Annotated in this window: 52 protein-coding genes and 1 pseudogene (1 of these 53 running past the window's edge); 45 read left to right on the forward strand and 8 right to left on the reverse strand. The window is 42.6% G+C overall.

Annotated elements, in window-relative coordinates; genetic code table 11:
* Positions 1-65 precede the first annotated feature (65 nt).
* The 5 genes from ACVC7T_RS01230 to ACVC7T_RS01250 form a co-directional block, all read right to left on the reverse strand.
* Complete coding sequence (locus ACVC7T_RS01230; protein ID WP_447262333.1) at positions 66-362, reverse strand: GNAT family N-acetyltransferase; 297 nt, start codon at positions 360-362, stop codon at positions 66-68.
* Position 363: 1 nt separating this feature from the next.
* A complete protein-coding gene (locus ACVC7T_RS01235; RefSeq protein ID WP_105160066.1) occupies positions 364-1,041 on the reverse strand; it encodes a DNA alkylation repair protein in 678 nt (225 codons plus the stop codon).
* A 42-nt stretch (positions 1,042-1,083) separates the two neighbouring features.
* The gene (zwf, locus tag ACVC7T_RS01240) at positions 1,084-2,568 is read right to left on the reverse strand and encodes a glucose-6-phosphate dehydrogenase (protein ID WP_105160067.1); all 1,485 of its coding nucleotides are present in this window, start codon (positions 2,566-2,568) and stop codon (positions 1,084-1,086) included.
* Positions 2,569-2,625: 57 nt separating this feature from the next.
* Positions 2,626-2,760, reverse strand: a complete 135-nt coding sequence (locus ACVC7T_RS01245) for an SPJ_0845 family protein (RefSeq protein WP_269089458.1) — start codon at positions 2,758-2,760, stop codon at positions 2,626-2,628.
* Positions 2,761-2,952: 192 nt separating this feature from the next.
* Entirely contained in the window at positions 2,953-3,798 is an 846-nt protein-coding gene (locus ACVC7T_RS01250) for a LysR family transcriptional regulator (protein ID WP_105160068.1), read from the reverse strand.
* A 112-nt stretch (positions 3,799-3,910) separates the two neighbouring features.
* On the opposite strand from ACVC7T_RS01250, the gene ACVC7T_RS01255 reads away from it, so the two are divergent.
* The 11 genes from ACVC7T_RS01255 (at position 3,911) to ACVC7T_RS01305 (ending at position 14,344) form a co-directional block, all read left to right on the forward strand.
* Positions 3,911-4,765, forward strand: a complete 855-nt coding sequence (locus tag ACVC7T_RS01255; protein ID WP_105160069.1) for an aldo/keto reductase — start codon at positions 3,911-3,913, stop codon at positions 4,763-4,765.
* A 73-nt stretch (positions 4,766-4,838) separates the two neighbouring features.
* Entirely contained in the window at positions 4,839-6,797 is a 1,959-nt protein-coding gene (ligA, locus tag ACVC7T_RS01260) for an NAD-dependent DNA ligase LigA (protein ID WP_447262334.1), read from the forward strand.
* A gap of 7 nt (positions 6,798-6,804) precedes the next feature.
* The gene (locus ACVC7T_RS01265) at positions 6,805-7,848 is read left to right on the forward strand and encodes a diacylglycerol kinase family lipid kinase (protein WP_447262335.1); all 1,044 of its coding nucleotides are present in this window, start codon (positions 6,805-6,807) and stop codon (positions 7,846-7,848) included.
* A 137-nt stretch (positions 7,849-7,985) separates the two neighbouring features.
* Positions 7,986-8,186: a F0F1 ATP synthase subunit C gene (locus ACVC7T_RS01270; RefSeq protein ID WP_105109681.1), complete on the forward strand. Its 201-nt coding sequence runs from the start codon at positions 7,986-7,988 to the stop codon at positions 8,184-8,186.
* A 36-nt stretch (positions 8,187-8,222) separates the two neighbouring features.
* Positions 8,223-8,939: a F0F1 ATP synthase subunit A gene (atpB, locus tag ACVC7T_RS01275; protein ID WP_105160070.1), complete on the forward strand. Its 717-nt coding sequence runs from the start codon at positions 8,223-8,225 to the stop codon at positions 8,937-8,939.
* Between the two features lie 18 nt (positions 8,940-8,957).
* Entirely contained in the window at positions 8,958-9,464 is a 507-nt protein-coding gene (atpF, locus tag ACVC7T_RS01280) for a F0F1 ATP synthase subunit B (RefSeq protein WP_105111675.1), read from the forward strand.
* The gene (locus ACVC7T_RS01285) at positions 9,465-9,998 is read left to right on the forward strand and encodes a F0F1 ATP synthase subunit delta (RefSeq protein ID WP_105160071.1); all 534 of its coding nucleotides are present in this window, start codon (positions 9,465-9,467) and stop codon (positions 9,996-9,998) included.
* Positions 9,999-10,019: 21 nt separating this feature from the next.
* Positions 10,020-11,525 (forward strand): F0F1 ATP synthase subunit alpha, encoded by a 1,506-nt coding sequence (atpA, locus tag ACVC7T_RS01290; protein ID WP_447262336.1) that lies wholly within the window; start codon positions 10,020-10,022, stop codon positions 11,523-11,525.
* 11 nt (positions 11,526-11,536) lie between these two features.
* The gene (locus tag ACVC7T_RS01295; RefSeq protein WP_105111678.1) at positions 11,537-12,412 is read left to right on the forward strand and encodes a F0F1 ATP synthase subunit gamma; all 876 of its coding nucleotides are present in this window, start codon (positions 11,537-11,539) and stop codon (positions 12,410-12,412) included.
* A 99-nt stretch (positions 12,413-12,511) separates the two neighbouring features.
* Positions 12,512-13,918 carry a F0F1 ATP synthase subunit beta gene (gene atpD / locus ACVC7T_RS01300; protein ID WP_105111679.1) on the forward strand — a complete coding sequence of 469 codons (1,407 nt, stop codon included), beginning with the start codon at positions 12,512-12,514 and terminating at the stop codon, positions 13,916-13,918.
* A 9-nt stretch (positions 13,919-13,927) separates the two neighbouring features.
* Entirely contained in the window at positions 13,928-14,344 is a 417-nt protein-coding gene (locus ACVC7T_RS01305; protein ID WP_105111680.1) for a F0F1 ATP synthase subunit epsilon, read from the forward strand.
* A 121-nt stretch (positions 14,345-14,465) separates the two neighbouring features.
* Here ACVC7T_RS01305 and ACVC7T_RS01310 read toward each other — a convergent pair whose 3' ends face one another.
* On the reverse strand, positions 14,466-15,497 hold the full coding sequence (locus ACVC7T_RS01310; RefSeq protein WP_447262382.1) for a DUF4368 domain-containing protein: 1,032 nt from the start codon (positions 15,495-15,497) through the stop codon (positions 14,466-14,468).
* A 107-nt stretch (positions 15,498-15,604) separates the two neighbouring features.
* On the opposite strand from ACVC7T_RS01310, the gene ACVC7T_RS01315 reads away from it, so the two are divergent.
* Genes ACVC7T_RS01315 through ACVC7T_RS01330 form a run of 4 tightly spaced genes read left to right on the forward strand, consistent with a single transcriptional unit; the run spans position 15,605 to position 22,696 of the window.
* The gene (locus ACVC7T_RS01315; protein WP_447262337.1) at positions 15,605-17,431 is read left to right on the forward strand and encodes a DNA methyltransferase; all 1,827 of its coding nucleotides are present in this window, start codon (positions 15,605-15,607) and stop codon (positions 17,429-17,431) included.
* A 2-nt stretch (positions 17,432-17,433) separates the two neighbouring features.
* A complete protein-coding gene (locus ACVC7T_RS01320; protein ID WP_447262338.1) occupies positions 17,434-20,064 on the forward strand; it encodes a DEAD/DEAH box helicase family protein in 2,631 nt (876 codons plus the stop codon).
* Between the two features lie 17 nt (positions 20,065-20,081).
* Entirely contained in the window at positions 20,082-21,677 is a 1,596-nt protein-coding gene (locus tag ACVC7T_RS01325) for an ATP-dependent nuclease (RefSeq protein WP_447262339.1), read from the forward strand.
* Complete coding sequence (locus ACVC7T_RS01330; RefSeq protein WP_447262340.1) at positions 21,659-22,696, forward strand: RNA helicase; 1,038 nt, start codon at positions 21,659-21,661, stop codon at positions 22,694-22,696. Before ACVC7T_RS01325 ends, ACVC7T_RS01330 begins: the two co-directional genes overlap by 19 nt.
* A 935-nt stretch (positions 22,697-23,631) precedes the next feature.
* On the opposite strand, the gene ACVC7T_RS01335 is transcribed toward ACVC7T_RS01330, so the two are convergent.
* A complete protein-coding gene (locus tag ACVC7T_RS01335) occupies positions 23,632-24,210 on the reverse strand; it encodes a DUF6900 domain-containing protein (protein WP_447262341.1) in 579 nt (192 codons plus the stop codon).
* A gap of 165 nt (positions 24,211-24,375) precedes the next feature.
* On the opposite strand from ACVC7T_RS01335, the gene ACVC7T_RS01340 reads away from it, so the two are divergent.
* The 19 genes from ACVC7T_RS01340 (at position 24,376) to ACVC7T_RS01430 (ending at position 45,841) form a co-directional block, all read left to right on the forward strand.
* Complete coding sequence (locus ACVC7T_RS01340; RefSeq protein WP_105111681.1) at positions 24,376-24,606, forward strand: DUF1146 family protein; 231 nt, start codon at positions 24,376-24,378, stop codon at positions 24,604-24,606.
* 14 nt (positions 24,607-24,620) lie between these two features.
* On the forward strand, positions 24,621-25,904 hold the full coding sequence (gene murA / locus ACVC7T_RS01345; RefSeq protein WP_447262342.1) for a UDP-N-acetylglucosamine 1-carboxyvinyltransferase: 1,284 nt from the start codon (positions 24,621-24,623) through the stop codon (positions 25,902-25,904).
* Positions 25,897-26,088: a DNA-directed RNA polymerase subunit beta gene (locus ACVC7T_RS01350; RefSeq protein ID WP_257117765.1), complete on the forward strand. Its 192-nt coding sequence runs from the start codon at positions 25,897-25,899 to the stop codon at positions 26,086-26,088. The genes murA and ACVC7T_RS01350 overlap by 8 nt, the downstream gene beginning before the upstream one ends.
* Before the next feature lie 28 nt (positions 26,089-26,116).
* Positions 26,117-26,947 (forward strand): DNA/RNA non-specific endonuclease, encoded by an 831-nt coding sequence (locus ACVC7T_RS01355; protein WP_447262343.1) that lies wholly within the window; start codon positions 26,117-26,119, stop codon positions 26,945-26,947.
* A gap of 192 nt (positions 26,948-27,139) precedes the next feature.
* The gene (locus ACVC7T_RS01360; RefSeq protein WP_394731938.1) at positions 27,140-28,693 is read left to right on the forward strand and encodes an MFS transporter; all 1,554 of its coding nucleotides are present in this window, start codon (positions 27,140-27,142) and stop codon (positions 28,691-28,693) included.
* Between the two features lie 55 nt (positions 28,694-28,748).
* Positions 28,749-29,777: a PfkB family carbohydrate kinase gene (locus tag ACVC7T_RS01365; protein WP_105160981.1), complete on the forward strand. Its 1,029-nt coding sequence runs from the start codon at positions 28,749-28,751 to the stop codon at positions 29,775-29,777.
* Between the two features lie 15 nt (positions 29,778-29,792).
* Entirely contained in the window at positions 29,793-31,592 is a 1,800-nt protein-coding gene (gene uidA / locus ACVC7T_RS01370) for a beta-glucuronidase (RefSeq protein ID WP_394731937.1), read from the forward strand.
* A gap of 44 nt (positions 31,593-31,636) precedes the next feature.
* Positions 31,637-32,353, forward strand: coding sequence for a FadR/GntR family transcriptional regulator (locus ACVC7T_RS01375; protein WP_394731936.1), 717 nt, complete (start codon positions 31,637-31,639; stop codon positions 32,351-32,353).
* A 121-nt stretch (positions 32,354-32,474) separates the two neighbouring features.
* Entirely contained in the window at positions 32,475-33,095 is a 621-nt protein-coding gene (locus ACVC7T_RS01380) for a bifunctional 4-hydroxy-2-oxoglutarate aldolase/2-dehydro-3-deoxy-phosphogluconate aldolase (RefSeq protein ID WP_394731935.1), read from the forward strand.
* 1 nt (position 33,096) lies between these two features.
* Positions 33,097-34,497, forward strand: a complete 1,401-nt coding sequence (gene uxaC, locus ACVC7T_RS01385) for a glucuronate isomerase (RefSeq protein WP_105160977.1) — start codon at positions 33,097-33,099, stop codon at positions 34,495-34,497.
* A gap of 13 nt (positions 34,498-34,510) precedes the next feature.
* Positions 34,511-35,611 carry a mannonate dehydratase gene (locus ACVC7T_RS01390; RefSeq protein WP_105160976.1) on the forward strand — a complete coding sequence of 367 codons (1,101 nt, stop codon included), beginning with the start codon at positions 34,511-34,513 and terminating at the stop codon, positions 35,609-35,611.
* 1 nt (position 35,612) lies between these two features.
* Positions 35,613-36,452 (forward strand): SDR family oxidoreductase, encoded by an 840-nt coding sequence (locus tag ACVC7T_RS01395; protein ID WP_105160975.1) that lies wholly within the window; start codon positions 35,613-35,615, stop codon positions 36,450-36,452.
* Positions 36,452-37,252 (forward strand): HAD family hydrolase, encoded by an 801-nt coding sequence (locus ACVC7T_RS01400; RefSeq protein ID WP_105160974.1) that lies wholly within the window; start codon positions 36,452-36,454, stop codon positions 37,250-37,252. The genes ACVC7T_RS01395 and ACVC7T_RS01400 overlap by 1 nt, the downstream gene beginning before the upstream one ends.
* Positions 37,253-37,298: 46 nt before the next feature.
* Positions 37,299-39,089, forward strand: a complete 1,791-nt coding sequence (locus ACVC7T_RS01405) for a glycoside hydrolase family 3 protein (RefSeq protein ID WP_105160973.1) — start codon at positions 37,299-37,301, stop codon at positions 39,087-39,089.
* 10 nt (positions 39,090-39,099) lie between these two features.
* On the forward strand, positions 39,100-40,824 hold the full coding sequence (locus ACVC7T_RS01410) for a glycoside hydrolase family 3 protein (protein ID WP_105160972.1): 1,725 nt from the start codon (positions 39,100-39,102) through the stop codon (positions 40,822-40,824).
* Between the two features lie 293 nt (positions 40,825-41,117).
* On the forward strand, positions 41,118-42,161 hold the full coding sequence (gene pheS / locus ACVC7T_RS01415) for a phenylalanine--tRNA ligase subunit alpha (RefSeq protein WP_105160971.1): 1,044 nt from the start codon (positions 41,118-41,120) through the stop codon (positions 42,159-42,161).
* Between the two features lie 436 nt (positions 42,162-42,597).
* Complete coding sequence (locus ACVC7T_RS01420) at positions 42,598-43,119, forward strand: GNAT family N-acetyltransferase (RefSeq protein WP_105206552.1); 522 nt, start codon at positions 42,598-42,600, stop codon at positions 43,117-43,119.
* A 1-nt stretch (position 43,120) separates the two neighbouring features.
* Positions 43,121-45,520: a phenylalanine--tRNA ligase subunit beta gene (gene pheT / locus ACVC7T_RS01425; protein ID WP_394731934.1), complete on the forward strand. Its 2,400-nt coding sequence runs from the start codon at positions 43,121-43,123 to the stop codon at positions 45,518-45,520.
* A gap of 54 nt (positions 45,521-45,574) precedes the next feature.
* Positions 45,575-45,841: a DUF2087 domain-containing protein gene (locus ACVC7T_RS01430; protein ID WP_105122210.1), complete on the forward strand. Its 267-nt coding sequence runs from the start codon at positions 45,575-45,577 to the stop codon at positions 45,839-45,841.
* A 20-nt stretch (positions 45,842-45,861) separates the two neighbouring features.
* Here the strand turns inward: ACVC7T_RS01430 and ACVC7T_RS01435 are convergent, their stop codons facing one another.
* Positions 45,862-46,164: a hypothetical protein gene (locus ACVC7T_RS01435; RefSeq protein WP_257104449.1), complete on the reverse strand. Its 303-nt coding sequence runs from the start codon at positions 46,162-46,164 to the stop codon at positions 45,862-45,864.
* A 135-nt stretch (positions 46,165-46,299) separates the two neighbouring features.
* Between ACVC7T_RS01435 and ACVC7T_RS01440 the strand changes: the two genes are divergently transcribed.
* The 11 genes and pseudogenes from ACVC7T_RS01440 to glpK all read left to right on the forward strand — a co-directional run.
* The gene (locus ACVC7T_RS01440; RefSeq protein WP_105112007.1) at positions 46,300-46,692 is read left to right on the forward strand and encodes a PaaI family thioesterase; all 393 of its coding nucleotides are present in this window, start codon (positions 46,300-46,302) and stop codon (positions 46,690-46,692) included.
* A gap of 100 nt (positions 46,693-46,792) precedes the next feature.
* Entirely contained in the window at positions 46,793-48,160 is a 1,368-nt protein-coding gene (nox, locus tag ACVC7T_RS01445) for a H2O-forming NADH oxidase (RefSeq protein WP_394731933.1), read from the forward strand.
* Between the two features lie 121 nt (positions 48,161-48,281).
* Positions 48,282-50,558, forward strand: coding sequence for a DNA helicase PcrA (pcrA, locus tag ACVC7T_RS01450; RefSeq protein WP_394731932.1), 2,277 nt, complete (start codon positions 48,282-48,284; stop codon positions 50,556-50,558).
* A gap of 384 nt (positions 50,559-50,942) precedes the next feature.
* Positions 50,943-51,125: pseudogene (locus tag ACVC7T_RS01455) on the forward strand (hypothetical protein); the annotation flags it as partial.
* Positions 51,126-51,207: 82 nt separating this feature from the next.
* Positions 51,208-51,540, forward strand: a complete 333-nt coding sequence (locus ACVC7T_RS01460; RefSeq protein ID WP_394731940.1) for a DUF1722 domain-containing protein — start codon at positions 51,208-51,210, stop codon at positions 51,538-51,540.
* A gap of 217 nt (positions 51,541-51,757) precedes the next feature.
* Entirely contained in the window at positions 51,758-52,834 is a 1,077-nt protein-coding gene (locus ACVC7T_RS01465; protein WP_105112003.1) for an aspartate-semialdehyde dehydrogenase, read from the forward strand.
* Between the two features lie 86 nt (positions 52,835-52,920).
* Complete coding sequence (locus tag ACVC7T_RS01470; RefSeq protein ID WP_172009149.1) at positions 52,921-53,289, forward strand: ACT domain-containing protein; 369 nt, start codon at positions 52,921-52,923, stop codon at positions 53,287-53,289.
* 8 nt (positions 53,290-53,297) lie between these two features.
* Entirely contained in the window at positions 53,298-54,233 is a 936-nt protein-coding gene (gene dapA, locus ACVC7T_RS01475) for a 4-hydroxy-tetrahydrodipicolinate synthase (RefSeq protein ID WP_394731931.1), read from the forward strand.
* A gap of 428 nt (positions 54,234-54,661) precedes the next feature.
* Positions 54,662-55,990: an FAD-dependent oxidoreductase gene (locus ACVC7T_RS01480; protein ID WP_447262344.1), complete on the forward strand. Its 1,329-nt coding sequence runs from the start codon at positions 54,662-54,664 to the stop codon at positions 55,988-55,990.
* 11 nt (positions 55,991-56,001) lie between these two features.
* Entirely contained in the window at positions 56,002-57,471 is a 1,470-nt protein-coding gene (locus ACVC7T_RS01485) for a helix-turn-helix domain-containing protein (RefSeq protein WP_447262345.1), read from the forward strand.
* A 178-nt stretch (positions 57,472-57,649) separates the two neighbouring features.
* Positions 57,650-57,671 carry the start of a glycerol kinase GlpK gene (gene glpK, locus ACVC7T_RS01490; RefSeq protein ID WP_105122220.1) on the forward strand. It continues 1,490 nt past the right edge of the window, so 22 of the gene's 1,512 nt are visible here — the first part of the coding sequence; the start codon lies at positions 57,650-57,652; the stop codon falls past the right edge of the window.

Genomic DNA, 57,671 nt, shown 5'->3' on the forward strand with positions numbered 1-57,671 from the left:
GTATTTAGGACGTTAAATGAGGTAATCGATAAACTTGAAGAGGTTATTCAAACCTTAACTGCTTATCAACTAAAATCAATTGTACATAGAGACTGGACTTCCGCTATTTTTGATTTTAACTGAGTATTACTTTCTTTGAGCTCGATCACCCACCTGTAGCTATTTTTTTGCGAGTAGGATTGAAGACAAAACTGGACATAGTCTTCAGTATCTTGGAGTGTCTGATGAGTTGGCCAGGTCAGATAGGTAGTCACCTTATCATCTGAAGTCCAGTTTTGGAATACTGATTCAACATCGCTTGCTTGAAAAGGGCGTAAAATCAGACGTTCTGTTTCTAAAATCTGAGTTCCTTTATGTTTCATCTCATTTCCTCCTCAACAATGCCTCAATCCAATCAGGTGCATAGGCAGAAGTACAGCCTTTTGGCACCTTCATATCCGCATAAACAGCCAACTTCTTACCGATTGCAAGGCCTTGTTCAAGGTAGTCAGGATAGGCAACTGCAATTTCTACCAAACATTGATTCATGGTCCATTGGATAAGCGTGTGAGCGGTTTGTAGATGATTGTTTATATAGTTTAGGGTTGCTTCGATTTCTTGATTTGAAGCTAATTTGCCGGCAAAGTATTTGGCGCGGAGGAACCAACCTAGGCGTTGAAAAATAGCATGGTCTTTGGCAAGCAAGTATTCTTCCCAATCCTTGCTGTCTTTTCGTTTGCTGAGAATGATGGAAGCCAGCTTATCAAGCACATTGACCGAAATTTGTTCATTGAGGCAATTCTCTAGGTCAGCTTGGGGAAGCTGGTCAGGCTTAGTCTTAGCCAGTTGAATAGCTAGGTATTGAGCTTCTAGGACACCTGTTTTCCAGAGTGGAGCAAACAAGTCCAATCGATTTTTATAAGCCTTGGCAATACCAGAAATGGCACCCATGGGAACGCCGTAGTAGGGCTGGATTTCCTGAGTTTTAGCATAGCGCTTGAGGGTACCAGCGTGACTAGCGTCTTCTAACTTTTCTAAAATTTCTTGAATAATTGTGTTCATAACATCTCCTAAAAAAACTGGATTGCTCCAGTTTTTCTTATCTTACAACAAGCCACGCTCACGATACCAAACATCCGGTGTCCAGACCCATTTTCTGCTGTAGCTGTCGAGCAAGTCGAAAGCGGCATCAGGTCCCATAGAACCGGCAGGATAGGTGTGAAGGGGGACTTGGTTGGTTTTCCAAAGTTCGACCACACGGTCAATCAAAGTCCAGCTGGCCTTGACTTCTTTCCAGTGGCTGAAGTTGGTCGAATCGCCATTCAAGACATCAAAGAAGAGTTTTTCGTAGGCCTCTGGCGAATTGCCCAGCGCTGTCGCATTGTGGCGGAAATTGAGTTTGGCAGGTGTAAGCGCAAAGCTTGAGCCAACTTCCTTACCATTGATGGTCAAGGCAAATCCTTCGGTCGGCTGGATGTAGATGGTCAATACATTGGCCTCAGATGGCTCGCCGAAAATATCTTCCGTATGCTTGAAGGTAATGGTCACACGGGTACCTTTTTCAGTCAGGCGTTTCCCTGTGCGGAAGAAGAATGGTACGTCGCGGAAACGGTCTGTATCAACAAAGAACACACCGCCTGCAAAGGTTTCAGTTTGCGAGTTTTCAGCAATATTTGGCTCGTCGAGATAAGAAATGTAGTCCTTACCGTCGATGCTACCCGCAGCATATTGTCCGCGAATGAAGTTGCGTTTGAGTTCTTCGTCCGTTTGCTGACGCAAGTTTTGGAAAACCTTGATTTTCTCAGCACGAACGTCTTGTTCCTTAAAACTAGCGGGCTTGTCCATTGCTAGCAAGGAAAGAACTTGAAGAACATGGTTTTGAACCATGTCTTTTAAGGCACCAGAATGGTCGTAGTAGCCCCCACGGTCTTCAACGCCGATAGATTCTGCAAAAGTAATCTGCACATTGTCAATATATCGGCGGTTCCATACATGCTCAAAAATAATATTGGCAAAGCGCACGGCAAAGATATTTTGCACCATTTCCTTGCCTAGATAGTGGTCGATGCGGTAAATCTGGTCTTCGTCGAAGGCATTAGCCAGTTCTTCATTGAGCTTGGTTGCTGTTTCAAGGCTGGTACCGAATGGTTTTTCGATAATCAAGCGCTCAAAACCTTTACCGTTGACAATTTGCTCAGATTTAAGATGCTTAGCAATGGTTCCGAAAAATTCTGGCGCCATAGATAGAAAAAAAATCTTGTTATCCTGAGTGTCGTATTGCTGACCCAAATCTTCCTGCAATTTGCGCAGGGCAACATAATGCTCCGTATCGTTGACATCATGGCTTTGATAGTAGAAATGGCTGGCAAATTCGTGAGCTTGACGTGGTGTATCTGGTAAATCTTCCAAGGATTCGATGACAATCGATTCAAAATATTCCTTGGTCCAAGGACGGCGAGCAGTTCCGATAATGGCGAAATTTTCAGCCAAGTGTCCAGCCTTGTAGAGGCGGAAAAGTGATGGATAGAGTTTGCGTTTGGCGAGGTCGCCACTTGCACCAAAAATAGTAAATAATACGTGTGATGACATAGACAATTTCCAATCTGTTCAGTATAAAGTACATTATAGCATAAATTGTCAGAAAATTCACTTTTTCTTATTATTTTCTTCTTCGGAATCAATTTCTGGCTCTGGAAATTCGACTTTTTCCAGCTGATTAAAGGATGCAAATTCTTCCAGCATCTTATCCAAATCATCTTGTCGTTTGTATGTTATAGCCATACGGCACCTCCATCTTTTTGTCGCTCATTTATCTTCTTTTGCGTCGTTAAGTCATCTTGCCGTATTCTGCGAATAATACTTGCTGTCGCAAGTCTTATTTCAAACCTTGCTCAGCTCACAGGACTATTGAAGCAAATACTAAAAGCAAACTGAATGACTTTGTCCTCATTATACTTTTTTTACCAAAAAATATCAAAATAATGGATAGTCATCCTGATTCAGAGCTTGCTTTAATAACTGGTAAAGGTCTGGATTTCGGCAATAAATGTGGTAGGTGACGCTTGCCTCGTCGTCAGTAAGAGGAATGACCACCCGTTCCTTATCGGTCTTCACTAGGTTGGTCGTGAAGTGGGGTAGGGAAGAATTGGCGACCAGCTCCTGAAAGGCAAAGTCATTTTCCTGGACGAAAAATTTCGACTGGGGCATCTTGTCATAGCAAAGTTGTCTCCAAAAGCCCAGATTGGTCTTGAGCAGGAAATTGTAGCCGTTTATCTCCACGAAAGTTACAGCTGACCGCTTGGCTAGTTCATGGCCTTTTGGTACAGCTATGGCTAGCTCCTCTCTGGAAAACGGTAGAGTAGGCAAGTCAGAGAGGGACTGGTCAAAGGGTAAAATGGCGATATCACATTTCTCCTCCTGGAAAGTCTGTAAAATAGCCTGATTGTCCATGATTTTACTAGTCGGTATCATCTGAGGCATGACAGAAGCCACCAGAGGACTTAGTTGCCACAGGGGAGCAGGAGCACAAGAAAAAATGGTTATGCTCTGCAAACCCTGGTCAAAATCCCTGACATCCGCAATCAGATTAGAAGCTTGCTGTAAGAAGATTTTTGATAACTCGACAGCCTTCTTGCCCGTTTCATTAAGTGCAATCTTATTAGCGTTTCGGACAAACAAAGGCACACCGAAACATTCTTCGATATGTTGCATAGAACGACTTAGAGTAGGCGAAGAGAGATGAAATTCCTCAGAAACCTTAGCCAAGGTCCCGTATTTTTCAAAAGCAATCAGCTGTTCCAATTCAGTCAAGTCTAGCATGGTCCACCTCTAGTTTTCATATTATGAAATCTATATTTCTAAATAACTAGTGTACAAAAAAATTCAAAAGATGTAAAGTAGAATAGTAAACACAACTGAATGGAGGAAAAATATGGAATATTTTACTTTAAATAATGGTGTAAAAATGCCGGCAATCGGCTTTGGCGTCTTTCAAATTCCGAAAGAAGAAACAGTACAGGCTGTTCTGGATGCCATTGAAGTCGGTTACCGCAAGTTTGATACCGCCCAAAGTTACCAGAATGAAGAAGAATTAGGTCAGGCCTTGAAGGAATCAGGTCTACCACGGGAAGAATTTTTCCTAACAACAAAAGTCTGGTTATCAAACTACGGCTATGAAAAAACGCAGGCTTCTATCGAAATCAGCATGAAGAAGTTACAGACAGACTACCTAGACCTGGTCCTTTTACACCAGCCTTTTGGCGATTATTATGGAGCTTATAGAGCCTTAGTTGATTTGCAAAAAACTGGGAAAATCAGAGCTGTCGGCGTCTCAAATTTCTACCCAGACCGCCTGTCTGACCTAGTAGCCTTTTCTGACCAAGTGCCGCAGGTCAACCAGATTGAAATCAATCCCTTCTTTATCCAAGAAGACGCTGTTCAGAATATGAATGCGGAAAATGTGCTAGCAGAATCTTGGGGACCATTTAGGGAAGGACGTGACCAGATTTTTACGCATCCACCCCTGGTCGAAATTGGTCAAAAATATCAAAAATCAGTTGCTCAGGTCATTCTTCGATGGCTATTTCAAAGAGGAATTGCTTCAAACTGCAAGTCTGTCAAAAAAGAACGCATGGCAGAAAACTTCGCCATTTTCGATTTTGCCTTGACAGAAGACGACATAGCATCCATTCAGGAAATGGACACTGATACAAGTTTATTTATGGATCACAGAACTGTTGAGGCGGTAAAATTGTTCAAAGACTTTGTCGAAAGCAGAGGGATATAAATAGTACTTGAGGTCGGTTTAAATCGGCCTTTTTTCTACAATGTAAATCCTAGTTCATGGTATAATAGGTCTTATGAAGACAAGAATGACAGAATTAGTGGGTCTACTCAATCAGTATGCCAAAGAATATTATCAACTTGATAAACCAAGCGTGTCCGATGCTGAATATGACAAGCTTTATCGTGAATTGGTGGAATTAGAAAGTTCCCGCCCAGAACTGGTCTTGCCAGACAGTCCGACCCACCGTGTCGGCGGAAAAATCCTGGACGGTTTTGAAAAATACAGCCACGTTTATCCCCTTTTTAGCTTGCAGGATGCCTTTTCTCGTGAGGAGTTGGACGCCTTTGACCAGCGTGTCCGCAAGGAATTTCCAGGTGCCAGCTATATTTGTGAGTTGAAAATTGATGGTCTATCCATTTCCCTGACCTACGAGGCTGGCCAGCTGGTGGTCGGTGCTACCCGTGGAGACGGCAGTGTCGGTGAAAATATCACGGAAAACCTCAAGCGTGTGGCGGATATTCCGCTGACCCTGCCAGAGCCTATCGACATGACTGTTCGGGGCGAGTGCTACATGCCTAAGACTTCCTTTGAACGGGTCAATGCCCAGAGGCAAGAGGCTGGTGAGGCTGAGTTTGCCAATCCTCGTAATGCTGCTGCAGGAACTCTCCGCCAGCTGGATACAGGTGTCGTTGCCCAGCGTGGACTCGCGACCTTCCTCTACCAGGAGGCCAGTCCGACAGAGGCGACCAGCCAGTCGGAGGTCCTTGACAAGCTGGACAGACTTGGCTTTGTGACCAACCACGACTATCAGTTGGCGGCTGATATGGACGCTGTTTGGGCTTTTATTGAAAAAATGGCAGAGCAGCGAGACAGTTTGCCCTATGAGATAGACGGTATCGTTATCAAAGTTAATGATCTAGCTGTCCAGGAAGAATTGGGCTTCACTGTCAAAGCGCCCCGATGGGCGGTGGCTTATAAGTTCCCAGCAGAGGAAAAAGAGGCGGAAATCCTGTCTGTCGACTGGACAGTCGGTCGGACTGGTGTGGTAACACCGACAGCCAACCTCAGCCCAGTTCAATTGGCAGGAACCACTGTTAGCCGCGCCACACTCCACAATGTCGACTATATTGCTGAAAAAGATATCAGAATCGGCGATACGGTTATCGTCTACAAGGCCGGTGACATCATTCCAGCAGTCCTCAAAGTCGTGGACAAATACCGAAATCACCAAGAACCGATGCCAATACCAACTGCTTGTCCAAGCTGTTCAGGTGACCTGCAGCATTATGAGGACGAGGTGGCCCTACGCTGTATCAATCCCCTTTGCCCAAGCCAGCTCATGAGCAAGCTAGAGCATTTTGCCAGCCGAGATGCCATGAATATTGCCGGCTTGGGGACTTCGATTGTAGAAAAACTCTACCAGTCTGGTCTGGTACATGATGTGGCAGATATCTACAAGCTGACAGTTGAAGATTTGCTGACCTTGGAAGGTTTCAAGGAAAAATCAGCTGAAAAACTCTATCAGGCTATTCAGGCATCGAAAGACAATTCAGCGGAGCGCTTGCTGTTCGGCTTGGGCATTCGCCACGTTGGTAGCAAGGCTAGTAAGATTTTGCTGACGGCCTTGGTTGATTTGGAAAATCTGGCGCAGGCTGACTTAGAAACTATTTCTGGCCTAGAAGGTTTGGGACAGGTCATCGCCCAATCGCTGGTAACTTATTTCTCTAGCGAAGGTGCACAGAAATTGCTGAGCGAACTGAAAGAAGCCGGTGTCAATCTAGCCTATTTAGGTCAACAAGTAGCGACGGATGCAGCTTTATCTGGCATGACGGTTGTCTTGACAGGTAAGTTGGAACGGATGAAACGCAGTGAGGCAAAGGCCAAACTGGAGGCTTTGGGTGCTAATGTAGCTGGCTCTGTTTCCAAGAGAACCAATCTAGTCGTCGCTGGCGCAGATGCTGGAAGTAAGTTGGCCAAGGCCCAAGAATTAGGAATTGAAATAAGAGACGAGGTCTGGTTAGAGAGCCTCTAAGGAAATCATGGAAGAACAAAAACGTGCAAGATTGATTTATAACCCGACCTCGGGACAAGAAATCATGAAGAAAAATGTAGCAGAAGTGCTGAATGTTTTGGAAGGATTTGGTTATGAAACCTCTGCCTTTCAGACTACTCCAGAAAAAGATTCAGCTAAAAACGAGGCTAGACGGGCAGCCCTGGCTGGATTTGACTTGGTCATTGCTGCTGGTGGTGACGGCACTATTAACGAAGTAGTCAATGGCATTGCTCCGCTTGAAAAACGACCTCGTATGGCGATTATTCCAACGGGAACGACCAATGACTATGCCCGTGCCCTAAAGGTTCCACGGGGGAATCCAGTTGAGGCAGCCAAGTTGATTGGAAAAAATCAGACCATTTTAATGGATATTGGTCTGGCTAAGAACGTGAAGAACGGCTATTCCCAGGAGCATTACTTTATCAATATTGCTGCCCTGGGCACCTTGACTGAATTGACTTACAGTGTGCCTAGCCAGCTCAAGACCATGTTTGGTTACCTGGCCTATGTGGTCAAAGGGGCAGAGTTATTGCCGCAGGTCCAGTTTACACCGGTTCGTGTCCAACATGACAAGGGGATTTTTGAAGGGTCTGTCTCCATGATTTTTGTGGCCCTGACCAATTCTATCGGAGGCTTTGAGCAAATTGTACCGGATGCCAAGCTAGATGACGGCAATTTTACCCTACTCATGGTGAAAACAGGCAATCTCTTTGAAATTCTACATCTGATTCGTCAGGTCTTGGACGGTGGCAAGCATGTAGATAGCAATTTGGTCGAGTATATCAAGACCAGGAGCTTATCTATCAAGCACTTGGACAATTCCAGTCGCCTCTTGCTCAACCTAGATGGAGAGTTTGGTGGAGATGCTCCGGTCCATTTATACAATCTGGCCAATCATATCGAATTCTTTGCGGATACGGACTTGGTTTCAGACCATGCTATTACCCTGGATTCTGAACAAATCAATCGTGAAAAAATGGCACAGCGATTTATTGAGGAAACAAATCATTTTGAAGTGTCAATTAAATAGGAAGAAAGGACAAAAGTGTCTTTTCTTTTTGATTAATTAAAGCGAATTAAACGCTTCCAATGACGGTATTTTCTTGACAAATAGATGTTTTAGGAGTATCCTTACATGGTATTAAAATTTTAAAAGGAGAATTCGTTATGAATTTAGGCGCATTGGCTTTAGGTTTAGCCTGTCTTGGTGTAAGTATTGGTGAGGGACTGTTGGTAGCTTCTTACCTTAGTTCGACTGCACGTCAACCAGAAATGCAAAGCAAGTTAATGGCTGGTGTATTCTTGGGTGTTGCCTTTATCGAGGGAACGTTCTTCGTAACCTTGGCTATGATGTTTGTCTTGAAATAGTAGAAAATAGAGAAATAGAAAAGGGGGGAACCTCCATTGGAAGAACATTTAAGTCCAACCCTTACCCTTGGTCCCATAACCTTTGACCTGACCATGGTATTGGTTTCTATTATAACCATTTCCGTTATTTTCTTACTTGTTTTTTGGGCCAGTCGTCGAATGGAACTGAAGCCAAAAGGAAAACAGAATGTTTTGGAGTACGTGTATGAACTAGTTATCAATTTTACTAAGGGAAATTTGGGTGATGAAAATGCAAAACGCTATGCACTTTTCTTCTTTACAGCCTTCACATTTCTTTTGGTTGCCAATAACCTTGGTTTGATGACAAAGATTGAAACCGCTCAAGGACACAATCTATGGACCTCTCCAACAGCCAATATGGCCTACGACTTCGGTCTTGCTACCATTGCAACGGTATTTTGTCATGTCGAAGGTATTCGTCGTCGCGGATTTAAGGAGTATTTGAAAGCATTTGTAACGCCATGGGCTATGACTCCAATGAATATTTTGGAAGAAGTGACCAATCTGGCTTCTCTTGCACTCCGTTTATATGGGAATATCTATGCGGGGGAAGTACTGGTTTCTCTCCTCTTGCAATTATCTCAAAAAGGCGCCTTCGTTTATCCTATCGCATTTGGCTTAAACGTCATTTGGACAGCTTTTTCTGTGTTCATCTCCTGCTTGCAATCCTATGTATTTGTCATGCTGGTGTCTATGTATTTGAACAAGAAAATTAGTGGTGAGGCAGAGTAAGAAAGGGAATATGAAAAGATGGTAACACTTATTGCAATGCAATCAAGTACAGTTTTGGGGAACTTTATTCTGGTAACAGCATCTTTTGCTGTCCTACTCGTCTTAATTCGCCTATTTGCGTGGGACAAGATTACTGGAATTTTTGAAGAACGTGCTACTAAGATTGCCAATGATATTGATAGTGCGGAAGAAAAATTAACGCAGGCTTCTAAGCTTGTACAACAGAGAGAAGATGAGTTGGTTCAAGGCCGTATCGAAGGTCAAAAAATCATTCAAGATGCTGTTGAACGTGCAAAATTAGAGAAGAAGCGCTTGTTGGAACAAGCTGATGTTGAAATTCAAGGTTTGAAACAAAAGGCTCAGCTTGAAATCGAGGCAGAAAGACGCGAAGCTCAAGAAAACCTGCATGTACAGGTAGCGGAGTTGGCAGTTGATTTGGCTGGAAAGATTATCTTGGAAGATTTGGACCAGCAGGCCCATAGTCAATTGATTGATCGTTATTTGGATAAACTAGGAGACAAGTAGATGAACGCTAGAGAAAATGCCCTGGTGCAAAAGTATGCTCTATCATTTGCTGAAAAAGTTAGTGATCATGAAGAGATTTGGGAAATGTATGACCAAATTTCAGCCTTGATTTCCATTATTCATGATAGTAAGCTCAATCGTCTCTTGTTGTCAGCGACTGTTTCTAAAGAAGAGAAGGCTGAATTCGTTCGGACTGTGCGTCAGTCCAGTTTTTGGCAAATCAATGACCTTATCGAAGATGTGATTCGAGATGGGCATGCTGATTTGCTCCTGGAAACGCTGGAACGTGCTCAGCTACAAATTAGTAAGTTTAAAAATGAATTTGAGGCCCATGTGGTTTCAGTTTATCCGCTGACAGAAGAACAAAAAGAGCGTCTTCGTCGACTGGTAGAAACACGTTTTTCTCTTCGTGTTCGTAGTATTGTTGAAGAGCTTAATAATACTTTGATGGGGGGCTTTATTGTGACGGTCAACCACAAGGTCATTGATGCCAGTGTACGCAGTCAGTTGAATGACGTTAAGAAAAAACTTTAGAAAATAGAAAGTGGTGTTCTTTTGGTGATTAATGCACAAGAAATTAGCGCTTTACTAAAACAACAAATAGAGGGCTTTCAGCCTGATTTTGACTATACTGAGACAGGTGTAGTGACCTATATCGGTGACGGAATTGCTCGTGCTCAGGGTCTAGATAATGCCATGAGTGGCGAGCTTCTGATTTTTGAAAACGATACTATTGGTATGGCTCAAAACTTGGAGACCAATGACGTTGGTATCATCATTCTCGGAGATTTTACAGACATCCGTGAAGGCTCAGTGGTCCGTCGGACTGGTAAAATCATGGAAGTACCGGTTGGTTCAGGCTTGATTGGTCGGGTTATCAATCCGCTCGGTCAACCAGTTGATGGCTTAGGAGAAATCCGTACAACAAAGACACGTCCAGTTGAATACCCAGCTCCCGGTGTTATGCAACGTAAATCTGTTACAGAGCCTTTGCAAACAGGTTTGAAAGCCATTGATGCCTTGGTACCAATCGGTCGTGGCCAGCGGGAGTTGATTATCGGTGACCGCCAGACGGGTAAAACGTCTGTAGCCATTGACGCCATTCTCAACCAAAAAGGCCAAGATATGATTTGTATCTACGTGGCCATTGGTCAGAAGGAATCAACGGTTCGTACACAGGTAGAAACCCTTCGTCAGTACGGTGCTTTGGACTACACAATTGTTGTAACAGCCTCTGCATCGCAACCTTCTCCGCTCTTGTTCTTGGCCCCTTATGCAGGTGTTGCTATGGCGGAAGAATTTATGTACGAAGGCAAGCACGTTTTGATTGTCTATGATGATTTGTCAAAACAAGCGGTAGCTTACCGTGAATTGTCTCTCTTGCTCCGTCGTCCTCCAGGTCGTGAGGCCTATCCAGGGGATGTATTCTACTTGCACAGTCGCTTACTAGAGCGCTCGGCTAAGGTATCTGATGAGTTGGGTGGAGGATCGATTACAGCTCTGCCATTTATCGAGACACAGGCAGGAGACATTTCAGCCTATATCGCAACCAACGTGATTTCTATTACCGATGGACAAATTTTCCTCAAAGATGACTTGTTCAACTCAGGTATTCGTCCGGCCATTGATGCAGGTTCTTCTGTATCGCGTGTCGGCGGTTCGGCTCAAATCAAGGCGATGAAGAAGGTGGCTGGTACTCTCCGTATCGACCTTGCATCTTACCGTGAATTGGAGGCCTTTACGCAATTTGGTTCGGATTTGGATGCGGCTACGCAGGCTAAACTCAACCGTGGTCGTCGTACAGTCGAGGTTCTCAAACAACCATTGCACAAACCATTACCTGTTGAAAAACAAGTCTTGATTTTGTACGCCTTGACTAATGGTTATTTGGATTCAGTGCCGATTGATGATATTTTGACCTTTGAAGAAGAATTGTATGCTTATTTTGATTTGCATTACGATAACCTCTTGGAAGTTATTCGGTCAACAAAGGATCTTCCAGATACAGATGAGTTGAATGCGGCCATTCAAGCCTTCATAGACCAGTCTGTCTTTAAGTAAAGGAGTGAAATATGGCAGGTTCTCTCAATGAAATCAAGTCAAAAATTACATCAACTAAGAAAACCAGTCAAATCACAGGTGCCATGCAGATGGTTTCGGCCTCAAAATTAGCTAAGTCAGAGCAACTAGCCCAATCCTTCCAGATTTACGCTAGCAAGGTTCGTCAGATTACAACGGACTTGTTGCATGGTGAATTGGTTGCATCTGATACTAGCCACCCTATGTTGCTCCGCCGTCCGATTCAAAAATCAGGCTATATCGTCATTACATCCGATAGTGGCCTCAAAGGATCTTATAATTCTAGTATCCTGAAGGCTGTTATGGGCATGATTGATCAAGATCATGACTCACCGGATGAGTATGCCATTATTGCTATCGGCAGTATGGGTGCGGATTTTTTCCGTGCGCGTGGCATCAATCCTGTCTTTGAATTGCGGGGAATTGCTGATAATCCTAGTTTTGAAGAAGTTCAAAAAATCATTTCCAAGTCTGTTGAAATGTACAAAAATGAACTGTTTGATGAATTGTATGTTTGTTACAACCACCATGTCAATAGCTTGACCAGTCAGGTTCGTGTGCAGCAGATGTTGCCAGTAGAAGATTTGGACTATCATGAAACAGATGGTTACACAGCTACCTTTGAGTTAGAGCCAAATCGTGAAGTGATTTTGGAACAGCTCTTGACCCAGTATGCAGAATCAACCATTTATGGTGCTATTTTGGATGCTAAGACGGCTGAGAATGCGGCTGGGATGACAGCTATGCAAACTGCGACAGACAATGCAAAAAATGTCATCAATGATTTGACCATTCAATACAACAGGGCTCGTCAGGCTGCAATCACGCAAGAAATTACAGAGATTGTAGCAGGCGCATCAGCCCTTTAGTAGTTTTACTCGGACAAATCAAATTTCAGTAGACGACTAGATAGGAATCTAGTTTGTGTTTGATTGATTTGGGTAAAGAATAGAAATAGAGGAAATAAGATGAGTTCAGGCAAAATTACTCAGGTTGTCGGACCCGTTGTAGACGTTGCGTTTGCAGCTGAGGACAAACTCCCTGAGATTAACAACGCACTGGTTGTATATAAAAATGATGACTCCAAACAGAAAGTTGTGCTTGAAGTTGCTTTGGAGTTGGGCGATGGTGTTGTTCGGACTATCGCTATGGAGTCGACAGATGGTTTGACTCGTGGTATGGAAGTCTTGGACACCGGGCGTCCCATTTCTGTGCCAGTTGGTAAGGAAACCTTGGGTCGTGTTTTCAACGTTCTTGGTGATACCATTGATTTGGATGAGCCTTTTGCAGAAGATGCAGAACGTGAACCGATTCATAAGAAGGCACCAACCTTTGATGAATTGTCTACATCCAATGAAATCTTGGAGACAGGTATCAAGGTTATTGACCTCTTGGCCCCTTATTTGAAAGGTGGTAAGGTCGGTCTCTTCGGTGGTGCCGGGGTTGGTAAGACAGTTCTTATCCAAGAATTGATTCACAACATCGCCCAGGAACACGGTGGTATCTCTGTATTTACCGGAGTTGGCGAACGGACCCGTGAGGGAAATGACCTTTACTGGGAAATGAAAGAGTCTGGCGTTATTGAAAAAACAGCCATGGTCTTTGGTCAGATGAATGAGCCACCTGGTGCACGGATGCGTGTCGCTCTGACTGGTTTGACTATTGCGGAATACTTCCGTGATGTTGAAGGTCAGGATGTTCTCTTGTTCATCGACAACATTTTCCGTTTCACGCAGGCAGGTTCAGAAGTTTCGGCCCTTCTCGGTCGGATGCCGTCTGCCGTTGGTTACCAACCAACTTTGGCGACAGAAATGGGTCAATTGCAGGAACGGATTACGTCAACGAAGAAAGGTTCGGTTACTTCTATCCAGGCGATTTACGTACCAGCTGATGACTATACGGATCCGGCTCCAGCAACAGCCTTTGCCCACTTGGATTCGACAACTAACTTGGAGCGTAAATTGACCCAATTGGGTATCTATCCAGCCGTTGATCCGTTGGCATCGTCATCTCGTGCCCTGGCTCCTGAAGTTGTAGGAGAAGAGCACTATCAGGTAGCAATGGAAGTCAAACGTGTCCTACAACGCTACCAGGAATTGCAAGATATCATTGCCATTCTCGGTATGGATGAATTGTCAGATGAGGAGAAGACCTTGGTTGGTCGCGCTCGTCGTATCCAATTCTTCCTATCACAAAACTTCAACGTTGCCGAGCAGTTTACTGGCATGCCAGGTTCTTATGTACCGGTTGAGGAGACTGTCAAGGGCTTCAAGGAAATCTTGGATGGTAAACATGACCATTTGCCAGAAGATGCCTTCCGAAATGTTGGTTCCATTGAAGATGTCGTTGCCAAGGCTGCTAAAATGAGATTTTAGAGGTGGCTTATGGAACAAATGACTGTTCAAATCGTGACACCTGATGGTATCAAGTATGACCACCATGCTGCTTTTATTCTGGTTAAAACTCCTGAAGGAGAAATGGGTATCTACCCTGGCCACGAAGAACTGATTGCTGTACTGGAAATTGATGAAATCAAGGTTCGTCGTATTGACGATGAAAACCACGTTGACTGGATTGCTGTCAACGGTGGTATTATCGAGGTAAATAAAAACCAGATTACGGTCGTTTCGGATTCTGCTGAGCGGGAGCGGGACATTGATATTAGTCGGGCTGAACGGGCTAAATTGCGGGCCGAGCGTGAATTGCAAGAAGCGCAGACGACCCAAAATGCTGACTTGGAGAAACGGGCGACCGTTGCCCTCCAACGGGCTATCAACCGTATCCGTGTAGGGAAACACTAATAATAACTAGGAGACTGGACTTAAGTTCGGTCTCTTTCCTTTTTTCGTGGTATAATATCCATACCTCTCCGAGCAGTCCAATCTATTAATTCGTGGAGCGAGCTGTTTTTGCTCGCTCCTTTTATATCTCCCCGATAAAGCGGTAATGTAGCTCAATCTGAACTTGTCGAGATTTTCCGTGACCTGTTGGCTGGTGGACGACAATTTTGTCGATGAGTTCGTTCACGATTTGAGGTGTGAGTTTTTCGAGCTTGGTATAGTTTCGAATGGTCCGCAAGAACCTTTCGATATTACCAGCCGACTCAATCTCGCCATCCAGCACCTCTCGACTTTCGTGGATTTGCTGAGTTAATTGTGCTTGCTCAGCTTCATAGCTGTCACAAAGTTTCTTGAACCGTTCATCGCTAATATCGCCAAGAAGTTGCTTTTCATAAAGCTTTTGGATGATGGTATCCAATTCCTCAGCCCGCTTTTCGGCTTTGAGAAGTGTCTTTTTAAGGCTGGTCTGCTTCTTGCTTTCCTGAATATCGAACTTAGCCTTCAGTTTTTCGAGCAGACTTTCTTCGCTTAACTCAAGCGTCGAAATCATCTGGTTAAGGTCGCCGAGGATTAGCTCCTTCAAAACCTCTTTTCGAAGATAGTGCGAACATTTGTAATGGTCAAGGTTGGTATCCTTCTTTTGTTGTGGGCAAAATGTCAATTTATGTCCATTCTCGCAGAAAACCAATCCTGCGAAAATGTTCTCGTGTCCAGGTTTGTCCTTCCATTGATCTCGTCGCACAACTCGCTTGTGTCCAAGCATTTTTCGAGCCAAGGCAAAATCTTCCTTCGAAATAATCGCTTCGTGCGTATCAGGGAAAATCAGCCAATCTTCTCGAGGTCGCAAGCGATGCCCACGGTGCTTGTAAGAAATCTTCGAAGTCTTGAGGTTAATAGTCGCCCCTGTATATTCTTCTTTTTCGAGCATCTGGCAAATCATCTGGCTCTTCCAGTGATAAGGGTCGCTTTCTAAAACTCGATAATTCGAAACGCCCAACTTCTTCTTATAATTAGCTGGAGTGAGAATTTTATCTTTGCGAAGTCCATTCGCAATCGAAGCGATAGGTTTTCCCGAAAGATACTCCTCAAAAAATCGCTTCCAATATGCTATAATATAGTTAAAACATAAATCCGAAGAGAGCTCTCTTCCTTAGTTATGAATATAACTAAGGAATCCTATCAGCTCCTTCGATGAAAAAAGTTGAGAGGAAGACCAAGGTTATGAAGCAAGAACTGGAGCGACTGCTATCGCAGAAGGAAGAATTTTTAGTAGAAGGCGCGCTAAACAAGAATAAACTGGCAGAACTAGCAAGGCGGTACGACCCGACGCTCCTGAATCTTTTGATGAGCGCCCCGACTATTTCAAGTCATTTCTTCAGCACGCTTGAAGAAGGCGTTTTGGTTTTCAAAAAGGATGTTTTCCTACAATTTCTAAACAACAAGGAGTTCTTGCCTGATAGCTTTACCGCCTACAAGACCAAGATTGGCTTAGCGACTAGTGACAACAAATACCTGTCTGAAAATAATGAAGTCGTCCTCAATTTCCCTTATAAGGACTGTGTATTAGAAGGAGGTCAGACCAAGGAGGAGGCCAAGCGTCAAGAGATTTTCTTTAATGAAACGCTGGCGCCGACGGAAATTAATCGCCTGTTAGATGATAAAGTCTTAACCAACTTCAAACGATTTGACGCTGATGGTGAGCATGAAGTGACGGAGCTCAACGACACCGACAACCTCATCATCAAGGGCAATAATCTCATTGCTCTGCATAGCCTGAAAAAGCGTTTTGCAGGAAAGGTTAAGTTGATTTATATTGACCCACCGTATAATACAGGAAATGATAGTTTTGGTTATAATGACAGTTTTAACCATTCAACCTGGTTGACTTTTATGAAAAATCGATTGCAGGTTGCGAGAGAATTGTTGTCGGTAGACGGTTCGATTTTTATTCAAATAGATTCTTTCGAACAAGCTTACTTAAAAGTTTTAATGGATGAGATTTTTGGTGCTGAAAATTTCAGAAATACAATAACATGGAAACGTAGAGGGGGAAGTGCCAATCCATCAAACCAACTTAATAATGTCGTTGAATGGATATTGTGGTATGTCAAAGATTATCGAGAAATGGACTACACTCCTGTCTATTCTCTGAATGACGATAACACTCAGAAGTATATAAAAGAAAGATTTACATTTACAGATGAATTTGGGCGTAAATTTATGAAATCTCCTATTCAAAGCCCTAATTATCGAGAGAATTTGATTTATGATTATAAGGGATATAAGACGCCTAAAAAAGGTTATTCAATTTCAAAAGAGGTTATGGAAAAATGGGATAAAGAAGGTAGATTAGCATTTCCTGATTCGAAAGACAAAAATATAAATAGAAAAATATTTCTCGATGAATACAAAGGGCAGCCTATTAATTCACTATGGACAGATATTTTCGTTATAAATCCAATGTCATCTGAGCGTTCTGATTTTGGTGCTGGTCAAAAACCAGAAGCTCTTTTGAAAAGAATATTTGAAATGGTGACAAAAGAGGGGGACATCGTCCTCGACTACCACCTCGGCTCGGGGACTACTGCAGCCGTCGCTCACAAGATGAACCGTCAGTATATCGGTATTGAACAAATGAACTATATCGAGACGGTTTCTGTGGAGCGTTTGAAAAAGGTGATTGATGGCGAGCAGGGCGGTATTTCCAAAGACGTCAATTGGACTGGTGGCGGTTCCTTCGTTTATGCAGAATTGAAAAATGACGCACAGGATTTCAAGGAGGCGATTTTGAAGGCAACCACAACCGAGGAGCTACTGGAATTATTCAATAAGGCGAAAACGTCGTCCTTCCTGTCTTACCGTGTTGACCCTAAAAAATTGAAAGAATCTGAGTTCAAAGAACTGAGTTTGGCAGAACAAAAGCAAGTTTTGGCGGAAATTGTAGATAATAACAATCTCTACGTGAATTTTAGCGACATGGAAGACCAGACTTATGGTATTTCTCCGCAAGAAAAAGCTCTCAACCGAGCATTTTACGGGGAGGAGTAAGCATGGAATTTCTATACGAAATCTACAACATGGCAAGTGCTAACGGCTTTGTCGACTTCAAGGAGAAAGTTCCAGCTGAACTTGAGAAAAACCTCAAATACCCTCTTCGTACTTACCAGAAGGAAGCTTTGGGGCGGTATTTGCACTACAAGGAAGACGTGAAAAATTTCTTGAGTCCAGAACATGTCCTATTTAACATGGCGACGGGTTCGGGCAAGACTCTTCTCATGGCGAGTCTCATTCTTGAAAAATATCAGCAAGGGGAACGTAACTTCATCTTCTTTGTTAATAATGATAATATCTTGACGAAAACCCGTGATAACTTTTTGACAGCTGGAGCAAGCAAGTATCTATTTGCGGAAAAAATCGTGCTTAACAATCAAGTCGTACCTGTACGAGAAGTCACCGATTTTTCGGATAGCGACCCGAACGCTATTAACATTGTCTTTACGACGATTCAAAAACTCCATCAAGATTTGAATACGCCACGAGAAAATCGACTTTCTTATGAACAGTTCGAAGATATTTCAGTCGTGCTTTTAGCCGACGAAGCCCATCACCTTAATGCAGGATTGAATGCTGGAGAGAAGAAGGATAACACCAGCTGGACGTCAACCATCGAGAACATTCAAAAGACGGCTAAAAAGTCTAGCCTATTAGAATTTACGGCAACTATTGACCTAAATAACAAGGATATTGCCCAGAAGTACGAAAAGCACTTGATTTATAAGTACGACCTGAAAGAGTTTCGTTTGGACAAATACTCCAAGGATGTCCTCTTTCATCTGGTGGATAGCGACGTCTCGGCACGCATGCTTCAAGCTATTCTCATCAGCCAATTCCGCAAGAAAATTGCTCTAAAAAACGGTATTAACTTAAAGCCATTGGTTATGTTCAAGTCACAGAAGATTGCAGAGAGCAAGGGCAATTTGGATAGCTTTTTGGAAATGCTGACGAATCTGACTGTGCAACAAATTGCAAGTCAGCGTGAGTTAGCTCAAGACGGCATCTTGAAACAAGCTTTTGACTTTTTGGCTAAGTCAGGAATATCAGATGAAGACTTGATAGCGGAGTTGCAAGAAGATTTTCGCCTCGAACGCCTGCTTTTGATTGATGGAAAAAATAAAACCAGCAATAGCTTGGTGGAATTAAATACACTTGAAAATCATGAAAATGAAATCCGTGCCATCTTTGCCGTGGATATGCTCAATGAAGGCTGGGACGTGCTGAACCTCTTTGATATTGTCCGCCTTTACGACACTCGTGACGGTAAAGTCACCAAGAATGGCTTTGTGGCAGGTTCTACCACCAATGCTGAAAAACAGTTGATTGGACGTGGCGCTCGTTATTATCCATTTGTATTTGGCGACAATTCAGACGAGAAATTCACTCGAAAATTCGATGAAAATGAACTTCATGAATTGCGTGCCATTGAGCAACTTCATTATCATTCTGCCAATAACCCACGCTATATTTCCGAACTCAAGCAGGTCTTACGTGAGTCTGGTATTTACGATGACCAAAATTTGGTAGAACGTGAACTTCGCTTGAAAGACAGTTTCAAGAAGACTCGCACTTATACAGACGGGCTTGTTTGGATGAATAAGCGTTTAAGTCGAAAAGAGTTGGCTGAGAAACAGCAACTTTCCTTGTTGGATGATTCCATCATTCCGACTCGTTTTGAGGTGAGCTTGCCAACGCAATCATCCCGTGATTTTGGCGCTTTTGAAGGCGAGGATATTGTCTTAGTCTCGGAAGATATTGTCAGTTTGCCTTACAAATTCGGTAAGAAAATTGAGCCAAACATTATCCGAACTGCTATCAATCGAAATAAGGCCTACACCTTCGAAAACCTCATCAAGGCTTTTCCTGGTATAGCAAGCCTTGATGGTTTTATCGGCATGTTGAAAAACATTGACTTGATTATCGGGGGAGACAAAAAGGCGATTGATAAACTTAGCCAAGAGCATAAACTCTTCATCGCTGAAAAACTTTTGCACTATATCGAAAAAGACTTGGTGGCGCTGGAAGAAAGATTTTATGGCTCGAATGAATTTACAGCTTATAAAATTCAAGACTTGTTTGAAGCCAATATCAAGCGGAAGTTTACAGTTAATCAGGGAAGCGATGCGGAGTTCGGACTGTCTCAGAAAAACCGCACAGAAACCCAGTATTTCGAGGATTTAGACGCTTTTGATTGGTATGCTTATGATGACAACTTTGGAACTGACGAAGAAAAGATGTTGGTTCGAGTTATTAAGGAGTTGATGGCAGACCTGGAAGAAAAGTGGACAGATATTTATCTGCTCCGCAACGAAAAAGCTGTTAAGATTTATAGCTTCGAAGACGGTCGTGCTTTCGAACCCGATTTTCTGATGTTTGCTAATGACAAGAAAACGGGAAATGTCTCGTGGCAGATTTTTATCGAACCAAAGGGCGGACAATTCTTAGATAGTGACAATACTTTTGAGAATAGCAATGAAGGCTGGAAACAGAAATTCCTTCTGCAAATATCTGAACGGGACGAAGCTAGAACTTTGGTTGATGATGACCGCTATCGCATTATTGGCTTGCCGTTTTATAATCATGCGGTGAGCGAGGAATTGGTGAAGGAAGAGTTGAGGAGGTTGTAAATGAGTGAGGTAGTTATATGATTTCAAGGATTGTTCTACAAAATTTCAAACGATTCACTTCTACGGAAATTTTATGTAATAACGGTAAAAATATTTTTATTGGCGAAAATGGCGCAGGGAAATCGACGCTTCTCCAAGCCATAGGATTAGTGTTAAGCGGTAGTCATTCTCAAATTGAAAAAGTTAGTCTTGCTAGTCTAATGAACTCAACAGCTGTCTCGAAATTTTTAGCTGAAAAAGGGGATTTTAAACAGCTACCAGAGACCTTTATTGAGCTGTATTTCGATGAGAGCAATCCAGAAATAGCAACAAATTACAAAATTGAAGGCGTTCATAATTCAAAAAAGATAAAGGCTTATGGAATTGGTCTGAAAGTCACTCCCAATTCTGATTATCGTCAAGAAATTCAGGAAATTCTAACGGACAATGATTGGAACGTTTTTCCTTATGAATTTTACAAAGTTGAGTTTTTAACATTTGCTGGAAAATCGTACTTTTCTCACTCTAAACCGTTCAAATTTTTATATAGCACCGTTAATGCGAGTCTGATAGACACAAATCAAGAAATTCGGAAAAGAATTGATGAAGTCTATTTGAGCTCTATTAACGAAACGAATCGAGCTAAGGTCAACAATAAATTTAGAGAATCCTCGTTTTCATTTATAAACGCTCTACGAGATGATAATTTAATAGAGTCGGTGGATTCGGAATTTACGCTACACTTCGAAGAATCTGAGAGAACTTTCAGAGATACTATTTCTGCCGCAAAAAACGGAGTGGATATTAAAAATCTCGGTCAAGGTGAGAAGGTGCTATTGGGTGTCGAAAACTCTTATAAAACTTTAAAAGATAGAGTTAAAATATTATTGATTGAAGAACCTGAAAATCATTTGAGTTATCTAAATTTACAAAAACTAGTAAATACACTAAGCGAGGATACGAATGTTCAGGTATTTATCGGTACACACTCAAATATGATAACCTCAAGACTTGGTGTCGATAATTTAATATTTGTTAACGAAGGTCAGACCTCGAAAGTTGCCGATTTAAGCCCTGATACAGTTAAATTTTTCAAAAAATCAACAAACCAAAATCTTTTGAATTTTATTCTGTCTAAAAAAGTTATCTTGGTGGAGGGAAATGCTGAGTATATTTTGATGGAAAAGTTTTTCGAAATTATTCACTCTGAAGATGCATCGAATTGTGGTGTAGCTATCATCTCTGTTGACGGCCTAAGCTTTAAAAGATATCTGGAAGTTGCAAAAGGTTTTAGCGATAAAAAAGTTGCAGTAGTTACGGATAATGATGGCAGCTATCAATCGAAAGTGTTAGGTAGATATTCAGAGTATGATACTTATGACAGTATCAAGGTGTTCTCTGATACTATTGATGCTAATCGAACGTTCGAAGTATGTCTATATAATGAAAATTCAGATCTGATAGACTCTTTAAATGTTGCTCAAACTGACAATATTCAAGAATTTATGCTTCGAGAAAAAGCAGAGTTTGCGCTCAGGCTATTAACAAAATTCAATGATGATAACTCGTTACGGGAATCTTTTAGTATTCCAAATTATATTAAAGAGGCGATAGAATGGGTGAAAAGCGATTAATTCATGCGGTTGCTGGAAGTGGAAAAACAAGGACAATAATTGAAAAAATACAACCTGAAAAACGGAATCTGATTATAACATACACAATAAATAATCAGGAAGTTCTAAAAGATAGGCTTTGTGAGAAGTACGGGAATGTTCCAGAAAACACTCATATTTTTGGAGTGTTTGAATTTCTCTATAATTTTTGCTTAGTGCCTTACTTGGGTAAGCGCCCAGAGGGAATTATTTTTGACTATCAAAAGACCAATCCATCTGATAATAGCTCCGTAAGCAAAGACGGTCGTATTATAGATAACCAACTCTCAAACTCACTGATAAAGGGAGTATTAACTATAGGTAGGAATAAGATAGAATTCGATAATAGTTACCTAGATAGAATTGATAAATTTTTTGATTGTGTATTTATTGATGAATGTCAAGATTTTGAGTCTGATGACTTCAAATGGATGCTTAGTTTGTCGAAGTTAAAAGCTGACGTATTTCTTTTAGGGGACTTTTACCAGAAAACATTCAGTACATCAAAAAGAGGTAATACAGGAAAGGGTGTTCATTCGAATATAGATAGGTGGATAAAAGAAATTTCGAAGGCTGGGTTCGAAATTGATACAGATACTTTATCTCATAGCCATCGATGTCCGACTACTGTTTGTGACTTCATCTCGTCAAGATTAGGAATATCTATCCACTCTTGTTCGGAAGAGGCGGGTAGCATTGTGGAATGTTTTGATGATAATGTTGCCATCAAAGAAATAGCGGAGAACGATAAGATTTTGAAGTTGTTTTATCAAAATTCCTCCACGTATAAATGTTTCAGTCAGAATTGGGGAGAGAGTAAAGGAGGAGAATTTTTGGATGTATGTGTTGTTCTAAACAAAAAGACATTTGAAGCTTTTCATAAGCAGAAGCTTTCAGGGTTGGCGCCTTCTACTAAATCGAAATTTTATGTTGCGTGTACTCGAACTAAAAGAAACCTATATTTCATACCTGAAACTAGTGTTTCAGATTACAAAAAATAGCTTTCGCACCGCCATTCGCTCCGAGCGACTTAACGAATAATCATCACACCCGACACACCGCCACCTTTCAGGCAAACCATCAGGCGACTTACTGCGTATTCTCCCTTTTTCGCCAGCCTTGAGTTACATCGACAGTCAGGTGCTAACCTAAAACCCCCAAAAAATCAAGAACCCCATTAAGGTTTCTGCTTTTTTCACGCCGAGTCTCTGCCATTTTTCTATTTTCCTTGACGGCTTCACAATCTTCTGTCCTAGTACCTGTTGGAATGAGCAAAATCTGTTTCGCCACCTCTAAAATTGATGTAAATTTTACTCAAAAATCTCTCCAAAAAGACTGGACTCTTCGCCCAAACAGAGTTATGATGTGACTGTCAAAATAAAAGAAAGGATTTTATGGAAAATTACAAAACCTACAAACAATTGGAAAAACTGGCAGACGCTATCCGCCACAATCTGTACTAGGAAAGTCTACATAGCATCAATCAATATGAAAACGAAAATCTTTCAGAAGGCGAAACTGTCGAATGGGGCGGAGTTGCCAGGTTGATGGGGCTGCCTCGCCTATTACGAGAAAATGCTTTTACAGAAAACGGCAGAATCGGTTTTCGAAAAAGCTATCAAGTTAAAGTTTGGAATACACGAGAATTGTTTTTCGAATTCGAAACACCCCTGCCTAATATGTTAAACCTGTTCGAAACCATGGCGAACGCCAACAGCGAGGACGAAATGGAAATGTTGGCGGATGAATTGATGGTTCAAAAGTTGAAAATTACCAGTGAGATTTTGGAGTAAGATAGCCACTTCGAAATTAAATTTTGAAAGGAGATAGTGTTACGAGGCTTTGGTCTGCGGGAAAATAACCGCAATAAACGCACAGCACGCAAAAACACGCTTTCGGGGCGTGTTTTTGGTTGAGGTATAAATTGATGCGCTGGCTAGTTAATAGTTCTGTCTATAATTTCAACTTCTTGTTCATTGAGATGATTTAGCAAAATCCTAAAATTAAAATCGTCCGCATCGTCCAGTTGGCGGTAAAGGTTCTGGGCGGTTTCGAAATCTTTGAACTGACAAGTATATTCGAGGGTTTGTCTGCTACTTAATTTGTGTTTAACTTTGAAGTTTTTATCTTTGAAAATATCTTCATAATCGAGGTCGAAATTTGAAAATCTGCCAAATTCTACCGCATCGCCAATTTCGAGTTCTAGGTAGGTTTGGTGATAAACTTCCTGCGTCTTTTCGAAGGCTGGTGTAACTGATTTTGGCTCGGCGTGGACTTTGCCAAGCTCGTAGCTCACATGCAACAGTTCACGCAACCGCCAAACCGACATATTGTGAAAATCTTGGCTGTCCAGGTTTTGGCGTTCTAGGGTAGAAATTCCGCCGACTTGTTTTGCGATTTGCGTGAGAATTTCATCCGTTTCAGGATTTTCATCTTCTGAGTTGTATATTTCTCGAATCTGTTCTTCGAGATTTGTATTGTGTTGGGCTTCGCGGTTATTCTTGAATGTTTCCATCTGATTCTCCTTTACTTTTAATTTTTGTGCTCTGATGATAACTCGTTTAGAGTAAAGAGTCAAGGGTAAAATTAAAAGCCCCTATTTGGGCTTTTGATGGGTTATGGGTGGTGAATAGTTATCTGTTATTTTGGACTGCTGGGTGGGGTGTGGTATAATGGAAACATGGTGACATCAATTTTACAATTATTAAGTCATATACTTTTTATCTATTTGGCCCATCATCTTCTGGTGACAACCGTTGATTGGGCACGTTGGCTCAAGGTGACAGGAGACAATCAGCCAAAAATTAACTTGCTGATTTTATTTCTTGCAATTGCCCTGGGCTACCTGGTATCGACCTTCTTCCTGGAGTTAGTGATCATAGGTCGGTCTTTCAGTACGAATTTTGCATAAAGTAGAGGAATTTCATGGATAAAATTATTGTTCGAGGTCAGAAAGCTGCTCTCAAGGGTCAGGTTGAAATCGAAGGGGCTAAAAATGCAGTCTTGCCACTCTTGGCGGCTACTGTTTTAGCAAAAAATGGTCAATCTCGTTTTACCCAGGTACCGATTTTGTCTGATGTTTATACCATGAATAATGTGGTTCGTGGTCTCGGTGTTCGTGTTAAGTTTGATGAGGAGACTAAGACGGTCGATATTGATGCGACCGGTAAGTTGAGCTCAGAAACCCCTTACAAATACGTCAGTCAGATGCGGGCTTCGATTGTTATTTTGGGCCCAATTTTAGCGCGAAATGGCTATGCCAAGGTGTCTATGCCTGGTGGCTGCACCATTGGTAGCCGGCCGATTGACTTACATCTCAAGGGTTTGCAGGCCATGGGCGCAAAAATCAAGCAACGGGCTGGTTATATAGAGGCGACAGCTGAGCGTTTGCAGGGGACAACGATTTACCTTGATTTCCCAAGTGTCGGCGCTACTCAAAACCTGATGATGGCTGCTACTCTAGCCAATGGAACGACTGTCTTGGAAAATGCTGCGCGGGAGCCAGAAATCGTTGACTTGGCTAACTTCCTCAATAAGATGGGGGCTAAGGTCAAGGGAGCTGGTACAGAAACGGTGACCATTCACGGTGTGGAGGAATTGACTGGTGCAGAGCATCCTGTTGTTCAGGACCGTATTGAGGCAGGTACCTTTATGGTGGCTGCTGCCATGACTGGTGGTGATGTCCTGGTCAAAGATGCCGTCTGGGAGCACAATCGTCCCCTTATTTCTAAAATGCTTGAAATGGGTGTGGAAGTAACAGAAGAGGATGCAGGTATTCGTGTGTGTTCGCAGGTTGAACAACTCAAGCCTGTGACGGTCAAAACCATGCCACATCCAGGGTTTCCTACGGACATGCAGGCTCAATTTACGGCTTTGATGGCCGTTGCCAAAGGTGAGTCAACCATGATTGAGACTGTTTTTGAAAATCGTTTCCAGCACCTGGAAGAAATGCGCCGGATGGACGTTGTTTCAGAAATCTTGCGAGATACAGCGATTATTACTGGTGGTCAGCCAATTCAAGGTGCTGAAGTTATGTCGACTGATTTGCGGGCCAGTGCTGCTCTGATTCTAGCTGGACTTGTTGCTGAAGGTGAAACTATTGTTGGCCGTCTCAGTCATCTGGACAGGGGGTACTATCGTTTCCATGAGAAATTAGCTGGATTGGGAGCGGATATTGAGCGCGTGAGTGGAGAAGTAGAAAATGGATAAAGAACAGTTTGGGTATATCAAAAAACAATTATTGATTGTCTTGCTGGTCCTCTTGGCCATGTTCCTTCTGTTTGCAGTGGGCTTGATGATTGGCTATGGCGTCATTGGTGATGGTGACAATATTTGGTCTGTCCTTTCGCCTGAAAAATGGCAGGAATTGATTAATAAATTTACAGGAAAGTAGGGTAGCCTACTTTCTTTTTGGAGAAATGATGAATAATAAAACGAAAAAACAGGCGACTAGTTTGCTGAGCCTGCTGGTGACTATTTTGGTGGTCGGCGGAGGTTACTTTTTTAATCAGCCGTCATCTACAAGTCAGGGTTTGTCCTACTATGTCAATCAGTCCAGTGCAAGTCAATCAACACCCGACAAGGAGTTGGCGTCCAGTGTATTGACGGATGAGGCCAAGAAACAACTGGGTGGCTCGATCCAATGGAATGGGGCCGGTGCCTTCATTATCAATAATAATAAAACCAACTTGGATGCGTCAGTTTCCAGTATGCCTTATGCGGATAATAAGACCAAGCGGGTGCAGGGCGAGGAGATTCCAACTGTCGCTAATGCCCTCATGGCTAAATCTACGCGTCAGTACAAGGACCGTGATCAGACAGGCCAAGGGCGAACCTCCTGGACGCCGGCTGGTTGGCATCAGGTTCATGATTTGCCAGGAGAATACGACCATGCGGTGGACCGTGGGCACTTGCTGGGCTATGCCTTGATTGGTGGCTTAGATGGATTTGACGCCTCAACCAGCAATCCCAAGAATATTGCCACTCAAACGGCCTGGTCCAATCAGGCTTATGAGGATTATTCTACTGGGCAAAACTACTATGAAACAAAAGTCCGCCGGGCCTTGGACAAGAACAAACGTGTCCGCTACCGTGTCACACTGATCTATGCGGATGATGATGACCTGATTGCTCTAGGAAGTCACCTGGAGGCTAAATCGTCAGACGGTAGCCTGGAATTCAACGTCTTTGTGCCAAATGTTCAGAGTGGATTGAGTATTAACTACCATAGTGGGGAAATCCATCTTAACTAGGGTAGGAGTTATCAGATGAATTAAGAGTTAAAAAACAGAATATATCAGACGATTTTTGCGATAAATCGTCTTTTTTTAATAAAAATTAAAATTTTTTACAAAAACTGTTGACAAATCATCAGATGAATATTAGAATATAGTTAAAGAAAACGCTTACGATTTTATCGTAGAAAAATTTAGGAGGACTTTCCGATGGAAAAACATGTTGAGCAACGTGTCGAAGACGTTACTTATAACAAGGCTAAATTATGGCAGATTATATTGTTTGCGATGAATAATTCGTCGACCAATATCTACTTAGTTGCCTTCACTTTTGTGACTTATTTATCGACTGGGGTACTTGGTTTAGCGGCGCTATTTGTTAGTCAGCTCATGGGATATATTCGTATCTTCGATGGATTTATTGATCCATCAATTGGTGTTCTTATTGACAAGACTGATACAAAGTTTGGTAAGTACCGTCCAATCTTAGTTTTAGGGAATATTATCACAGCTTCCTCACTCTTTATGATGTTAGGCTTGAGTGGTGTTAGTGAAAGTTTGCGTCTACCTTTATTCCTAGTTGTTTTAATTATCCATAAAATTGGTTATTCATTGCAACAGACGATTACAAAAGCAGGACAAGTAGCGCTTACCAATGATCCAAAACAACGTCCGATTTTTAACATTGTTGATGGTATCGCCACAACTGTGTTGATGACTGGTAGCCAAGTGGTCGTGTCAGGAACCTTGGTTCCAAAACATGGTGGGTTTACCCCGGGATTCTTCCAAGAGTTATTCCTTGGTGTAGTCATTATTTCAGCTGTTCTTGGTATTCTTGCTATTATCGGTATTTGGGAAAAAGACAATAAGAAATACTTTGGTCTTGGTGAGAAGACACAAGAAACGAAGTTGAAAGATTACTGGAAAGTCATCAAAGGAAACAAACCTTTGCAGGTTCTTTCAATTTCTGCAGCCTTTGTAAAATTTGTTGCTCAACTGTTTGGAGATTCCGTTATCGGGGTTATGCTGTATGGTATTATCTTCGGTGACTATGCTCTTTCTGGAAAAATGTCTATGCTGTTGATTTTGCCAGGTATTCTCGTAACAGTAGGTGCTGCGCAATTGGCTCGTCGCAAAGGTTTGCGTTTTGCATATGTAACCGCATTGCAATTAGGTATTACAGGACTCATCATTCTAGCAGTTATGCTTCTTTCTGCTAAACCAGGAATGTTAGATCTGTCAAATTGGAATCTCTATACAATCGGTTTCTTTGTTGTTTATATCATTGCTCGCTACGCATCTAGTGCTCCATCTGGTTTGGTATTGACAATGGGTGCGGATATTACAGACTATGAAACATCAGTATCTGGTCGTTACTTGTCAGGAATGATTGGCACTATCTTCTCATTGACGGACTCAATTGCTTCTTCATTTGCTCCGATGGTGGTTGGTTTTGTATTAGCGGCGATTGGATTTGGCAAAGAATACCCAACTGTTGAAACTGCCTTCTCTACAGATTTGAGAATGGCCTTGATTGTCCTGTTGACAGTGATTCCAGCAGCGGTATTGAGCGTATCCTTGTTCTTGATGAAATTCTACAAACTTGATCGGGAAGAAATGGCTCGTATTCAAGAGAAAATCCATGTTATGAAAGCGGCTACAGATGAAGAACGTGTGCGTGCAATCGCGAAAAATGTTCCATTATCTGATATGGATTATGTAGATGTTACTCAATATAAGGTTGACCAATACGACGATAAATAATACAATAACGACCTAGCTGGAGGATTCCAGCTGGGTCTTTCGTCTAGGAGGCAGTATGAAGAAAATTTTGGCTTTTGGGGAAGTTTTATTGCGCCTATCACCTCCACATTATCAAACCTTGACACAGGCATCTAGTTTAGAATGTCAATTTGGTGGCTCAGAGTTGAATGTCTTGGCCAGCTTGGCTCAGCTTGGTCATTCAGTTGAGTTGGTGACGGCACTTCCGGAAAATGAAGTTGGGAAAATGGCAGAACACTTTCTCTTTGCACGGCAGATTGGACAGAAGCATCTGATTCGGAAAAAAGGAAGGCTTGGACTTTATTACTACCAAAAAGGTTTTTCGCTCAGGCCCAGTCAGGTGACCTACGACCGTGATTATTCTGCCTTTAGCTTATCCAGGGAAGAAGAGTATGATTTGGAAGGCATGTTTGACGGTGTCGATTGGTTTCATTTCAGTGGTATAACGGTCGCTTTGAATCCAGATATTTATCGCCTAGCTTTTCGCTTAATGGAGATAGCAAAGGCGCAGGGTGTCAAGGTTTCCTTTGACTTGAATTATCGCGAAAGTTTGTGGTCTTCTTTTGAAGAAGCAAGGGAAAAACTATCTCCCTTTGTGCAATTGGCGGATATCTGCTTTGGCCTAGAGCCTATTCAACTTTTAAATGAATCTGGAAAAGATTTGAAGGATGAATTGGGACTAGAACGTCCTTATGAAGATAAGGATACCTTGCTGAAGGTTGTTAAAGGATTAGCAGAGAACTATTCTTTGCAGGGTCTTGCTTTTACCCAGAGGGAAATGACCTACAATAATGAATATTTGCTGAAAGCATACTTGTATCAAGATGGTATTCTTTATGAAACGGAAAAAGAATCCATTCAAGTTTTGGACCGAGTTGGGACAGGGGATGCCTTTACAGCAGGAATTATTTTGGGCTATTTGCAAGAAAAAACACCACAGGAAATAGTCGACTTGGGGATGGCTAGTTTTCAATTCAAACATACCATTGAAGGGGACATTAATGTCATCAGTCAATCAGATATTGATTTGCTATTGAAAAAAGGTTCACGTGAAATAAAACGATAGAAAGAAGGAAAAAGTATGTTGTATCCAATCCAAACAAAAACACGCTCAGTCTATTCCTTAAATGGAATATGGAAATTTAAGCAAGGGAACAATGATGTTCATACTCTGTTAGATACAGATGAAGTGATGGTTGTACCGAGTTCTTTCAATGATGTTGTTGTCGATAAGGCAAAGCGTCGTTTTGTCGGTGATAATTGGTATGAACTGATGGTAGCTCTTCCAGTAGTAGCTGATGATGAAGAGTTAGTTGTACGCTTTGGTTCGGTGACACATCAGGCCAAAGTCTATGCAGATGGTCAGCTAATCGGGGAGCACAAGGGCGGTTTTACCCCTTTTGAATGCTTGGTTCCATCAGACTTATACGATGCTGATCAATTCCGTTTGACAGTTTGTGCTAATAATGAACTAAATTATACAACCCTCCCAGTAGGGAATTATAGTGAAGAAGTGGATGAGAATGGTCAAATTGTGAAGACCGTCAAGGAAAATTTTGACTTTTTCAACTATGCTGGTATCCAGCGGACGGTTCATCTCTATAAACGTCCCAAAAATAGAATTGAGGATATTGTTATTCGGACGGAGCTAAATCAAGATTTGACTCAGGCAGTAGTACATGTTGATGTGAAAGCAGTTGGTCACTATGATTCAATTTGTATTCATATTATAGATCAAGAGGGACAGGAACTAGGTCTTCTTGAAAATGGGCAAATGGTCATTGAACATCCACGCCTTTGGGAGGTCTTGGATGCCTATCTCTATACTGCTAAAGTTGAATTAGTTGACGGAGAAAACTTGCTCGATACCTACTCAGAACAATTCGGTATTCGTAGTGTTGCGGTTGAAAATGGGCAATTTTTCATCAACGGAAAACCGTTCTATTTCAAGGGATTTGGTAAGCATGAAGATACTTTCATCAATGGTCGTGGTTTCAATGAAGCAGCCAATCTGATGGATTTGAATTTGCTTAAAGATATTGGAGCAAATTCCTTTAGAACATCGCATTATCCTTATTCAGAGGAGATGATGAGACTGGCTGACCGTTTGGGTATCGTTATCATTGATGAAGTGCCAGCAGTTGGTCTGTTCCAGCTTTTCAATGCAGCCTTGAATTTGACAGGTGATTCTGAAGAAGTAAAAAATACTTGGGAAGTTATGCAAACCAAGGAGGCTCATGAGCTGGTGATTGATGAATTGATAGCTCGTGACAAAAATCATCCATCCGTAGTGATGTGGGTCGTCGCCAATGAGCCAGCAGGGCATGAAAAAGGCGCGCGTGCTTACTTTGAACCTTTGATTCAGCGCATGAGGGACAGAGATCCTTCTAAGCGTCCTGTGACCTTGGTCAATATTATGACAGCAACGCCTGATAAGGATGAGGTTATGGATTTGGTTGATGTTGTCTGTCTCAATCGTTACTATGGTTGGTATGTTGAACATGGTGACTTGAAGGCAGCAGAAAAGGGCTTGAGACAGGAATTAGAGACCTGGCAAGGACTTTATCCAGACAAGCCAATTTTGATTACGGAATATGGTGCAGATACTCTTCCAGGTTTGCATTCGATGTGGGATATTCCTTATACAGAGGAATTTCAGGTGGATTACTATGATATGAACCATCGCGTCTTTGATTCTATTCCTAATTTAGTTGGTGAGCAGGTATGGAATTTTGCAGATTTTGAAACTACAGTTGGTATCATTCGCATACAAGGAAACCATAAAGGATTATTCTCAAGAAATCGACAACCCAAGCAAATTGTAAGAGAAATTAAGAAACGTTGGACTGCCATTCCGAACTACCATTATAAGAAGAATTAGGCTATAATAGGGGTAGATAGAAAGTCAGATTGAAGGAGTTACATATGGCAAGACCCTTGGTAGAAAAAACATCAGAACGCTTATTGGAATTGATTTTGGAAAGAGGATATGAAGTTGGAGACAAGCTTCCGAATGAATATGAATTGGCCCAAGATTTAGAAGTTGGACGTTCGACTGTTCGTGAAGCTGTTCGAAGTTTGGCTACTCGAAATATTCTGGAGGTGCGCCAAGGGTCGGGAACCTATATCAGCTCCAAAAAGGGAGTATCAGAGGATCCTTTAGGTTTTTCTTTGGTCAGAGACCGTGTGAAGTTGACGACAGATTTGTTTGAAGTGCGGTATTTGCTTGAACCGAGAATTGCGGAGCGTGTTGCACAGTTTGCCTCGGACGAAGATATTGCTCGACTAGAAGAAATTGTCCTTGCTATTGAAGAGGCGGTAGCTGCTGGAGATTCGAAGCATCTGGAATTGGATGTACAATTCCACTGTATGTTAGCTGAGATGAGTGGGAATCTGGCAATGACAAGTCTCATGCCTGTCATTAACCAGTCTATCCATCTAATCAATGAAAATTATTCAAATCGTCAGATGAAAACAGATAGTTTACAGGCCCATAGGAATATCTTAATGGCTATCAAACAACGTCATCCTGTTGCAGCATATGATAGCATGCTAGCACATATTATAGCAGTAAGACAGGTTGTATTGAGTGAGTGGTTTGGTAAAGATATGACCATGCAGGGTCTCAATGATCATAAATAGAAACACAAAATAGACTGCCCAGAATAATTTTCTGGGTATTTTTTGCATTTTTCTTGACAAATCATCTGATGAATTGTATACTATAGCTATAAATGACAACGCTTTCTAATTGGAGGTCAAGATGTTAAAGCAATTAAAAGAAAATTACTTTTTCGCAGTAATTCGTGGAAAAGATGAAGAAGATGCGAAAGAAATCGCTCGCCATGCGATTTTGGGAGGTATTCGAAATATTGAGATTACATTTTCGACTCCAAATGCAGCGACAGTTATCAAAGAATTACAAGAGGAGTTCTCAGACGATTCTTCCGTAGTCATCGGTGCAGGAACTGTAATGAATCTTAAGTTGGCACAAGCGGCCATTGATGCTGGTGCTAGTTTCCTGGTTAGTCCTCATTTTGATAGGGAAATTCAAGACTTGGCGAAAAAGGTTGGAGTGCTATACTTCCCAGGCTGTGCAACTGCAACAGAGATTGTCACAGCCAGCCAGGCGGGATGTCCCATTATCAAGCTTTTCCCTGGCGGTGTGTTGGGACCTGGATTTATCAAGGATATTCACGGACCTATGCCTGAAGTGGATTTGATGCCTTCAGGTGGCGTATCAGTTGATAATGTTGCAGATTGGAAAAAAGCCGGTGCATGTGCTGTTGGAGTAGGTTCGGCTTTGGCAAGTCGAGTACAGGCTGAAGGCTATGAAAGTGTAACGACGATTGCTCGCAGTTTTGTTGCAGCTTTGGAGGGATGAAATGAGTTTTAATGACAAAAACTTTATGCTAAAAAATGAGCCTGCAAAGGAACTTTACGGGAAAATAGCAGAGCTTCCTATCTATGATTTCCATTGCCACCTTGATCCGAAGGAAATTTTTGAAGATAAGGTCTATGAAGATATTATTGATCTGTGGTTGGGGGGTGACCATTATAAGTGGCGCTTGATGCGGGCTAATGGTATCTCAGAAGAAGAAATCACAGGTTCAGCAAGTAAACTAGATAAGTTTAAGGCCTGGGCAAGAACCTTGGAACGGGCTTTCGGAAATCCTCTCTATCATTGGAGTCATTTGGAATTGCGCCAGGTTTTCGGTGTTGAGGAATTGTTGACCGCAGAAAATGCAGAGCGACTCTATCATCAGCTCAATGCTTATTTGCAAGAACATCAAGTTAGTCCACGTAAGCTGATTGCGGATGCTAGGGTGACCTTTATTGGGACTACTGACCATCCATTAGATACACTAGAATGGCATAAGCGCTTGGCTGAGGACTCTACCATAGATACTGTAGTGGCACCGACTTTCCGCCCTGATGAAGCCTTTATCGAGCATCGAAATTTCAATCCATTTATGAAACGCTTGGAGGAAGTAACAGGGGTAGCAGTAAGAGACTTTGCAAGTTTTGTAGAGGCACTAGGTCAGCGAGTTTCCTATTTTGCTCAACATGGTTGCCGAGCAAGTGACATCAGTTTTACGACTATTTCCTATGAAGAGGCTACCCTCGAAGAGTTGGATGAAATTTTACTAGCAAGACTTGCAGGTAAAGAAGCTGGTCAATCCAGTATCAATAAATGGCAGACTGCTATCTTTAGAGAATTGTGCAGATTGTACAAGAAACATGGCTTTGTGACGCAAGTTCACTTTGGTGCCTTACGGAATAACCATACAGGACTGTTTGAAAAACTTGGAGCAGATGTAGGTGTGGATTCGATTGGAGACCAGACATGTCTGACTGTGAATTTGAATCGTTTGTTAGATAACTTGGTCAAGGAAAATGCCTTTCCAAAAATGATTTGGTACAATCTCAATCCAAGTTACAACATTGCTTTGGCCAATACTTTGGCGAATTTCCAGTCCAATGAGGAAGGGCTTCGTAGTCAGCTACAATTTGGTGCTGGTTGGTGGTTCAATGATACCAAGTTGGGCATGATTGACCAGATGAATGCCTATGCAGAACAGGGCATGCTTGCTAATTTTGTTGGTATGTTGACAGATTCGCGTAGCTTTTTATCTTATCAACGGCATGATTATTTCAGACGCATTTTAGCGACCTATGTTGGCCAATGGATTGTTGATGAAGAAGTGCCTGAAGATTACAATCGTTTAGGCCAGTTTGTAGAAGCCATATCCTATTACAATGCCAAAGAATTTTTTGAACAATAAAGGAGAGTAAATCATGAAAATGTCATTTCGATGGTACGGGAAAAAAGATCCTGTGACACTGGAAGAGATTAAAGCAATCCCTGGTATGCAGGGAATCGTAACGGCAGTCTACGATGTACCAGTTGGTCAAGCTTGGCCACTAGAAAACATTCTAGAACTGAAAAAAATGGTCGAAGAGGCAGGACTTGAAATTACGGTTATCGAATCCATACCTGTCCATGAAGACATCAAACAAGGGAAGCCAAATCGTGATGAGTTAATCGAAAACTATAAAACTTCCATCCGTAATGTCGGGGCTGCAGGTATTCCAGTTGTATGCTATAATTTCATGCCTGTGTTTGACTGGACCCGTTCAGACTTGCACCACCCACTTCCAGATGGCTCAACCTCTTTAGCTTTCCTTAAATCTGATTTGGCTGGTGTTGATCCTGTGGCGGATGATTTGAATTTACCTGGTTGGGACTCGTCCTATTCCAAGGAAGAAATGAAGGCTATTATCGAAAATTATCGTCAGAATATCTCTGAAGAAGATTTATGGGCGAATTTGGAGTATTTTATCAAAGCGATTATACCAACGGCTGAGGAGGCTGGCGTCAAAATGGCCATTCACCCTGATGACCCTCCGTATGGAATTTTCGGATTACCTCGTATCATCACTGGTCAAGAAGCCGTTGAACGATTTTTGAATCTCTATGATTCAGAACACAATGGAATTACCATGTGTGTAGGATCCTATGCTTCTGATCCGAAAAATGATGTCCTTGCCATGACGGAATATGCTCTCAAACGCAATCGCATCAATTTTATGCATACGCGCAATGTGACGGCAGGTGCTTGGGGCTTCCAAGAAACAGCACATCTGTCACAGGCTGGTGACATTGATATGAATGCTGTTGTTAAATTATTGGTGGACTATGACTGGGCTGGAGCCTTACGTCCAGACCACGGTCGTCGTATCTGGGGAGACCAGACCAAGACACCTGGTTATGGTCTGTATGACCGAGCCCTTGGGGCAACCTACTTTAACGGTCTCTATGAAGCCAATATGCGAGCAGCAGGCAAGACACCAGATTTTGGAATTAAAGTAAAAACAGTTGGAAATAAGGAGAGCTAATATGTCACGTGTTATTGAATTTAAGGACAAGGTTGTTGTTATTACAGGTGCAGGAGGCGTTCTTTGTGGCTATTTGGCAAAAGAATTTGCTAAGGCTGGTGCAAAGGTTGCGCTTTTGGACTTAAATGAAGCTGCGGCTCAGGTCTTCGTTGATGAGATTGCAGTAGCAGGAGGCGTAGCAAAAGCCTATAAGTCAAACGTTCTTTCTAAGGAAAATTTGGAAGAAGTCCGCCAGCAAGTCCTAGCAGATTTTGGACCAGTAGATATTTTAATCAATGGTGCTGGAGGCAATAATCCCAAAGCGACAACGGACAATGAATTCCATGAGATTGGACTACCAGCTGATACCAAAACTTTCTTCGACTTGGATGAGGCAGGTATCAACTTTGTATTCAATTTGAATTATCTAGGAACCTTATTGCCAACACAGGTCTTTGCACAGGATATGATCGGTCGCTCGGGAGCAAATATTATCAATATTTCCAGCATGAATGCCTTTACTCCTTTGACAAAAATTCCAGCCTATTCAGGTGCCAAGGCTGCTATTAGTAATTTTACCCAATGGTTAGCAGTCCATTTTTCAAAAGTTGGCATCCGTTGTAATGCGATTGCGCCTGGATTCTTGGTTACCAACCAAAACCGTGGTTTGCTGTTTGACGAGTCGGGTCAACCGACCGCACGTGCCAACAAGATTTTGACCAATACACCAATGGGGCGGTTTGGTGAAGCGGAAGAGCTAGTCGGCGGAGTCTTCTTCTTGGCAGACGAGAATTTGGCAAGTTTTGTCAACGGTGTTGTTTTACCGATTGATGGTGGCTTCTCAGCCTATTCAGGAGTCTGATGATGAAAACGGATTACGTATTTTGTGTGGACTCTGATGGCTGCGCCATGGACACCATGACCTACAAACATAAACTCTTTTTCGGCCCCTTGGCTGCGGAAGTTTTTGGTGTTGAAGATAAAGAACCGTTTTTAGCTGAATGGAATCGAGTTAATCTCTACTCTCGAGAACGTGGCATTAACCGTTTTGTAGGCTTAGTTAAAGGCCTAGATTTTGCAGGTGTGACTGGTATAGACAACTTGAAAAATTGGGTTGCTACAACAGATTCTTTGTCAAATGCTTCTCTGGAAAGATTGATAGAGGAGCAGCCATCAAAAGACTTGGAATTAGCTTTAGAATGGTCCAATCAAGTCAATCAAGCCATTAAGAAGTATAGTGGACCAGTTTTAGCCTTCATCGGCGTTCACAAGGGCTTGGAAAAATTGAGCCAGTTAGGAAAAGTCTACGTAGTTTCTTCTGCTAATAAGGAAGCGGTAGAAGAAGAGTGGACAGACCAGGGTTTGATGGACTTTGTTACAGAATTGTACTGTCAAGACCGTGGCAAGAAAGAAGATGTCATCAAACTGTTAATAGAGGAAGGGTATTGTCCTGAGCAGATTATGATGATTGGTGACTCGCCAGGTGATTTGAAGGCGGCGAAACTCAATAATGTTCACTTCTATCCTATTTTAGTAGGACAAGAGATGCAATCTTGGGCGGATTTGACAGAAACGATTGCAGATGAATTTGTTCATCAATTATTCACAGATGAGAAAGAAACAGAATTGATACAGGCATTTTGGAATAATTTAGACGACTAGAGAAGGGCTAGAGGCGCTATGCCCTCTAGCTTTTTTGGAGGCAAACATGACACATTTAGTAGATTTACGGAAGAAACCTTACAGCCTTGATGATGAGGCAATTTCTTGGATTGAAGAAACCATTGCTCAGATGACCTTGGATGAAAAAATCGGTCACCTCTTTGTCAATATGGGGAGCCAGCGGACGGAAGACTATCTGACTGGAGTATTAAATGATTATAAGATTGCTGCTGTTCGTTACAATCCTGGCCCTGCTGCAGATATTTGGGAGCAAAACTATATTTTGCAGACCAAGTCTAAGATTCCCCTTTTGATTGCAGCCAATACCGAATCTGGTGGGAATGGCGCCGTTACGGACGGAACGAAAATTGGGGATGAAATCAAGATTGCTGCGACAACCGATCTCCGCTATGCTTATGAAATGGGGAAAGTTGCAGGACTTGAAGCAGCTGCAGTAGGTTGCAATGCCTCCTTTGCACCGATTATGGACCTCAGTCGTAATTGGCGCAATCCTATCATTGCAAACCGAACTTGGGGAGCTAATGTAGACCAAGTCATTGAATTATCCAAAGAATACATGCGTGGCATTATGGAGCATGGCATTGTGCCGTTTGCTAAGCATTTCCCAGGCGATGGTATTGATGAACGTGACCATCATCTCTCTTTTGCTTCGAATCCCATGACCAAGTCTGAATGGATGGAAACATTTGGACGGATTTACGGTGAGATGGCTGAAGCAGGTCTTCCAGGTATCATGGCGGGGCACATTCATTTGCCAAATGTTGAGAAAGAAATGCACCCAGAACGTGAATTGGATGACATGTTACCAGCTTCGCTGAATAAAACCCTCTTGGATGAGTTGCTTCGTGGAGAGTTAGGTTATAATGGAGCCATTGTCACGGATGCCAGTCATATGATCGGTATGACAGCTTCTATGTCCCGTCGTGAGCTATTGCCTACAGCTATTGAGGCAGGATGTGATCTTTTCCTTTTCTTCAACGATCCAGAAGAAGATTTGCAATGGATGAAAGAAGGATTGGAAAATGGTCTGCTTTCTGAGGAACGTCTACATGATGCCCTTCGTCGTACCTTGGGTTTGAAAGCTAAACTCGGTCTTCACTTGTTTGAAGGTCGTCGTCAGGAAATCATGGTTCCAAAAGAAGAAGCGCTGGCTTTGATTGGTAGAGATGAGGCGAAACAGCTTGCAAAAGAAGTAGCTGACAAGGCGATTACCCTGGTAAAAGCCAAACAAGAAGGAATTTTCCCAGTCAATCCAGAACGCTACAAACGTATTTTGTTGGTCGAAGTAGATGGCTATAAGGGTGGTTTTGGTGCCATGATCAATGCTGGCAAGAAGAGAGCAGCTGATACGCTGAAAGAACTATTAGAAGCTCGAGGCCACCAAGTATCTATCTGGGAAAATACAGAAGCACGGATTGCCAAATTGCCAGAAGAAGAAAGACCAGCAGCGATTGCAAATGTCTATGCTTCCAAGCGTCCAATTGCCGAAATCACAGATAACTATGATTTGATTATCAATTTAGTTGATGTCAACTCAGGAGGGACAACTCAGCGGATTATTTGGCCAGCTGCCAAGGGAACACCAGACCAGCCTTTCTATGTTCACGAAATTCCAACCATTGTTGTCTCTGTTCAGCACCCGTTCGCACTTGCAGATATGCCACAGGTTGCAACCTATATCAATGCCTACGATGGCTTGCCTGTCACATTAGAAGCCTTGGTTGCCAAACTAGCAGGAGAGTCAGCCTTTACAGGAGTATCACCTGTTGATGCCTACTGTGGCTTGGTAGATACACAGATTTGGCGCGGAAAATAAGGAGGAAAACATGCCTAGATTAGTTGATTTGCGGAAGAAACCCTATTATTTGAATGAAGAGCAGATTTCTTGGGTGGAAGATACCTTGGATCATCTGACTGATGAAGAAAAAATCGGTCAATTGTTTGTCAATCTATTCTTCTTCGGAGGAGATGCCTTTAGTGGAAATAATCTGAGTAATCAGGAATTGATGAATCGATACCATATAGGCGGAGCCCGTTATATGAATGGTAGTCCAGAACAGGTACAAGGACTGATTAACGAGTTGCAAAGCTATTCAAAAGTACCTCTCTTGGTTGCAGCGAACTGTGACTCAGGTGGAGATGGCGCTGTGAAAGGCGGAACCTATATTTCCTCAGGTGCTCAATCGGAAGCCAGTCGGGATCCTCGTATTCCCTACCTAGCAGGTCTCGTATCTGCGAGAGAGGAGACTGCATTAGGTGTAAATGTCAACTTTGATCCGTGCGTGGACATTGTACAGAACTGGCGCAATACGATTGTCAATACCAGAGCCTACGGCACAAATGCGGATGATGTGATTGCCTATACCAGTGCCTATTTAGAAGGATTAACTGCTGAAAGAGATGTTATTCAATGTATCAAGCATTTCCCAGGAGATGGTACAGAAGAACGTGATCAGCATCTAGTCCTCGGTGTCAATGAACTCTCTCCAGAAGAATGGGACAATAGTTTTGGTCGTGTCTATCGTCATCATATTGAAGCTGGTGTTGAGATGATTATGGCAGGTCATATAGCCTTGCCATATTACCAGAAAGAACTGAATCCAAGTTTGATGGACGAAGATATTTTGCCTGCAACACTGGCTCCTGAATTGATTCAAGATTTATTGAAAGAAAAATTGGAATTCAATGGCTTGGTTATAACAGATGCCAGCCACATGTTGGGGATGACAGCAGCCATGCGTCGTGAAGACTACGTACCTGCAGCCATTGCTGCGGGTTGTGATATGTTCTTATTCTTCAATAACTTAGAAGAAGATTTTGAATTTATGCTCAATGGCTACCGCAAGGGAGTGATTACTGAGGAAAGACTTCATGATGCTCTCCGTCGCATTTTAGGTCTGAAAGCCAAACTCAATCTGCATATCAAGCAAGCGGAAGGAACCTTGCTAAAATCAGCTGATGAATTGGCTATTATCGGCTGTGAAGAACACTTGGCTTGGCAACGTGAGGCAGCAGACAAGGCAATTACGCTGTTGAAAGATACACAGAAAAATCTTCCAATCAGTCCAGAAACCCATCGCAGAATCCGTTTGTATTACCTAGAAGGTGAAAAAGAAGGGATTATGGCAGCAAGTACAGAAGTGGTTGATAATCTTAAAGCTGCCTTGGAAGCGCGTGGTTATGAAGTGACCGTCAATGATGGTACGACTCGGATCAAAGGAAAAACGTTGCAATACCGAGAAGAAGTTGATTTAGCCTTGACTGTTGCCAATGTCATTGGATATGGAGCGCAGAATAATTACCGCATCCAGTGGAAAACGGCCATGTCCAATGAAGTTCCTTGGTATGTACATGAAGTTCCAACCGTTTTCGTTTCACTAAACTATACGACCCATCTTCACGATGTTACCATGGTCAAAACTGCTATCAATGCCTACCATCACAATAAAAATACTATTGAATCCCTCCTTGATAAATTGGAAGGAAAAGATGACTTCTATGGTGTGCCAAATGAGAATGTTTGGGCCAATAAATGGCAAGCAAAACTATAAAACTAAACTCCTTTCTATCCTAGATAGAGGGAGTTTTTCTAGGGATATTTATTGCCAAACTTTCTTATTTTTGATAGAATATTCTTAATTGAATAGAAGTCTGTGAGACTAGTACACCTATGGAAACTGCCCAGGGAGTTGAGCCGTGACTGCAAGCTCAATCAGTGAAAGTTGGTCGAATTCACTCACGCAAGGACTTAGAACTAAGGTCTGCCTAGCAGATGAAAACGGATGGTACCGCGTGACAACGCTCCGATACGAGTGGTGTCATGCGTTTTTTTATTGGAGGAATTATGTCAAACATTGAACAACAGTTGGCTGAACTAAGCCAATCCACACTAGAAAAGCTAAAAGAAATCCAGCACCAAGGAGAAAAAGAACTACAAGACCTGCGTGTTGCAGTTTTGGGTAAAAAAGGGTCCTTGACGGATCTGTTGAAAGGTTTGAAAGATCTTTCTAACGATATGAAACCAATCGTTGGTAAGCAGGTCAATGAAGTGCGTGATGTGCTGACAGCAGCCTTTGAAGAAACAGCTCAGAAGGTTGCAGCAGCGAAAATTCAACAGCAATTAGCATCAGAAACTATTGATGTGACCCTGCCAGGTCGTCAGGTCAAGGTTGGAAAACGCCATGTTTTAACGCAAACATCAGAGGAAATTGAAGATATTTTCTTGGGCATGGGCTTCCAAATCGTTGACGGGTTTGAAGTGGAGAAAGACTACTACAACTTTGAGCGCATGAATTTGCCAAAAGATCATCCAGCGCGTGATATGCAAGATACCTTCTACATCACAGAAGAAATCCTTATGCGGACCCATACGTCACCTGTTCAAGCTCGAACCATGGACCAGCATGATTTTTCAAAGGGTGCCTTGAAGATGATTTCGCCAGGGCGTGTTTTCCGTCGTGATACGGACGATGCGACCCACAGCCACCAGTTCCACCAGATTGAAGGATTAGTTGTCGGTGAAAATGTATCCATGGGTGACCTCAAGGGTACGCTTGAATTGATCATCAAGAAAATGTTTGGTGAAGAGCGTCAGATTCGTCTGCGCCCATCTTACTTCCCGTTCACAGAGCCTTCTGTTGAGGTGGATGTTTCTTGCTTCAAGTGTGGTGGTGACGGCTGTAACGTATGTAAGAAAACAGGCTGGATTGAAATCCTCGGTGCCGGCATGGTCCACCCACAAGTATTGGAAATGAGTGGGATTGACTCAACCAAGTACTCTGGATTTGCCTTTGGTCTTGGTCAGGAACGGATTGCCATGCTTCGTTACGGTATCAATGACATCCGTGGTTTCTACCAAGGCGATGTACGATTCTCGGAGCAGTTTTAACGTAGCACTACTTAAGGCTGACAAAGTCAGCTCTTAAGTAGACGGGAATCGCTATTCTGCGACTTCCCTAGCTACCTTACTAGGATTTCAAGCAAAAAATATCGTTTTGCTTGAAATCCGTCGTAATCCGAAAAAGTTAGTAAATTGTTGTTTGAGAGAAACGGTAGCTGCTATAGCGGTCTACCTACTCCCCTCACTAGTTCTAAGGTTGAAAAAGTATCTTTTTATACCTTAGAGCGTCGTAACTCCGTAGGAGTGAGTAGAAGGAAATCGCTATTCTGCGACTTCCCTAGCTACTTTATTAGGATTTCAAGCAAAAAATATTGTTTTGCTTGAAAGTTGTCGTGATTTAGGTAGTTTGTTAGGTATTCAGTACGAGAAATGGTAGCTGTTCTAGCGGTTTACTTAGTCCACTTAGGTAATGAAAGGCAATGAGATGAAGATTGATCCTATACGTTTAGAAGAGGTTTCCGTTTTGCAGGAGCTGGCCAAGCAGACCTTTGCTGAAACCTTTGCTCATGACAATGATCCAGAGGAGTTGGAAGCATTCTTCGAGGAGGCTTATTCCGTGGAGGTTTTGACAAGGGAGTTGTCTGATCCCAATTGCCAGCATTATTTTTTAAGGGTTGATGAACAGGTAGTTGGTTATCTCAAGTTCAACCAAGGTTCTGCCCAGACGGAGCAGGAGTTGGAAAATGCCTTTGAGATCCAGCGTATCTATCTCTTGCAGGCTTTTCAAGGCCGCGGTCTTGGGAAGGTCTTGTTTGAATTTGCTTTGGAAAAAGCAGAGCAGTCTAGTTGTGACTGGGTCTGGCTGGGAGTTTGGGAACATAATTACAAGGCTCAGCAATTCTATGCAAAATACGGTTTTGAAAAATTTGGCCAGCATGAATTTGCGGTCGGTGATAAGATTGATGTGGATTGGCTACTGAAACGGCCTTTGCACCAGAAAGGATAATATGTTAGTAAGTTATAAATGGTTAAAAGAACTGGTTGACTTTGATGCGACAAGTCATGACTTGTCTGAAAAAATGTCAACAACAGGAATTGAAGTAGAAGGGGTTGAGCAAAAGAGTGCTGGCCTTTCTAAGTTGGTTGTCGGGCAGGTTGTGTCTGCTGAGCCAATTCCAGATACCCACCTCAATATCTGTCAGGTCAATGTGGGTGAGGAAATCACGCAAATCGTTTGCGGTGCTCCAAATGTTAAGCCAGGCATCAAGGTGATCGTCGCTCTGCCAGGTGCGCGTATCGCTGGCAACTACAAGATCAAGAAAGGCAAAATTCGCGGCGTTGAGTCTTTGGGTATGCTCTGCTCATTGAGCGAAATCGGTGTGTCCGACTCTGTGGTGCCAAAGGTCTATGCGGACGGTATCTACCACCTGCCAGAAGATGCAGTCGTGGGTGAGCCAATCTTTTCATACCTGGACCTGGACGACGAGATTATCGAGCTGTCCATCACACCAAACCGTGCCGACGCTCTCTCTATGCGTGGCGTGGCTCACGAAGTGGCAGCTATCTATGACAGCAAGGTCAACTTCAAGCCTGTTGTCTTGGAAGAAAGCGACAAGAAGGCCAGCGATGTGATTGAAGTGGCTATTGAGTCAGACAAGGTGACTGCCTACACGGCCCGTGTCATTGAAAATGTGACCATCGCACCAAGCCCACAGTGGTTACAAAATCTGCTCATGAACGCAGGTATTCGCCCGCTTAACAACGTGGTTGACATCACCAACTATATCTTGCTCTACTTCGGTCAGCCAATGCACGCCTTTGACTTTGACAAGTTTGATGGCAAGAAAATCGTGGCTCGTCAGGCAAAAGAGGGTGAAAACTTGGTGACCCTTGACGGTGAAGAGCGTGACTTGATTGCCGATGATATCGTCATTTCCGTTGCGAACAAGGCAGTTGCCCTCGGTGGTGTCATGGGCGGTGCCAACACAGAGATTGACAACAACTCTAAGACCGTTGTGCTGGAAGCTGCCCTTTTTGACGGCAAGTCTATCCGCAAGACCTCAGGTCGCCTCAACCTTCGCTCTGAGTCCTCTTCTCGCTTTGAAAAAGGCATCAACGTGGCAACTTTGACGGAAGCTATGGACACAGCAGCTGCTATGATTGCGGAACTGGCTGGCGGTCAGGTCTTGTCTGGTATCGTTTCTGCGGGTAGCGTAGATACTTCGGATGTCCCAGTCACAGCGACCATTGACTACGTTAACCGCTCGCTCGGGACTAATCTTGACTATGCTCAGATCGCAGATATTTTCCGTCGTTTAGGTATGGAAACAACTGGCGATACAAGTAAGTTCACAGTAGCAGTACCACGTCGTCGTTGGGACATTCGTATTCCAGCAGACTTGGTAGAAGAAATCGCTCGTATTTATGGGTATAATAATCTGCCGACCACTCTTCCAAAAGAGGACGGTACAGCAGGTGAGTTGACCCTGACCCAGAACATCCGTCGCCAAGTACGTAGCCTGGCAGAAGGTGCAGGCCTGACAGAAATCATTTCCTACGCCTTGACAACACCTGAAAAGGCTGTGGAGTTTGCAGCACGTCCAACCACAGTCACCGAACTAATGTGGCCAATGACTGTTGACCGCTCTGCCCTTCGTCAGAACATGGTGTCTGGTATGCTGGAAACTCTTGCCTACAACGTGGCTCGTAAGAACAAGAACTTGGCTCTTTACGAAATCGGTAAAATCTTTGAACAGTCTGGCAATCCAAAAGAGGACCTGCCACAAGAAATCAACAAGTTTGCCCTTGTCTTGACTGGTTTGGTAGCTGAGAAAGACTTCCAGACACCAGCTGTGCCTGTTGATTTCTTCCATGCCAAAGGGATTTTGGAAGCAATCTTTGCTCATTACAAGTTGGCTGTTGATTTTGTAGCGACTAGTGAGATTGCGGCCTTGCACCCAGGTCGGACAGCTGAAATCCATTTGAATGAGGCTGTGATCGGCTTTGTCGGTCAGGTACATCCTCAAACGGCTAAGGACTACGGTATTCCTGAAACTTACGTGGCTGAAATCAATCTGGATGCGATTGAGCAAGCTCTCCAGCCTGCTCAGCCATTTACCGAAATCTCCAAATTCCCAGCGGTTAGCCGTGATATTGCCCTGCTTTTGAGCAGCGATGTCAAGCATCAGGATGTCCTGGATGCCATTGCTGGTGCGGGCGTGAAACGCTTGACCAAGGTTACCCTCTTTGATGTCTATGCGGGCAGCAATATTGAGGCTGGTAAGAAATCTATGGCTTACAACCTGACCTTCCAAAATCCTGCGGATAGCCTGACGGATGAGGAAGTGGCTAAGTACATGGAGAAAATTAGTAAGTCGCTCGAAGCGCTTGGTGCTGAAATTCGTTAACATGTAAATCTTGTGAAATCCTAGTCAGCGGGCTAGGATTTTTTGGAGGGAAGTATGAACACTCAAGATATTCAAGAAAAATTTTTCCGAGATGGAAAGTTGCTTGTCATTCCGAAGAAATTAAAAAGTAAGCAGGTCTTGTTTGCCTACTTGCAGGAGGAATTGGCTAAGAAGGGCTCGACATTTACAGAAAAAGATGTCAATGCCTTTCTAGCTGAGATCTATGACGATTATGCTATTTTAAGACGTTACTTGGTAGATTATGGCTACCTATCGCGTGATCAGTATGGTTTGGAATACAGAATAGAAGAAAAGAGATGATTGCGGTCATCTCTTTTGTCTTACAAAATAAAGGGTTCAATCTTCAATTCTATCCTATCACCGTATTTAGCCAGCAAATCTTCTGCCAAGGGGTGATAGAGTTCCCTCAGTTGCTCAATCTTGTCTGGAAATTGTTTGCCGATGTAGTCAAATTTACATTCTACAGTGTGAAAGAGTTGGTGGAAGAGCTCGTTGATGGCATGAAGTCTAGCAATCATCTCCTCATCCCCTTCCAGCCATTCAGGGATTTCGACGCGGTTGTCGACAAAACCATCAATCAATTTTACAGGGAAGGACCCGTATTCTAAGACAAATTCGTACATAGTTGTTCTCCTTGAGTTTTCCATATTTTAGCACAATCCTCACAAAATGGGTAGAAAGTTGATTGTTGATATAGTAAGTATTTGCAAGAAAGGATTTTTTCCCGTAAAATGGAGAAAAAAACACGAGGAGTAAACATGGATAAATATCATATTCCACCGGTTTTGGTGTTTGAAAATTATGAGTTGGTTGAGGTCTCAAATGGTCGAGTGGTCATTGAGACAAGAGTAGTTGAGTCTTCCTTGAATATTTATGGCATGACCCACGGAGGTTATCTGTTTACCTTTTGTGATAATGTTGCTGGACTGGCTGTTTTCTCTCAGGGATACAAGTGTGTGACCCTCCAGTCCAATGTTCATTTTACAAGGGCGGGCCATCTGGGAGACAAGTTGACTATCACGGCAGAAATTGTTCACGATGGTCGTTCAACCAAGTTGGTAGAAGCAGTTGTTACCAATGAAAAAGGTCAAAAATTAGTCAGAGCTAGCTTCACCATGTTTGTGACGGGAACCTTTGAAGAAGAATCTTAAAATTTTTGTGATTTTATGAGCATTATTTTTGAAATCGGTAACAGTCATGTGTATAATGGATAGTGTAAAAAATATATTTTCGAAAGTGAGATTTTCCATTATGGCTAAAATCGTCGTTGTGGGTACAAACCACGCTGGTACTGCATGTATCAAAACAATGTTGTCAAACTACGGTGCTGAAAATGAAATCGTAACATTTGACCAAAACTCAAACATTTCTTTCTTGGGTTGTGGTATGGCACTTTGGATCGGTGAACAAATCGATGGTCCAGAAGGTCTTTTCTACTCAGATAAAGAGCAATTGGAAAGCATGGGCGCAACCGTTCACATGCAATCACCAGTTGTAGACATTGACTTCGAGAAAAAAGAAGTGACTGCAATTGTTGACGGTAAGGAGCACGTAGAATCATACGAAAAATTGATTCTTGCGACTGGTTCACAACCAATCATCCCACCAATCAAAGGTGTGGAAATCAAAGAAGGTTCAACTGACTTTGAAGCAACTCTTGAAAACCTTCAATTTGTTAAATTGTACCAAAACGCTGAAGACGTAATCAACAAGCTTGAAAAGCCAGACATCAACCGCGTAGCTGTTGTTGGTGGTGGTTACATCGGTGTTGAGCTTGCAGAAAGCTTCAAACGTAAAGGTAAAGAAGTTGTTCTTGTTGATATTGCTCCAACAGTTATGGGTGCATACTATGACCGCGACTTTACTGAAATGATGAACAAAAACCTTGAAGAAAACGGTGTGAAATTGGCTCTTGGTCAAGCTGTTCAAGCTGTTGAAGGTGACGGTAAAGTTGAGCGTCTTGTGACAGATAAAGAATCATTTGACGTTGACATGGTTATCATGTGTGTAGGCTTCCGTCCTAACACAGGTCTTGCTAAAGGTCAATTGGAAACCTTCCGTAACGGTGCATGGATCGTTGACAAGAAACAAGAAACAAGCATGAAAGACGTTTATGCAATCGGTGACTGTGCAACTATCTACGACAACGCTCGTCAAGATACAAGCTACATCGCTCTTGCTTCAAACGCTGTTCGTACAGGTATCGTAGCAGCACACAACGCAACTGGTCATGAGTTGGAAGGTGTTGGTGTTCAAGGTTCAAATGGTATCTCAATCTTCGGTCTTAACATGGTTTCAACTGGTTTGACAGAAGAGCGCGCGAAAGATGCTGGTTTCAACGCAGCAGTAGCGTCATTCACAGACCTTCAAAAACCTGAATTTATTAAACATAACAACCACGAAGTAGCAATCAAGATTGTCTTTGACAAAGATACACGTGTAGTTCTTGGTTGCCAAATGGTATCACGCGAAGATATGTCAATGGGTATCCACATGTTCTCACTTGCTATCATGAAACAAGTGACAATCGAAGAGTTGGCATTGATGGATCTCTTCTTCTTGCCACACTTCAACAAGCCATACAACTACATTACAATGGCAGCACTTGGTGCGGAATAAGCTTAATTGATAAAATAAGGTCCAGAGTTTTCTCTGGGCTTTTTTACTGGTCTGACATTTCGTAAATGAAGTATATTTTGGTATAATGGAGAGTAATTACATTTTGAGAAAGTATGAGAATATGAACCCTTTATTAAACGGAATGAACGATAGACAGGCGGAGGCTGTTCAGACAACGGAAGGTCCGCTCTTAATTATGGCAGGTGCGGGCTCAGGCAAGACTCGTGTTCTAACCCACCGCATTGCTTATCTGATTGATGAAAAAATGGTTAATCCTTGGAATATTTTGGCCATTACCTTTACCAATAAGGCTGCGCGGGAGATGAAGGAGCGGGCCTATGCGCTCAATCCTGCTACGCAAGACTGCTTGATTGCCACTTTCCACTCCATGTGTGTACGGATTTTGCGTCGGGATGCGGATCACATTGGCTATAACCGTAACTTTACCATCGTAGATCCGGGTGAGCAACGCACGCTGATGAAACGGATTTTGAAAGCTCTAAATCTGGACCCGAAAAAGTGGAGTGAGCGGACCATTTTGGCAACCATTTCCAATGCCAAGAATGATTTGATTGATGATGTGGCTTATGAGGCGCAGGCAGGCGATCTCTATACGCAGATTGTTGCCAAATGCTACAAGGCTTATCAGAAAGAACTCCGTCAGTCAGAGGCAGTCGATTTTGATGACCTAATCATGTTGACGCTCCGCCTATTTGACCAAAATCCTGACGTCCTGACCTACTACCAGCAGAAATTTCAATATATCCATGTCGATGAGTACCAAGATACCAACCACGCCCAGTATCAGCTGGTCAAACTCTTAGCGTCACGCTTTAAGAATATCTGTGTGGTCGGTGATGCGGACCAGTCCATCTATGGCTGGCGTGGGGCGGATATGCAAAATATCTTGGATTTTGAGAAGGATTATCCAGAAAGCAAGGTGGTTTTGCTGGAGGAAAATTACCGCTCGACCAAGACAGTCCTTCAGGCAGCCAATGAGGTTATTGAGAACAATCGCAACCGCCGTCCGAAGAAGCTGTGGACGCAAAATGCTCAGGGAGATTTGATTACCTACTATCGTGCGCGCGATGAGGGCGATGAGGCGATTTATGTTGCCAGTCAAATTGACCAACACCATCGTGAAGGCAAGCCTTATAAGGACTTCGCTGTTCTTTACCGGACCAATGCCCAGTCTCGTACCATTGAGGAGGCCCTGCTCAAGGCCAATATTCCTTACACGATGGTGGGCGGGACCAAGTTCTATAGCCGTAAGGAAATCCGTGATGTGATTTCCTATCTGAATATTATTGCCAACCCTGCGGACAATATTTCTTACGAGCGCATTGTCAATGAACCCAAACGCGGAGTAGGGCCGGGAACAGTCGATAAGATTAGGGACTTTGCGACGACGCATGCCATGTCCTTGCTTGAAGCATCACAGGATATTATGCTGTCTGGTGTCAAGGGTAAGGCTGCTCAAGCCGTTTTTGACCTTGCAACCCTGCTATACAATCTCCGCAATCGACTGGATGAGATGACAGTGACCGAATTGGCCGAGGTGGTCTTAGATAAGACTGGCTACCTCAATGCCTTGGCTGTACAAGGAACGATTGAGGCCAATGCCCGCATTGAAAACATTCAGGAATTTCTTTCGGTGACCAAAAATTTCGATGATAAAGAGGTAGAGGAAGAAGAGACAGGGCTGGATAGGCTCAGCCGATTCTTGCTGGATTTGGCCCTGATTGCTGATACAGACGACGGAGACAAGGAAACGTCGGAAGTCACGCTCATGACCCTTCATGCGGCCAAGGGCTTGGAATTTCCAGTGGTCTTTCTCATTGGTATGGAGGAAAATGTCTTTCCTCTCAGTCGTGCAGCGGAAGAAGAAGCTGAGTTAGAAGAAGAACGCCGTCTGGCTTACGTTGGCATCACCCGTGCCGAGCATATTCTTTATTTGACCAATGCCAATTCCCGCCTCTTGTTCGGTCGGAGCAATTACAACCAGCCTAGTCGTTTTATTCGTGAGATTTCAAGTGATCTCTTGGATTATCAAGGTCTGGCCCGTCCAGCTAATACCAGCTTTAAGGCTTCTTATGTCAATGGCAAAGCGACCCAGTTTGGACAAGGGATGAGTTTGCAGCAGGCTCTCCAAAGTCGGAAATCTTCTGTGCAACAGTCCACTCAATTTGGGGGGACCATGCCTTTTGCTAGCTCCAATCCATCTAGTTCAGCCACAACATGGTCCGTTGGCGACATTGCTGTCCATCGAAAATGGGGTCGCGGTACTGTACTTGAAGTTTCAGGATCGGGCAGCAACCAAGAACTCAAAATCAATTTTCCAGAAATGGGTCTGAAAAAAGTTTTGGCCAGCCTAGCTCCGATTAGCAAGGAGGACTAGTGTGGAGCCAACTATTTGTTTGGATTGTACTAGCTGTTACCATAGTTTTATTAAGTCTATCCCCCATTCTCATCTATGTGTTTTACTACCTTAGCAAGCGGAAAAGTGAACTCTGTACTGCAAAGGTGACAGGCTGTGTTGAAGACTACTCATTCATGTCCTACAATGGCCTTGGCCTGCCTGTCGTGGGCTACTGGGTGAGACAAAGCTATTATTGGGCTGTTGGTCCACATTTCCAATCCTGTCGATACGTCACGGTTTTAACACCCTTATCATGCTTGGTAACGGAACGGGACAGCATGATAATTTGCTAGATAGAAAACATTTACAAGATTCTTTAATTATTTATCGAAATAAGAATAGTCTGTTCAGTCTAACGTCCAGTTCTTTGCTGGACCTTTTTCCATTGGTTCTAGCGTCGATGTTTACTACAATCCACTTAAGCCAAAGCAGGCCTCCGTCCATCGACATATTACGATTTTGTCCAAAAGTTTAGTGTATTTGCTGATAGGATTGCATTGTTTATATATGGTGGTCTGTTTGGTTCTGTGGCTGGCGATGGTCTAGGTTTGACAAATAGGAGGAGGTGACAAGGGTGACAAATCTCAAGTACTTTCAGAAGAGATGGGTAAGAGAGAAATATCTGGTCATGGCTCATTCTCAGCATCATTATAATGCCTTGCGTCAGCTTTTTAAGGGAAATGTTTGGTCAGTTGACAAAGAACTTGAATTTGAACGTTTGCTAGCGGAGGCTTTAGCTCACAATCCTAGTATAAAGACCTTGCGCACTGCCTATCAGCATATTTGGGGTTATTTTAAAAAGTGTGCAAGTGATGAAGAAAGGGAACGCTTCAAGGAATTGGACCTGTTTCTGGAGAGCCAAGCCCAGGAAATGCACAAGTTTTTGAAGTGTAAGACTGACAAGTACCGGCCGCCCTACCTGCTCCAGAGTCGGATAATGCAAGTGGACAAAATACAATAAGGCAGTTATGACTTGTTTTGGGTCATTTCTGTCTTTTTTGAATGGTGATAAGCACAAGTCGAAATCGTATGACAATTTACTCAGTCTAGTGTGGAATTTTCGGCAGATTGATTGTAAATTTAGCACATTCCAGCTTTTCATTCAGGAAATTTATGGTATAATTATGAAATAACAAATTTTTTGAAAATTTTGAAGAATTAACCTAAAGGAGATTTCTATGGCTTATGTAGTAGCTGTTGTTGGTGCAACTGGTGCAGTTGGTGCCCAAATGATAAAAATGTTGGAAGAGTCAACACTTCCAATCGAGAAAGTGCGTTTCCTTGCTTCTGCCCGTTCAGCAGGCAAGACCTTGCAGTTTAAGGGACAGGACATTGTCATTGAAGAAACAACAGAAACAGCCTTTGAAGGAGTGGATATTGCCCTCTTCTCAGCTGGAGGCTCTACATCTGCCAAGTTCGCTCCTTATGCGGTAAAAGCAGGAGCTGTTGTCGTGGACAATACTTCGTATTTCCGTCAAAATCCAGATGTTCCCTTGGTTGTTCCTGAGGTAAATGCTCACGCGCTTGATGCCCACAATGGTATCATTGCTTGCCCTAACTGTTCAACTATTCAGATGATGGTTGCTTTGGAGCCTATTCGTCAGAAATGGGGCTTAGAGCGGATCATCGTATCGACTTATCAGGCAGTTTCTGGTGCTGGTATGGGAGCTATCTTGGAAACTCAGGCTCAATTGCGTGCGTTTTTGAATGATGGAGTAGAACCAAAAGCGGTAGAAGCAAATATTCTTCCTTCAGGTGGCGATAAGAAGCACTATCCAATCGGTTTCAATGCGATTCCACAAATTGACCTCTTCACTGAAAATGATTACACTTATGAAGAGATGAAGATGACCAAAGAAACCAAGAAAATCATGGAAGATGACAGCATTGCCGTTTCTGCAACCTGTGTCCGTATCCCAGTCTTGTCTGCCCACTCTGAATCTGTTTACATTGAAACCAAAGAAATTGCACCGATTGATGAAGTGAAAGCAGCCATCGCAGCCTTTCCAGGTGCTGTTTTAGAAGACGATGTGGCTAATCAAATTTATCCGCAAGCGATTAATGCTGTTGGTAGCCGTGATACCTTTGTTGGTCGTATCCGTAAAGATTTGGACAAAGAAAACGGTATTCACATGTGGGTTGTTTCTGACAACTTGCTCAAAGGTGCTGCATGGAACTCTGTTCAAATCGCTGAAACTCTTCATGAGCGCGGTCTCGTTCGTCCAACAGCAGAATTGAAATTTGAATTGAAATAAAATCATCTATTACGTCTTATCCAACTTACAAGTTTGTCAAATGAAACAGCCGGATTCTTGCTATTTTAGAAAGTAGATATAAACAATTGAAACTTAAAATTATTAAAGGTAATTTTTCAGTTTGTAAACTCGAAGATTATACAAAGATTAACTTGACTAGTTCTTATATTTTTATCGGTAAAACGGATGAAGAAAACTCACTGGTTTGTCTGAGTCAAGAAGTTCCTGATAATGTTATAGAAGAGGACAAAGATTGGATAGCTTTTCGTGTTGTAGGGGTACTTGATTTCTCATTAGTAGGTATCCTTTCACAGATTAGTCAAATATTAGCAGAAGCAAAAATCAGTATCTTTGCAGTATCTACTTTCAATACTGATTACATACTTACTAAAGCTAATAATTTCCCAGCAGCTATTGAAGTTCTTCAGAAAGCTGGATACGAATTTATTGATTAGGAGGTTCTATGTCTATTCAAGATTTACGAGATGTAAAAATCATTACGGCTATGATTACGCCCTTTAAAGAAGATGGTGCCATTAACTATGATGTATTGCCAGAATTGGTCGAACATTTGTTGGCTCATCATACGGAAGGGATTTTGTTGGCAGGAACAACTGCCGAAAGTCCAACTCTAACACACGCTGAGGAGTTAGAATTATTTGCGGCAGTACAAAAGATTGTCGATGGACGCGTGCCATTGATTGCAGGTATCGGTACCAATGATACCCGTGACTCCATCGAGTTTGCCAAGGAAGTTGCGGCCTTTGGTGGCTTTGCGGCAGGTCTTGCCATCGTACCTTATTACAACAAGCCTTCTCAAGAAGGTATGTACCAGCACTTCAAGGCCATTGCGGATGCTTCTGATTTGCCAATCATTATCTACAATATTCCAGGTCGTGTTGTCGTTGAAATGACGCCTGAAACCATGTTGCGTTTGGCAGAGCATCCAAATATCATTGGTGTTAAAGAGTGTACAAGCCTTGCCAACATGGCTTACTTGATTGAGAATAAGCCAGAGGATTTTTTGGTTTATACTGGTGAAGATGGCGATGCCTTCCATGCTATGAACTTGGGAGCAGACGGTGTTATCTCAGTCGCTTCCCATACCAATGGCGATGAAATGTTTGAGATGTTTACTGCCATTGAGCAGCAAGATATCCGAACAGCCGCAGCCATTCAACGCAAGTTTATTCCCAAAGTTAATGCTCTATTCTCTTATCCTAGTCCTGCACCAGTCAAGGCAGTTCTCAATTACATGGGATTTGAAGTTGGACCACTCCGCTTACCATTGGTACCTTGTCCAGAAGAAGACGCCAAACGCATTATCAAAGTCGTCGTTGACGGCGACTACGAAGCAACCAAAGCCATAGTGACAGGAGTTGTTAGACCGGATTATTAAAATAGTCAGGGGAGTGACTATTTTAACGTGAGCTTTGAAATAAGAGAGCGAACAATGTCCGGGGGACATTTTTAACCCGAGCCTAGAAACTGGAAAGCGAGGACAGTCTACGGATAGACTGTTTTAACGCGAGCCTGAAAATACGAAAGCGAGGCTTGTTCGGGGTATACGAATAGTCCAGTGGAGTGAAACAGTTCGGGGAACTGTTTCAGCTGGTCATCAAGAAATACGAAAGTGTCCAAAGCAAACCCGAGCCTAGAAATTCGAGAGAGAGGTCGACCAAGGCGTTAACTGCTATTTTCGACCTTTTATTTAAATTTATTCAAGCACATCATAAAATAGGTGTGCTTTTTTGTTTGGATGTGTAAACCTTTTCAATAAGAATTTGCCTTGTCAATGCTATAATGGAGGAGAAGGGAGGAAGCGGGATGAATATTTTGATCATTGGTGCTTCATTCGCTGGTTTGACAGCTGCAATGGAATGCCAGAAACGCTATCCACAAGCGATTATTTATGTGATTGACAAGGAAGAAAGTACAGGCTACTTTCCCAATGCACTCAATTGGAAAGTAAAAGGGGAAATTTCAAGCTGGGAAGAAGCGAGGGTTGGCTATTTTGAAGGGCTAGAGCAGTCGGCCGTTCATTTCTTACTTGGATGGGAATGCATTTCTATAGAAGCTGTATCTAAAAAAATAAGACTAAAAAAAGAAGAAAGCATACGGGAATTATCCTACGACTATCTCATTTTAGCTATGGGTGCTCAACAAGTTTGGGGACACCAGTCGGTTGATCTATCGGAAAAGATTTTGACAAGTAAATCTATTGGAGAAGCTAAAAAGAGTTTCGAAAAGATTGAAGGGGCCGGAAGGGTAACAGTCATAGGAGCTGGTCAAATTGGTCTTGAAAGTTTGGAGGCTCTCAGTCTTTCATCCATTAAGATCAGGTTGATTGAATCACAAGAATGGCCCTTAGCCAAATATTTCGATCAAGAAATGGTCGATTTTATCTGGGAAGAGTTTGACCGAATTGGACTCGACTATCATTTTTCGGAAACAGTTAATGAAGTTAACTTGGATGAGATAGGTCAAGTCCAGTTACGCAGTTTGCAGGGAACATATCATTCGGACTTGGTGCTTTTGGGTACCAACTTTAGACCCCATACAGATTTGGTGGAAGGACTAGTGGACCTGCATACAGATGGTAGTATTCTGGTGGATGAGTATCTTGAAACCAGCCAAGCTGGAATTTTTGCGGTAGGGGATTTAATTCGGATGCCTGTTACCATGTTTGGGCAGGCCTACCTGCCCATGATCAACCACGCTATGTTGACAGGGCGTCTGGTTGCTGAAAATCTACTGGTTAAGCAGAAGAGCTTAAAGCCTGTTCAACGCATTGTCTCCACCCATGTGTTTGGCTATAATCTGACTAGCGTAGGACTGACAGAAAGGGAAGCAAACCTGTGGTTAGACACAGACACTGTTCGCATCCGTCATCCATTCAGTCAATGGGATAAACATGAAATAGACTTCAAAATGGTGGTCAGTCGAGGAGATGGACGTATTCTTGGTGGTCAATTGGTATCTTCCTCTGACCACATGGCACAGATGAATGTATTGGCACTAGCTATTTCAAAAAATATGACAGTTGAGGACTTGTTACAAGAATCCTGGCTTTGTTTGCCTGGTAGAACCGATCTGCAACCATTCATTATGGAAGCAGCCAATCAGTATTTGTGGCAAAAAAATGACCAAGAATAGGTGGTGATTGTGTGCATATTCTAGACTTATTGGAAAAACGTGAACGCGCTATTTACCAGCTCTTTCTTCTCTTGCGCAAGTCCGTTACACCTATTGGAATAAAGGAAGTTGCCCAGGAGCTCCATCTGTCTAAATCTACCTTGTTACGCTATATAGAAAGTTTCTCTGAAGAGGTTGAAGAGGGCCAGTTTGGTCTAGTTTTTCAAATTAGAGAAGAAGAAATTGTCTTACAACGCGGAGCTAATTTATCCAGACAAGACCTGTTTGCCTATCTCTTTAGAACTAGTATCAAGTACCAGATTTTACTTTATTTTTTTGATAAAAATGAATGCTCCATCCCCATGCTAGCTCAAGATTTATTGCTGAGTGAAGCTACTTTGAACAGACACCTTTCGACATTAAACAAAGTCCTGAAAGAGTTTCAGGTGAGCATACGGAACGGTCGTTTGCGGGGTAGTGAGTTGCAAATTCGCTATTTTTATTATCAATTATTCTGGCTGACTAGGCCTTTCAAGGAATTAGAACAAGATCGGGTCTTTAGGGAGCAACTTGCTCACCTGCCGATTTTTGAACGCTTTTATCAATCACAATTTAATCCTCGACAGGCCCATCAGTTAGCTCTCTGGTTGATGATTGTTCAGAAAAGAATGCGATTGAAGGATTTGGATTTCCAGGCAGTTTATCAGTTAATGGCTCCCTATGAGCAACAGAAATTTTACCGTCACCTACGCCAGCTCTTTTTAACCTTACGCCAGCAAGCTTCCGCTTCCTTTCAAGAGGGAGACACCATGTCTGTTTTTGCCTTCTTGTTTAGTCAAGGGATAGTGGCAGCCCATCAACTAGAACAGGTCTTAGGATTCGGAGGCCCCATTATGGAAGCGACTAGTTGGGCCTTTCAACGTGTAAAAATACTCTTGAAGACAGATTTGACAGTGGAAGAAGGAGAACTCTATCATCTCAATCAGGTCTTTAGTCAGCTCTATTTTTTTACTTCCTGCATCGATAGTGGCTTGGATGAGTTGGCTGACTATGATCCCTTCATGCAAGAGGCTGCTTCTAGTATCTTGCACCATGTATCTGAGGAGATTTTTGGGAGAAGGCAAGCCCCAGCCACCAGTCATTTGCTATCTTTGACGCAATTATTTTCATATTTTATGCAGGTGGAGCCAACCATGGTGAAAATTGGGTGGGCATCCAGTTATCCGTCTGTCATTAGTTCTCCCATTTTACATGTCTTATGTCAGTCCTTAGAACGCAATCGGTCAATTCAAATCGAGCCTGTCCAATCAGACCAATCCTATGATTTGGTTATTTGCTATGATTATCCTTGGCAGCAAGATCCATCTTATCGGATCTATGGATTGCCAACTGATCAGGAGTTGAAGGATGTAAAGAGCCTTATCCAGACCATTCATCAGCGCAAGTTGGAGCAGTCTAAACGGTTGGTCGAACGAAAGCAGTTTCGGATTGAACGTCGGTGATAAACTTTCTAGTTCCCTAGGAAGTTTTTCTTTTGCCGCAAAAAAACAACTTTATCAGTTTTTTTTGAAATTATAAAAAAATTGATAAGATTTTTTTTGAAAAATAGATTACAATAAAATCACAAGGAAGTCGGAAACGCTTTCAAAAGTAATAATAAATCTACAAGGAGGACAGGAAATGTCAACTGAAAAATACATTA

The sequence above is a fragment of the Streptococcus sp. P25B114 genome, assembly GCF_053010325.1.

Coding starts and splice junctions, on each gene's coding strand:
- nox (WP_394731933.1), top strand. CDS start 46,793: ATGGCTAAAATCGTCGTTGTGGGTACAAACCACGCTGGTACTGCATGT.
- ACVC7T_RS01405 (WP_105160973.1), top strand. CDS start 37,299: ATGACACATTTAGTAGATTTACGGAAGAAACCTTACAGCCTTGATGAT.
- ACVC7T_RS01400 (WP_105160974.1), top strand. CDS start 36,452: ATGATGAAAACGGATTACGTATTTTGTGTGGACTCTGATGGCTGCGCC.
- ACVC7T_RS01270 (WP_105109681.1), top strand. CDS start 7,986: ATGAATTTAGGCGCATTGGCTTTAGGTTTAGCCTGTCTTGGTGTAAGT.
- atpD (WP_105111679.1), top strand. CDS start 12,512: ATGAGTTCAGGCAAAATTACTCAGGTTGTCGGACCCGTTGTAGACGTT.
- ACVC7T_RS01230 (WP_447262333.1), bottom strand. CDS start 362: ATGAAACATAAAGGAACTCAGATTTTAGAAACAGAACGTCTGATTTTA.
- pheT (WP_394731934.1), top strand. CDS start 43,121: ATGTTAGTAAGTTATAAATGGTTAAAAGAACTGGTTGACTTTGATGCG.
- ACVC7T_RS01380 (WP_394731935.1), top strand. CDS start 32,475: ATGTTAAAGCAATTAAAAGAAAATTACTTTTTCGCAGTAATTCGTGGA.
- ACVC7T_RS01440 (WP_105112007.1), top strand. CDS start 46,300: ATGGATAAATATCATATTCCACCGGTTTTGGTGTTTGAAAATTATGAG.
- ACVC7T_RS01480 (WP_447262344.1), top strand. CDS start 54,662: ATGAATATTTTGATCATTGGTGCTTCATTCGCTGGTTTGACAGCTGCA.
- pheS (WP_105160971.1), top strand. CDS start 41,118: ATGTCAAACATTGAACAACAGTTGGCTGAACTAAGCCAATCCACACTA.
- uxaC (WP_105160977.1), top strand. CDS start 33,097: ATGAGTTTTAATGACAAAAACTTTATGCTAAAAAATGAGCCTGCAAAG.
- ACVC7T_RS01435 (WP_257104449.1), bottom strand. CDS start 46,164: ATGTACGAATTTGTCTTAGAATACGGGTCCTTCCCTGTAAAATTGATT.
- pcrA (WP_394731932.1), top strand. CDS start 48,282: ATGAACCCTTTATTAAACGGAATGAACGATAGACAGGCGGAGGCTGTT.
- atpF (WP_105111675.1), top strand. CDS start 8,958: ATGGTAACACTTATTGCAATGCAATCAAGTACAGTTTTGGGGAACTTT.
- ligA (WP_447262334.1), top strand. CDS start 4,839: ATGAAGACAAGAATGACAGAATTAGTGGGTCTACTCAATCAGTATGCC.
- ACVC7T_RS01355 (WP_447262343.1), top strand. CDS start 26,117: ATGAATAATAAAACGAAAAAACAGGCGACTAGTTTGCTGAGCCTGCTG.
- ACVC7T_RS01395 (WP_105160975.1), top strand. CDS start 35,613: ATGTCACGTGTTATTGAATTTAAGGACAAGGTTGTTGTTATTACAGGT.
- ACVC7T_RS01460 (WP_394731940.1), top strand. CDS start 51,208: ATGGCTCATTCTCAGCATCATTATAATGCCTTGCGTCAGCTTTTTAAG.
- uidA (WP_394731937.1), top strand. CDS start 29,793: ATGTTGTATCCAATCCAAACAAAAACACGCTCAGTCTATTCCTTAAAT.
- ACVC7T_RS01235 (WP_105160066.1), bottom strand. CDS start 1,041: ATGAACACAATTATTCAAGAAATTTTAGAAAAGTTAGAAGACGCTAGT.
- ACVC7T_RS01365 (WP_105160981.1), top strand. CDS start 28,749: ATGAAGAAAATTTTGGCTTTTGGGGAAGTTTTATTGCGCCTATCACCT.
- ACVC7T_RS01315 (WP_447262337.1), top strand. CDS start 15,605: ATGAAGCAAGAACTGGAGCGACTGCTATCGCAGAAGGAAGAATTTTTA.
- ACVC7T_RS01320 (WP_447262338.1), top strand. CDS start 17,434: ATGGAATTTCTATACGAAATCTACAACATGGCAAGTGCTAACGGCTTT.
- zwf (WP_105160067.1), bottom strand. CDS start 2,568: ATGTCATCACACGTATTATTTACTATTTTTGGTGCAAGTGGCGACCTC.
- ACVC7T_RS01330 (WP_447262340.1), top strand. CDS start 21,659: ATGGGTGAAAAGCGATTAATTCATGCGGTTGCTGGAAGTGGAAAAACA.
- ACVC7T_RS01430 (WP_105122210.1), top strand. CDS start 45,575: ATGAACACTCAAGATATTCAAGAAAAATTTTTCCGAGATGGAAAGTTG.
- ACVC7T_RS01255 (WP_105160069.1), top strand. CDS start 3,911: ATGGAATATTTTACTTTAAATAATGGTGTAAAAATGCCGGCAATCGGC.
- ACVC7T_RS01375 (WP_394731936.1), top strand. CDS start 31,637: ATGGCAAGACCCTTGGTAGAAAAAACATCAGAACGCTTATTGGAATTG.
- ACVC7T_RS01350 (WP_257117765.1), top strand. CDS start 25,897: ATGGATAAAGAACAGTTTGGGTATATCAAAAAACAATTATTGATTGTC.
- ACVC7T_RS01360 (WP_394731938.1), top strand. CDS start 27,140: ATGGAAAAACATGTTGAGCAACGTGTCGAAGACGTTACTTATAACAAG.
- dapA (WP_394731931.1), top strand. CDS start 53,298: ATGTCTATTCAAGATTTACGAGATGTAAAAATCATTACGGCTATGATT.
- ACVC7T_RS01295 (WP_105111678.1), top strand. CDS start 11,537: ATGGCAGGTTCTCTCAATGAAATCAAGTCAAAAATTACATCAACTAAG.
- ACVC7T_RS01250 (WP_105160068.1), bottom strand. CDS start 3,798: ATGCTAGACTTGACTGAATTGGAACAGCTGATTGCTTTTGAAAAATAC.
- ACVC7T_RS01340 (WP_105111681.1), top strand. CDS start 24,376: ATGGTGACATCAATTTTACAATTATTAAGTCATATACTTTTTATCTAT.
- ACVC7T_RS01245 (WP_269089458.1), bottom strand. CDS start 2,760: ATGGCTATAACATACAAACGACAAGATGATTTGGATAAGATGCTGGAA.
- ACVC7T_RS01305 (WP_105111680.1), top strand. CDS start 13,928: ATGGAACAAATGACTGTTCAAATCGTGACACCTGATGGTATCAAGTAT.
- ACVC7T_RS01325 (WP_447262339.1), top strand. CDS start 20,082: ATGATTTCAAGGATTGTTCTACAAAATTTCAAACGATTCACTTCTACG.
- murA (WP_447262342.1), top strand. CDS start 24,621: ATGGATAAAATTATTGTTCGAGGTCAGAAAGCTGCTCTCAAGGGTCAG.
- ACVC7T_RS01420 (WP_105206552.1), top strand. CDS start 42,598: ATGAAGATTGATCCTATACGTTTAGAAGAGGTTTCCGTTTTGCAGGAG.
- ACVC7T_RS01285 (WP_105160071.1), top strand. CDS start 9,465: ATGAACGCTAGAGAAAATGCCCTGGTGCAAAAGTATGCTCTATCATTT.
- ACVC7T_RS01265 (WP_447262335.1), top strand. CDS start 6,805: ATGGAAGAACAAAAACGTGCAAGATTGATTTATAACCCGACCTCGGGA.
- ACVC7T_RS01465 (WP_105112003.1), top strand. CDS start 51,758: ATGGCTTATGTAGTAGCTGTTGTTGGTGCAACTGGTGCAGTTGGTGCC.
- ACVC7T_RS01410 (WP_105160972.1), top strand. CDS start 39,100: ATGCCTAGATTAGTTGATTTGCGGAAGAAACCCTATTATTTGAATGAA.
- ACVC7T_RS01390 (WP_105160976.1), top strand. CDS start 34,511: ATGAAAATGTCATTTCGATGGTACGGGAAAAAAGATCCTGTGACACTG.
- ACVC7T_RS01335 (WP_447262341.1), bottom strand. CDS start 24,210: ATGGAAACATTCAAGAATAACCGCGAAGCCCAACACAATACAAATCTC.